Origin of the sequence: Algivirga pacifica (assembly GCF_039543525.1) — a bacterium.
GTDB classification, from domain to species: domain Bacteria; phylum Bacteroidota; class Bacteroidia; order Cytophagales; family Flammeovirgaceae; genus Algivirga; species Algivirga pacifica.
On sequence record NZ_BAABJX010000022.1, the window covers coordinates 173015 to 213634 of the forward strand.

The following is a 40620-nucleotide window of genomic DNA, read 5'->3' on the forward strand; positions in this document are numbered from 1 at the left end:
TCGTCTTTACAAAGGTAGAATTCTATAGGAAGTTGTTGTTCCGTTAAGACACCTCTCCAGTTCAAGGGACCAGAAGCTTTTTCATCGTAATCAAAGTCAGGAATGTCCTTGAGTACTTCTTTTACCTTTGGTAAATCAGAATAGCCTAATACCCATTCCATTTTGTCGATAACTTCCAGTTGTCTTCGAACCTGTCCTGTCGGGGAAATATTGAATCCTTTTTCCTCCAAGTGTTGTACTAAAGTGTCACTGATATTTTTTGCATCTGAAAAATGTAGCTTGCTCTCATTTTTTTTCAGGAATTGGATTTGATCCAGAATAGCCTGTTCTGTTTTGGCTCCAAAACCTTTCAATGCTTGTATTTTATTTGCCCGACAAGCTTCTTCCAGTGCTTGAAGACTTTCAATACCCAGTTCTTTCCATAACATTCCAATCTTCTTCCCTCCTATTCCTTTGATCTGTAGGATATCCATTACTCCGGCAGGGGTTTCTTCTGTGAGTGCTTTTAACTCCTCAAAAGTACCCTCTTCATTGATCTGAGCAATTTTCTCTGCAACACTTTTGGAGAAGCCGAGTTTTTGCAATTCTTCCTTGGAAGCACCTTCCAGAGGCTGTTCGGCTTTTTCAACATTAAATACGGCAGAAGCATACGCCTTTACTTTGAAAGGATTTGCTCCGTGAATTTCCATTAGGGAAGCAGCGGTTTTTAGAATTGCTGCGATTTCTTTATTACTCATAATTTTTTTCAGTGAAGAGTAGACATAGACAGTGGGCAGTGAACAATTAGCAGTGAGCAGTGTACAATAGACAATGAACAGTTATGACGATTTTTACTGTTCACTGTTCACTGTTCACTGCTCATTGTTAACTATTGTATGATTTTCATTCGTTCAAATGGGCGATTTTCATCGAAGAGTTTACGATAGGTAAGGTGCACCTTACAAATTTCTCCGCCGATCAATTCTACGGTACGCATCATCTTAGGGTTGAAGTCTCCGATCCAGTTCATTTCGAGTGATTTGTAATGATACCCATCGAAGTATAATTTGGGATCAGGGTTATGCTTTTTACCAATCGTTTGTACGATGAAATCAGAATAAGCCATGACAATAGCGCATTCTACACCTTTCTTTTGGTGCTCAGGGATGACACCGAACACCAGGCCGAAAATCTTACGACTTGCTCTGGTTTTGATATACCAGAACATGCGAAGTTTATTCCATAAGTTCAGGTTGCCACTTTTTATTTTCTTGACGATTTGGTTCATCTCAGGAATCTGTAGGTAGAAAGCAACAGGCTCCCCCTTATAGTAACCGAACCAGGCCAGCTCTTCATCCATGACCATTTTTAGGCTGCCAAAAATTTTCTTAGCAGCTTTTTCTGAGATACTAGGTACTCCTGGGTGTCCTTTCCAGGCTTTATTGTAAATCGTCGCAAAGTCTATAGCAAACTTCTCCAGATCCTTTTTTCGGGCATGGATAAAGGTATAATCCGGGTCCGTATATACGCTGGTGCCTTTGCGAATAAGTTCATCATCTACTTTCTCTTTGACTCTACGCAAATAGGTAAATTGCTTGAAGTAAGTCTTGAAACCATAGGCCTCATACAAGTCATTATAGTAAGGAAAGTTGTAATGCATACAATAGTTTGGCTCTGTAAATCCTTCCTTCAGGCACCCCCACCAACGATCACGGTCACCGAAGTTGATGGGGCCATCCATCGCTTCCATATCAAATTCTTGTAGCCAGCTTTTACAGGCATTAAAGAGGATGTTTGCGGCTTCTTGATCATTGATACAATCAAAAAAGCCCATACCTCCTGTGGGGAGATCTTTGGTTTTGTAAGCTGTTTTGGGATTGTGATAGGCCGCTACCCTGCCAATAGTTTCTCCTTGATCATTTTTTAATATCCAGCGTATAGCCTTGCCTCCTTGTTTGAAGAGTTTATTCTTTTTAGGGTCAAAGACAGCTTCTACATCTTGGTTTAATGGGCGGATATAGTTAGGGTCTTCCTTGTATAGTCGTACAGGAAACTCTAGAAACTCTTTGATATGCTTTTTCTCAGTAACTTCTATTAGTTGCATAGGCTATGGGGTAAAAAGTGAAGGAATGATGTATGCTATAGAAACTTGTCTCAAACAGAGGAATTAAGTGAATGATGTATCTATAAAAAATCTCGCAAAAGCAGTAGTCTTCAAGTAATAGGATTAGCTATTATTTTGTAGACCAAAGGCTTTGCGAGATTTATATTTTAGTATTCTCTGAATAGTTTAAACCACATGTATAGTAGGTTATAGGAGAGTTATATTGCAGAGAACTGTCTTAAGAATCGAACGTCGTTTTCTGTGAATAGACGCAAGTCATTGATACCGTATTTCAATAGAGCCATACGCTCTACCCCCATACCGAAGGCAAATCCTGTATATTTTTCAGGGTCAATACCAGAAGCTTTCAGTACGTTAGGATCTACCATACCACAACCTCCAATTTCTACCCATCCGGTGTACTTACAGATGTTACATCCGTCACCACCACATACTGAACAGCTAATGTCCAACTCTGCACTTGGCTCAGTAAATGGGAAGTAAGAAGGACGTAAACGAATCTTGGTATCTTGTCCAAAGAACTCCTTTGCAAAGTAGTACAAAGTATCTTGTAGGTCTTTGAAACTTACGTTCTCATTGATGTATAAGCCTTCAATCTGGTGGAACATACAGTGTGCTCTTGCCGAGATCGTCTCGTTACGGTATACTCTTCCTGGAGAAAGGGTACGGATCGGAGGCTCTTGGTTTTCCATCACACGTACCTGTACAGAAGAAGTGTGCGTACGTAAAGCAATATCCGGATCTTTCTCGATAAAGAACGTATCTTGCATTTCACGGGCAGGGTGATTTGGAGGGAAGTTAAGGGCTGAGAAGTTGTGCCAGTCATCCTCAATTTCAGGTCCTTCAGAGATGTTGAAACCGATACGCTCGAAAATACGAACGATTTCCTCTCTTACTTTTGTAATCGGGTGAATTGATCCCAATTCATTAGGAATACCAGGAAGGGTAAGGTCTTCATGCTCGATATTTTGCATGGCCTTGTTCTCTAGTTCCTCTTGTAGAGTTCTGAACTTCTCTTGAGCGGCATCTTTCAGTTTGTTGATGTGTTGCCCAAAAGCTTTACGCTCCTCCGGAGCAACCTCTTTCATTTTGGCAAAAAGGCCACCAATGATTCCTTTTTTACTGATGTATTGAAGACGGAACTGATCCAACTCTTCTTTGGTCTCTACGGTTGCTGCCGCTATATCCTCTGCAATTTTATCTACCTGCTCAAGCATATTATTCTATAGTGATAAGTGTAAGCGATCAGTGCAAGAAAATTTACACCAACCACTTAAAATAAGATGTTTCAAAATTTTTAAAACCTTCCTTACTCTAAAGCCCACGGGAAGGTTATGATAAAGTGGTTTTGAGCAAATTTAATTATTTATGGAAAAAATTATAAATACTAGCCCACCACTTTATGTAAGAGTTACCTGATAGGCATTATCTTGCTCCAGATTAACGTCAATATGTTCATTCACGGTAGTGGATAATTCATATCCAATAAAGTCCGGAGATACTGGAAACTTACGGTAGCTACGATCTACTAATACGGCTACTTGTAGCTTTTGTAAACGCACATTCATAAATGGTTTTAGACTATAAGCCAAGGTACGCCCGGTATTTTGTACATCATCAACCAGGATAACTACCTTTTTCTCTAAAGCATCCAGTTCACAATCCAGCTCAATAAAGGTTTGTACAGGTGCTTTTTTATCAATAGTTACTTTCAGTAAGCTGGTTTTCATTCCAGACACCTGTCTGAATTGCTCCTCTAGCAACTGAGCGAACTTATATCCTGTACCGACGATCCCAGCGAAGACAATTTCTTCAGAATCAAAGTTGTGTTCATAAACCTCAAAGGCAATGCGGCGGATTTTTTGAATAATCTGGTTATGAGTAAGAATGATATTAGTCTCTGTCATTTTGATCAGTGTGTTTTAAACAGTAAGCGTATGTCTGAAATACCAATTTCAAACATACGCTAAGATATCAATATTCTTTCAATGAATAATAAAACTACAGCATTTCAAAGTCAATGGTTCTCTTCTCTATATTGGTATCTTTTACCAATACTTTGACACGGTCACCGATGCGATATTCTTGTTTGTATCTTTCTCCTACAACAGCCATTTTTTCTTCGTCATAAGAATAGTAGTCATCACCCATACTGGAGAGGCGTACCAATCCTTCACAACGTGTTTCTTCCAGCTCTACAAAGATACCCCATTCGGTAACACCTGAGATTACACCTTCCATCGCTCTACCTACATATTCTTGCATAAACTCTACTTGTTTATACTTGATAGAAGCTCTTTCGGCAGTGGCTGCTTTTTTCTCCATTTCAGATGAATGCTGACATTTGTCTTCATAAAGAATACGGTCTACAGACTTTTTCTTATCCAGATAATGCTGTAAAAGTCGGTGTACCATCATATCAGGATATCTACGAATAGGAGACGTAAAGTGAGTATAATGCTTAAATGCTAATCCATAGTGTCCATCTGCTTCGGTCGTATACTTGGCTTTTGCCATGGTACGGATAGCCTGTTGCTCGATGATATTTTGCTCCGGCTTTCCTTCTACTTCTTCAGTCAGTTGGTTCATAGAGGCCGCTACAGAGTTTTCTTCCACATTGACCGTATATCCAAAACGCTTCGCAAAAAGGGCGAAGTTACTCAGTTTTTCAGGATCAGGAAGATCGTGAGTACGGTATACCATAGTCACAGGCTTTCCATTTTCCTTCTTCCTGAAAACATACTCAGCCACTCGTTTATTGGCCAAAAGCATAAAGTCTTCGACCAGCTTGTGGGCGTCTTTACGAATTCTAGGAACTAATTTGATTGGTTTACCATCCTCGTCTAGTTCAAAGCGAAGTTCTACCGATTCAAAGGAGATTGCTCCATTCTGGAATCGCTGTTGACGCAATTCTTTAGCAATATCGTTTAGAAGATTAATTTCTGTGGCATAATCTCCTTCTCCTGTTTCGATACGCTCCTGGGCTTCTTCATAGGTGAATCGCCTATCGGAATGAATAACCGTACGTCCAAACCATTGTTTATGAATCTTACCGGTTTCATCCATGTTAAACACGGCTGAAAAAGCCAGTCGATCCACATGTGGATTCAAGGAACATAGCCCGTTTGATAGCTTTTCAGGAAGCATAGGAACGGTACGGTCTACCAGATATACTGAGGTTGCTCGTTTCTGAGCTTCTTCTTCCAATTGCGTATTAGGACGGACATAATGGGTAACATCAGCAATATGTACACCGATTTCCCATTGACCATTATTCATTTTTCGGATAGAAATAGCATCATCAAAATCCTTGGCCGTAAGAGGGTCAATAGTGAACGTAGTTCGCTTACGGAAGTCTTTTCTTTTCTTGATCTCTTCTGCAGGGATCTCTTCTGGAATTGCTTCAGCCTCTTGCTCTACCTCTTCAGGAAACTTGAAAGGAAGATCGTATTCAAACATGATCGAGTGGATCTCTGTTTCATTCTCTCCTGCTTTACCTAAAACCTTTTCTATCTTTCCGGTAGGGTTCTTATCTTTTTCTCTCCATTCGGTGATTTTAGCGATTACCTTATCTCCGTGTTTAGCATCCTGCATATGGTGCTTAGGAATAAAGATATCCTGATGCATCTTGCGTCCCATGGTCACGACAAAAGCAAAGCGTGCAGAGATTTCCAGATGACCTATGAATTCTTCTTTGGCTCTTTTGACAATCTTCACTACCTCTCCTTCTGTTCGACGACGTGTTGGGTTATAGTGTGTCTTCACTTCTACCGTATCCCCATCGAAAGCACGGTTCAGGTTAGATGTACTGATCCATATATCTTGCTCTTCTTCGCTGATGACGATATATCCAAATTTTGGATTGACATGGTCTACTACACCAATGACTTTTCCACCACTCTCTTTGGATTGATACTTTCTTCCAACACTGTCAATTTCTCCATTCTCTACGAGTTTGTCGAGAATCAATTCCAAGGCATTTTTTTGTGCCTTTTTCTTTAGTTGTAGAATTCTACATAGTTGTCGGAAAGACAGGGGTTTTTCAGGTTCTGCATTCAGAACCTTAATAAGCTCTTGGGCAAGTTGGTTATTAATATTTTTTCTTTTGGCTTTTTTTCTATTGGGCATTCCCTTTTTATTAGCCCTTTTTCCTTGTGATTTATTCTTACTTGTTTTTCTCATTGTATCATTTTCTGTTCAATCACAGTCATATATGGACTGTGGTCAAAAAATAAATGGATAGATAGGGGGAATGAATAGGCGAGTTGGAGATCATATGATGTATAGGGTGGATCTGTTTTGGGTACTACTTGTGAATACCCAACAGATCCATTGATATGTTATTTTCTGAAACGAAGTAATAATTCTTCGTAAGCATCAATACGACGATCTCGGAAGAATGGCCATATTCTGCGAACGTCTTCACTTCTACCCAAGTCAATTTCGACTACTGTAAATTCTTCTTTATCTCTGTTTCCTTCAAAAAGAAACTCTCCCTGCGGACCGGCAACAAAACTGTTCCCCCAGAATTCAATTCCTTTTGTCACACCCGAAGGGTCATCTTCAAATCCTGTGCGGTTGACACTGATCACAGGTAATCCATTGGCCACTGCATGTCCTCTCTGTGAGATAATCCATGCATTACGTTGTCTGCTTTTTTCTTCTTCTGTATCTGTGGATTCATATCCAATAGCGGTAGGATAGATCAATAAATCGGCTCCTGCCATAGCCATCAGACGAGCAGCTTCCGGATACCATTGATCCCAGCAGACCAATACTCCCAAACGTCCTACAGAGGTATCAATAGGCTCAAAGCCCATGTCGCCAGGAGTAAAATAAAACTTTTCATAGTAAGCGGGATCGTCAGGAATGTGCATTTTACGATACTTCCCAGCAATACTTCCATCGCTTTCTAGTACCACGGCAGTGTTGTGATACAGCCCTGGAGCACGCTTCTCAAACAAGGAGGTGACCAATACGATCCCTAGTTCTTTGGCGATAGCTCCAAATTCTTCGGTTGATGGACCAGGAATACTTTCTGCCATGTCAAATAGATCGACATCTTCTGTTTGACAAAAGTATAGTCCAGTATGGAGTTCCTGTAAGACGACCAGTTCAGCACCCTGACTGGCACAAGCACGAATGCCTTCTATGCTTTTTGCAACATTGGCAGCTCGATCTGCCCCACAGGCTTGTTGAACCAAGCCTACTTTCAACGTTTTCTTCTGTGTTCCCATCTCTGTCTAGCAAAATTTTGCCTACTAAAGTCTTCTTTATAAGACAAACACAAAGTAACGTATTCTTGTGACTAATTATATGCTTTTAACCTTTCGGTTTCTAAAAATTTTCCAATAATTTTTCGCAGGTACAGCTACTGCCTAGATGGTATAAAGCGATCTTACCTCCTTCAAAGGTGTCTCCAATATGATGATGGACAGGAGAAAGCTCTCCCCTTCCCAAGGTAATATGTGGCTCATATTGTGAACCTCCATATTGTTCAAAAAACTGGTTGACATATAGCAATGCTCCAGCGGGGTCACCATACTTTAAATTAGCAAAACAGTCGAATGCCTGGGGAGCAACAGGGACATGGTATTTTTTTAGGATGGTTTCTACAGTTTGCTGTAGATGTATCAACCATGAATCTTTCTTAAAAGTCCATCCAACGGTATTTATTCCATGTTGATAAATTTTTTCTATAGTAAGAGTATCTATTTTGATACCACTTAGGGCCCCTTTGATTTCCTCACAAGCAACAGGAATGTTGCTTTCTTCTATCATAGCCATACAAAGACTAATGTGAGGAATGGTATGTCGTTTCCCTAGCTCAATACCTGGAGAGACCAGGCTACGGTTAGCCTCTAAAGATCGTTGAAAGAGGATTTCATCAGGGACAATTACGAGGTCAACTGCTTTAATCATAAATTACATGGTGCTTCAGATTAATTATGATGCCGTCTACGAAATAATTGCGATAACCCATAAACCCTAATCGATAACAGTTTCAATATTAACTATTATACTTTAGGTGTCAGTGATTTCCTAATCTAATCCCCAATCCCATTTACGGTACTTTTCGCTTCTTTTATATACTTCTGTTAGTATTTTTTGTTGCGTTTCCGTGAGAGTTTTCCCTCTACGGGCCATCACTTTTTGTGCTGTATCGAAGATTTTCTCCGGCAAAGCAGTTTGCTGACTATGGTTGACATTTTCCCAGGAAAATGAAGGGATAAATTTATCAGGGAATCCTCCACCAAAAATATTGGCAGCTACTCCAACTACGGTACCAGTATTAAACATGGTATTGATACCCGCTTTGGAGTGATCTCCCATAATTAACCCGCAGAACATTTGTCCCGTAGAAACTAAATCTTCTTGGACATAGCTCCAGATACTTACATTGCCATAGTTATTCTTAAGGTTGGACGTATTGGTATCGGCACCCAAGTTACACCATTCTCCAATGACAGAGTTACCTAAGTAACCATCGTGCCCTTTGTTGCTATATCCTAGCATAACGGCATTTCCCGTTTCGCCTCCAATCTTACAATAAGGACCAAAGCTACAATCTTCATGAATCTTGGCTCCCATATTGATATGGGCACCTTCACCGATAAAGCAAGTTCCTCTAACAATGGCACCTTCGTGTATACGGGCTCCTTTGGAAATATATACGGGTCCAGTTTCTGCGTTAATAACAGCACATCGTACACTGGCTCCTTCTTCTATAAAGACATTTTCTTTGCCGTAAACGACGGTATGTGGATCGTCCAGACTGGCACTTTCTCTTCCTTCTGTAACGATTGGAAAGTCTTCAATAATTCCTCTACGAGTACTTAAGAAGATATCCCAAGGGTTTTGGATGATAATAGGAGTTTCAGACAGGTCAATCGTTTGAAAATTGATGTCTTTACTGATTTCTTCTGGAGTAAGTATAGGCTTTTGACTGTATACAGCCACTAAGAGGTCCTGATAAATCAATCCTTCTCCTATTTTCAGTTTTTTGATGTGTTCCAAAAGTTCTGCAGTAGGGCATACAGAAGCATTGATATAAAGACTGTTTTCCTTAATATCCTCTTGGTATAAAGGCTGTAAATAATCTTCCGTAAGTTTATTGACTTTGGTGTTTAATGCAGTGGACCACTTTTCTTCAATGGTCATAATACCTATACGAATGTCTGAAATGGATCTGGTATAGGTAATAGGTAACAGTGCTGCGCGAATCGCAGGATCGTCAAAGAGTACTAAGTTCATTGCGAACGGTTGTTAGTAACAAAATATAAAATAGCATGATGCCTCTTAACGGGCATTGTTGAGTACACAGTTGGTAATATATAGAAAATAAGGGATAAGGCATTAGTTCCTTTATGATTCCCTTTGGTAATACACCTTTTGGAAAGGCAATAAAAAACGCCATGATGATTCATCACCATGGCGCACAAGAGAGAAAATCGTGATACGATTAACTTCTTTTGTATTTTTTGTTGAATCGCTCCACACGACCTGCTCTAGAAACAGTAGATTTCTTACCTGTGTAGAATGGGTGAGAAGCAGAAGAGATCTCCACTTTGATTAGTGGGTAAGTTTCTCCTTCGAATTCGATTGTTTCTTTTGTCTCTGCAGACGAACGAGAAAGGAATTTCTCGTCACTTGTTAGATCCCAGAATACTACCTCTTTGTATTCAGGGTGGATTCCTTGTTTCATATCTCTAATAAATTTTGTTCATGAACTCAAATCAGTGCGCAAAAATACAACATTATCAGTTACATAACAAATTTGCTAAAAATTAAATATTCAAATAATCCTTTAATGAAATCTAAGTATGGATTCCTGAGAGGTGAATTTATGGATAACTCACGATTACCTTGGTGGTCCATCGTTTCAAAACCCCTTGAAGATTAAAGGCTTCGATCCAAACAATATAGGGACCTACGGTGACCAATTGTTGGTTTTGATCTTGTCCGTCCCATCGTAATGTCGCACTACTTCCTGCATTAATATTATTAGCAATGATAGCGACCTCATATCCCCAGCGGTCAAACACTTTGGCATTGATTGTACTTCCTGTAGGGAGACAAGGAAGCTCTATACGTACATAGTCGTCTATGCCATTGTTGCCTGGCGTAAATACTGTGGGGTAGGCATGAACACATTCATCAGATGGTGTACTCCTATTTCCTTGTTGAGAATTTGTTTCTCCAGGAGTAGCAAAATCTATGGTAGCAGCAGCGGAGCGCCAGTTGGAAGGATCATTTTCGCTTTCACGAAAATCAATTCTTTCCAGAGATACCCCTTCCGTATTTTGTAATAATGGATAGTGGAAATCGTCTTGATAGGCAAAATGTTGGGCAATGCTGTCTCCTTTTTTAAGAATGACACTCCCCTCTTCATCGTAAAAAGCAGGGAGTGAAAATTCTATGATCAGACAACTATCAGGAATATTTTGATGGGTATTTCTTAAGGTTTCTTCTGAAGAAGTAAGGATAAAGTAGCTTTTGGGCGCTATAGCAAGAGTATGTCTGGGGATTACTACTTCTACCTCTTTATTGTTTACGATACTCCAGCCGGATAATTGAAGGTAGTGCATCGTAGGATTAAAACATTCGATAAAGTCAACAGCATCCTTTACGGGATTAAAAAGGATTTCGGATAATAAGATATCCTGAGTATTTGCTTCCAAAGGATTAATCCAGTGAATACTTAAGGTAGTGAACTCTCCTGAGCAGGTTTGAATATTGTTTAAATGGAGTTGATAGGGTATACTTTGCTTTAGGGGATTTTCAAATGTGATATAAATTATTTGCTGCTCCTGTATTATGGAATCAACAGGATGTGCTGAATCGATAGAGAGTGCTGAAGTGATTTGTATAGGCTGGTTGAGTTGTACAGAAAGCGTATTGGGAGTGGTAAGTTGAATATCCTGAATTTCGATTGTTTCATCCAATACTCCATGGATACTGTTTTTTGTGCCAGGAGTCCCCCCTATTGCTTCTATGCTACCATTCCAGTTGATATCGGTGATACACGCACTGGGATCTATGATTTCTAGAGAAATGCCCCCTTGTTGGAGTTCGGTAGAGAAGTTTTTGGGATTGTAATGAAAGGAAAATACCGTTTTTTCTCCTCGTTTTAAGGTAAGGGTTGCCCCTGTATTTTTTAATGCATTCCATTTAGAAGGACTTGCGACTTCTCCATACTTACTCCAAAGTGATTGCTCACTGCTTTTGCATAAGATAAGATAACTTTTGGGAGGAAGGTGGTAAGTCGGTAGAGAAGCTTCTTTCTGATCTATCCACAAGATATATTCACTCAACTGGATACTTTTCTCTCCTCTATTGTAGAGCTCTAAAAATTCAGCTTCCGGCAATCCTTTGGAAGGAGTGGGATCGAAAAAAATTTCGGAGATAATTAATGAGCTCTCAAATGTGCTAAGTTGTTCACATCTTGTGAATAACTTATTCACATTATTCACAGCTGAAAAAGAGAGTGAATTAGTTGTGAATATCTTTCTTGAATTATTCACATCTATATCCAAAAAGTTATCAACACTATGTGAATAACTTATTATTTTCACTCCAATACAGAATGTTATCAACAGGATTATCCTCATAAATTCAATAATTTATTCACAATTAACTCCTTTAAAAGCATCTATTTAGACGAAATTGTGGATAAACCTTACTTCATCTTACATAGGTGATGTATTTTGTGAATAAAATGGGGATACTGTTAACAAGATGTGAATAAAGAAAGATTAAAACCTGTTGAACAAAAAGTTATTCACAATTGAAATGAACAACCTAAATAAAAGTTATTCACAGGCATTGTGGATAACTTACTTTATTAACCTACTTACTAACATAACCCATGCGTACCCGTATTATCTTGTTCGGAAGGTATTTCCTCTATTGGTATATCATCTTTATTATAGAGCGATTACTATTTGTATTTTACCATTGGGAGCAAACATCACAATATGCAAGCGTAGACATAGTACAAGCAGTACTGATTGGTAGTAGAATGGATTGGTCTACGACGGGATATATAATGCTATTACCGGCGATTTTATTAGTATTTTCCACCTTAATTCCCAGACTTCCTTTACGTGCTATTTTTTCATTATATACCTCTGCGTGGTTATTGGTATCAGTGGTGGTCACTTGTATAGATTTGGAGCTATATGAGTATTGGGGATATCGTTTGGATGCTACCCCTCTCCTGATGTTGAGTGGAGACAATACTCCCTGGGAAGCGATTCCGGAAGGAACGTTATATACGATAGGCCCCATTTTTATAACCTTATTATTATTAGGGTATAGTTTATATCATTTGCTCGTTACCCCCTTGATTAAAAAAATCACTGATAGGTATTGGTGGGGCTCGGTAGTGATGTTGTTATTCACCGTGGCTCTTATAATACCTATAAGGGGGAGTTTTGATGTGGCTCCTTTTAATATAGGCTTTGTATATTTTCATCAACAGCCTTATCCCAATCATGTAGCGATTAATGCCACATGGAATACCATATATTCACTAGCGACCTATAATAGTATACAGTATCCTGAGAATTATCTGGAAAAAGATTTAGCCAAACAGTTATTTCAGGATTTAAAAAGGGATGAGGGAGAAACAAGAAAAGTTTTACATACGGATAGACCTAATATTATATTAGTGATCTGGGAAAGTTTTAATGCTCAAATTACCGAGGCAGTGGTCGGCAAAGAAAAAGGAGTTACCCCTAATTTTGATGCCTTGGTGAAGGAAGGGATTTTGTTTACAAAAATGTTTGCAGTAGGTGATCGAACCAATAGAGGAGTCCCCGGTATCTTAAGTGGCTACCCAGGGCAGCCTCGTACGGCAGTCATTAAACATAACTCTAAGTTAAATCAGATTGATTATTTAAGCAGAGACCTAAAAGACCTTGGATACTATACCTCTTTTATTTTTGGGAATAATATCAACTTCTCCAATTTCAACTCCTACCTAAGAATTGCAGGCTACGATCAGATTATTCACAAAGAACATTTTCCTTCTCATCTGTGGACTACTAAGTGGGGTGTACATGACGAGTATGTTTTTGAGCGAATAAAGAAGGAACTCCTACGAATGAGTGCAAAAAAGCAGCCTTTCTTTCTGACCACATTGACCATTAGTAGCCATGAACCTTTTGATGTGCCTTTAAAGGATACACCATTTCAGGGAGAGGATAAAACCAGTAAGTTTTTGAATGCTTATTATTATGCAGATCAGCAAATAGGTGATTTTGTATCTTATTTAAAGCAGCAACCTTATTGGGAAAATACACTTTTGGTCATTACAGGAGATCATGGCGCTAAATACCGTAACGATATTCAGTATTATAGTGAGGAGCGCTATCAAGTGCCTATGTTATGGTTGGGAGGAGCCTTGTCAAAAAAGAATATAGAAATTGATACCTACACTTCGCATATTGATTTTGTGCCTACATTATTGGCACAACTAGATAGTCGTAAATCTTATAAATTTGGGAAGAATATCTTCTCATCTGATATGAAAAGTTATGCATTTTATACGTTCAATGATGGGTATGCTTTTCTCTCTGATAGTATAAAGTTGATTTATGATAATGTGGGTAAGCAATATATTTTAGATAACCCAGAGCTTTCTCAAGAGCAAAAACAACTCCCTCAAGCGATCTTACAGACGATCTACTCAGACTTCAATCAAAGAGGAAAGCAAACTCGACTATCCTCTTCCTTTACCGAAAATATTCCTTAAGAAGTCAGAATAAATTGTCTTATTCTCCGGGAACCATATAACTTTGCTAATAGTTACTCTTTGGTGGATTGATTGCTAAGTAAACTTATAATTAAGTACCACTTTCGAATGGAGGAAGGATGAAGGAATATATATACTTAGAGCGTAATTATTAATCTCTCACCCTTCTTCCTTTATCCTTAAACCGTTTGAAAATAGCACTTATCTGTAAGTTTATTTGGTGTTTTAATTCATGAGTAACATCAAAAAATAATTTTATTAATGATAAGGGGCCTTTACCCCCTTTAATCTGTAAAGTAATGGCAAAAAGAGTAGTTGTAGGACTATCCGGAGGGGTAGATTCAAGTGTTGCCGCTCACCTTTTGATTCAGCAAGGATATGAGGTGATCGGTCTTTTTATGATCAACTGGCATGATGGTAGTGTAACCATCAATGGAGAGTGCCCTTGGATTGACGACAGTAATGATGCCCTATTGGTGGCACAGAAACTGGGAATTCCTTTTCAAACCATTGACCTGAGCAAGCAGTATAAGTCACGTATTGTAGACTATATGTTTGAGGAATATGAGAAAGGCCGTACGCCCAACCCGGATGTACTGTGTAATCGTGAGATTAAGTTTGATGTATTCATGGATGCTGCCATGCAATTGGGAGCAGACTATGTCGCTACGGGACACTATTGTCGTAGAGCGGAAACGACAGATGCTGATGGAAACACCGTATATCAGTTAAAGGCAGGGGTAGACGGAAATAAAGATCAAAGTTATTTCCTTTGTCAGTTATCTCAGGAGCAATTATCCAAAGCATTATTTCCGATTGGTGAATTGACGAAGCCAGAGGTGAGGGAAATTGCTAAGGAATTAGATTTGATCACTGCAGAAAAGAAAGACTCTCAAGGATTGTGTTTTATAGGAAAAGTAAAATTGCCTGATTTCCTGAAACAGCAGTTACAACCTAAGGAAGGAGATATTATAGAGGTACCTGTTGATCTGGAAAAATTACAGGATGTTGATATAGATGCCCTACCATTTACAGAGCGTATTCAGAAACTTAAATTCCTTACAGCTCCTTATCAGTTTGAGCAAACGGATGGAAAAGTAGTAGGAAGACATCAAGGGGCACATTATTATACGATTGGTCAGCGTAAAGGATTGGGTGTTGGAGGAACGATTAAGCCTTTGTTTGTCATTGCTACAGATACTCAAGAAAACGTGATTTATACGGGACAAGGAGATGATCACCCAGGTCTAAATCGTATAGGGTTATATATCCATAAGGATGAAATTCATTGGACCAGAGAAGATCTGGCAATGGAGGTAGGACAATCAGAAAGGTATGAATGTCGAATCCGTTACAGACAGCCTTTGGAATGGGCAACCTTATATATGGAAGAGGATGGACTATACATTATCTTTGACCAACCACAGAAAGGAATTGCTGCAGGACAATTTGCAGCTTGGTATAAAGATGAGGAGTCGATAGGCTCTGGTGTTATCAGTTAATAAAAAAGGCTGCAGTTTCCTGCAGCCTTTTTTTATTATAAGATTATTTATCCATGAATGGATATTTATAATCTGTAGGAGAAACGAAAGTTTCTTTGATCATTCTTGGAGATACCCAACGCAATAGGTTCAAGATAGAACCCGCTTTATCGTTAGTACCTGATCCTCTGGCACCACCGAATGGCTGCTGTCCTACTACCGCCCCTGTTGGCTTATCGTTGATGTAGAAGTTACCAGCAGTGTTAACCAATTTTTTAGTAGCATGCTCAATAGCATAACGGTCAGTCGCGAAGATCGCTCCCGTCAATGCATATGGAGAAGTATTATCTACCAAGTAAATCGCTTTGTCAAATGCTTCAGTTTCGTAAACATAGATCGTTACAACTGGACCGAAGATCTCTTCTTGCATAGATTCGTACATTGGATCAGTAGTAACGATTACTGTAGGTTCTACAAAGTATCCTTTTGATTTATCGTAGTTACCACCAGCAATTACTTCACAGTGATCAGAAGCTTTTGCACGATCGATATAACCAGAAATCTTATCAAATGAACGCTCGTTGATTACCGCAGAGAAGAAGTTACTCATTTCTTCAGGAGAACCCATATAGTTGCTGATGATATCGTCAATATCAGCTTTTAAGTAGCTTTCAACATCAGCCCAAATGTTACGAGGGATATAACATCTTGATGCTGCAGAACACTTTTGTCCTTGGAACTCAAATGCACCTCTTGTGATTGCCGTAGCAACGGCTTTAGCATCAGCAGATTTGTGTGCAAGGATATAATCCTTACCACCTGTCTCACCTACGATGCGAGGGTAAGTTTTATATTTTGTGATGTTCTCACCAATTGTTTTCCAAAGGTGTTGGAATACTCCAGTAGAGCCAGTGAAGTGTAGTCCAGCGAAATCAGGGTGGTTGAATACCACATCTCCAGCATCAGGACCTTCTGCATAAACTAAGTTGATTACACCATCAGGAACACCTGCTTCTCTGAATAAGTCCATCAATACTTTTGCAGAGTAAACTTGATCGTCTGAAGGTTTCCAAACAACGGTGTTACCCATCATGGCAGGAGCAGCAGGAAGGTTACCCGCAATTGCTGTAAAGTTGAATGGAGTGATAGCAAAAATAAACCCTTCTAATGGACGGTGCTCTAGACGGTTCCAGATACCAGCAGAAGATTCAGGTTGCTCAGCGTAGATTTGTGTCATATACTCTACGTTGAAACGCAAGAAATCTACCAACTCACAAGCAGAGTCAATTTCTGCTTGGTAAACAGTTTTTGATTGCCCCAGCATAGTCGAAGCATTTAGCTTGGCACGGTATGGTCCTGCTGCCAAGTCTGCCGCCTTAAGGAAAATAGAGGCTCTGTGTTCCCAAGACATTTCAGCCCAAAGTGTTCTTGCTCCCAGTGCAGCATTAACCGCTTGCTCTACGTGTGATTTATCTCCGTAGTGGTATTTAGCAAGTACGCGTTGGTGATCATGTGGAGATGAGAATTCTCTAAGGTCAGAAGTTCTGATTTCTTCGCTTCCAATGTACATTGGAATGTCGATTACTTCTGAACGCATTTTTTCAACCATTGCTTGTAGCTCTTCTCTTTCAGGGCTACCCGGTAGATAATTTTTTACCGGCTCGTTCTGTGCCTTTGGCACATTGAAGATTCCTTTTGGCATGAATATGTGTATTTTAATAGATAATAATAGTAGTATGTGAATAGCAGTAAAGGTAGAAAAATTACTACGATTTCCTGCAAAGGTAGAAACTATGCTTAAAACCTAAAATGATAAAGGTAAGAAGGTATAAGGTAAGAAGTAAAAGGTATAAGGTATAAGGTAAGGGTACCCCTTGTGGTCACCTCAAAAAACATAACTCAACTCATCGAAGGTGAAACTCAACAAAGCGAAGCTTTACTCAACCAGTGGCGTAAGCCGCCTCAACAAAGTTATTCTGCAATGACAGAAACAGTCACTTGGTTAGAAAGGGCAGTACTGTCTGTTCCTCGGATCAAGAAGCTATAAGTCTGATTGGGACCATTGGGAGAGAGCGTGTATAGTTCTGAGAATCCTTGTGGAGTTCCTTCTACAGTAATTGTTCTTACATCAATAACTTCTTCGATAAAAGCACTGTCCGGATTGATTTCTTCGGGATTAAAGGTACGCTCTAGCAATACCACGCCAATGCTCGATAAGTTTTTATCTCGATCGTCTAAATTACCTTCCAGAGTAAATTCTCCGGCAGGGATGAAAATAGTGTCTTCTCCAAAAGGAAAGTTGAATAAAGAGATGGAAGGAGCCTGATTAATTACCTCAAAATCGATGGATTGTGGTATTCCTTGATTCTCTGCGTCATCTTCAAAATTAATGGTAAGTTGATAGTTTCCTGAAGCGATTTGATTACTTCCCAAGGCGATTTCCCTAAATATTTTGGTTTGAGCCCCTCCTATAAAGAAAGTTGTATCAAAAGAAATTAAAGAAGGATACTGAAAGTTATCAGGAGTATCTCCTAAAGGATTTACGGATAAGGTGTAACTATATAAAGCCAGGTCATCTTGAAAAAAACCAGAAATAATAAGGGCATCAGTAATATCCAGTTCGTCAATAACAGCATTTTCTGTACTGTTATTGACGCGAAAATCTTCTAGCGTTGGAGGAGTATCATCGTTATACTCACCACATGAAAATAGTAATCCACTGATGATAGCAAGCAAGAAAAAGTATTTGATATTCATGAATTACCCTCTTATTTTTTTAGCATGACATAGGTTCCTCCAGCCAAGGCTAGTAGTACTAAAGCATTCATAATATATTGTGGCCAAGCAATGGTATGTAGGGACTTTAAGGTATTGTCCTTTTCCTCCAATTGCTGATAGAAGGCATCCTGATTCTCAGTAATACGGCTATCTTTTAGACTTTTGCCAGTTACGTTAAATTGAGCTTCCGGAATAAGCTGTTCGTACTTATGGGTGCGAGGATTAAAGTATGTCCAACTTAAGTAGTCCTTCATAGAATAGTTTCCAGCTTCTTGAGGTTCTATGTAATAGTTAAATGATTTTTCTCCAAAGACCTTTCCGTTAGAGCGGTTGATATTTTGAATAATTCCAGGCTCGTAGAATAAAAGGTCGTCACTTTCTTTTAAGGTAGGTGCTGGAATTGTCAAAATATTTCCTTCTCCTTGAATAGAGAGCTTATAGGAGATGCTTTCTCCTGTTTTCATCTCAGGTTTTACAGTACTTTCTTTTAGTCGGAAATTCCCTACACTTACTACATCCTTTAATGGGTGAGCAGGTAAAGCTTTTACCTTGATGGTTTTAGCTTTGGAGTAATAAGTTTTGAAATCTTGTTTTTGTCTACGACCAAAGAATGAAGCTCTTTTGGAAACCTTGTATTTAATCATTTCCAGTCCTACGCTTGGGATCGTAATGTCTTCTTCGTTTAGAGGGTAGAATGTAGCTTCATAGATTTTATGTTTTCTATAAGCTTTTCCTCTGATCTGTACATATTCTGGGTGAATACTACTGATATCGAAGTTTTCTTCCCAACAGTTCTTAGGCTGTATGGTTTTTTTGATCTCTGTGAGTTGCTCCAGTAGTTTATAAAAATCAAGTCTAGCCTTATTGTCTACTGCTTCATACCAGGCAATCGTTAGATTAAAGCCCTCTCCTCTATATACCTCGCTTTTATCTGTGGTAATGGCAAAGAAGGCGTCGTCTTTTACTTCAACGAATTCCTCTTCTTGATCCTGCTGGTCTCTTCTGAAAAAAGGAAACCCTCCAAATGGATCGAATGGATCATAGGCTTGTGCCTGCTTGGCTGGTCCTACTTTGATTGTAGCTCCATTACTTTTGATTTTTTGTCCATTGGCAGTGATAGTGAAAGGACGTAATCGGAACGTTCCTTGTTTACTTGGACGGTATTCTTGTATAATACTATGAGAGGAAGATACTGCTCCATTGATAATATTGGTACTATAGGAAGAGGATGGACGTCCCTTAGTAAATCCTTTGATATCAGGAAAACCGGAATAACTTTTCAATTTTCCATTTTGTACCTTAAGGGTAATACGGTAGTATTCATTTTCTCCGATTTCTGAATTGCCCAGCTCGATAGAAATTTGCTGCGCTTTCAATATTCCTATCGAAAGCCCCCATGCGAGTAGTGTCAACCACCAAAAACGGTGTTGGAAGATTGAAGAGTTCAGCTTTGTTAATATCATTTTTAAAAGTACTTATTACACTTTATCTACAAAATTACTATATTGTTGCCCGGATAAGTCTAATAGATAGAACTATTTCAACAAATTATTACCTTTTATGTTAAAAACTGTTTAGAGTCTATCAATCGTGTAACTTGAACACCCAAGCGATCGTAAGAGTAAGTAACCAAGCTAAAATTACTGATCTGTGTACAGACTATTATAGCTTTTAACATAGCTTAACAGGACTTCCAAACAAATCATTATCATTAACTTTAAACCGTTTAACCAACATGCTAGAATACTCTAAGACAATTCTTGAAAAGGTTTCTTTTGATCGTAACCTATTTGAGAAAGAGCTTAACAAGGCGTTTGCCTTATTGACAAGAGATGAGACACTTAAGCTTAAAATATGGTGTTCTCAACGATTTACAGATTTCTGTTACTAGCAATGGAACTTTACTTTTAAAATCAAGCAACATCCAAATGATATAACAAAAAAGGCTCCGAGAAAGGAGCCTTTTTATTTTTTCTGCACGAATTTGATGTTGCGCTTTAGGCCTTCCAATTTTGTTCTTTTAATGGCAGACTTTTTAAAGAGCGTACGAAAAACTTCATCGGTAATTTCTTCCCAGTCTTTTTTGCTCATATCCTCCAGTTGCTCATGGGGTGAGAGTTCTGGTGTATGATGTGGACGTGAAAAACGATTCCAGGGACAAACATCCTGACATATATCACAACCAAAGATCCAATCCTTAAATTTCCCACTCACTTCATCTGGAATAGCATCTTTCAGTTCAATGGTAAAGTAGGAGATGCATTTGCTTCCATCTACAATACCATTGCCAACAATCGCATCAGTGGGACAGGCATCTATACATCTTGTACAGGTCCCGCAATAGTCTTTGACAGGGCCGTCAGGTTCTAATTCCAAGTCTAGAATGAGTTCAGCAATAAAGAAGAAGCTTCCTCTATTTTTGTTGAGTAATAGACTGTTTTTACCAATCCAACCCATGCCTGCTTTTTGTGCCCATTGTCTTTCCATCACAGGAGCGGAGTCCACAAAGACTCTCCCGTCTATATCTCCAATTTCTTCTTGCAATATCTTGAGAAGCTCTTTTAATTTCCATTTGATGATATGGTGATAATCTTCTCCGTAAGCGTATTTGGCTATTTTATAGGTATCCTCATTTGCTCCCAGATCTTTTTCAGGGTAATAGTTGAGCATAAGCATCACCATGGACTTAGCCCCGGGAACGAGTTTGGTAGGGTCTAATCTTTTCTCAAAGTGATTGGCCATATACCCCATTTGCCCATGCATATTTTGTTGTAGCCAGTTTTCCAGTTTAGGAGCTTCTTCTTCCAAAAAGCCAGCTTTGGCAATTCCACAATAATCAAAGCCTAATTCAGCGGCTTTTTCCTTGACTAATGCAGTATGACGTTGGATCGTAGTATCTTTCATGACTGTTGTGTTGGTAGACAGTGCATACAAAGGTAAAGAGTAAAATGGAAAATCGTATCTTTACAAAAATTATCACGAGTACATATATATTGACTTCACAGGGGCTTTTTTCATGTATGGGGTGTATTGCTTTGACATCTCCCTTTAAAAATTAAGTTCTGTAGAAATCTTTTAATTATTAATTCCCCTATGTTAATGTTGACGATAGATCGCGCGAAAGAAGCATTGAAAAAATATTTTGGTTATGACCGCTTCCGTCCTATGCAGGAAGAGATCATTACTAATGTGCTGGAACGTAAAGACACTTTGGTGCTGATGCCTACAGGTGGTGGAAAATCAGTTTGTTACCAGATTCCTGCGATGGTGATGCCGGGTGTTGCGATTGTCGTATCTCCTTTAATAGCCTTGATGAAGGATCAGGTAGAAGGCTTAGTGAGTAATGGTATACCGGCTGCTTTTCTGAATAGTAGTCTTTCGCTTGATGAGCAGATGATGGTGGAGCATCAGGTAAGGACAGAGCAAATCAAGTTGTTGTATGTATCTCCAGAGAAATTGGTATCACCTCAGTTTATGGGGTTTTTAAGAGGGTTATCCATTAGTCTTTTTGCAATAGATGAGGCGCACTGTATTTCTGCCTGGGGACATGACTTTAGGCCAGAGTATACACAAATGGCTTTATTAAAACAGACTTTTCCTGAGGTACCAGTTATAGCTCTTACGGCAACAGCAGACAAAATTACTCGAAGAGATATTTTGTCACAGCTGAGATTACAACAGGCAACGCAGTTTGTATCTTCTTTTGATCGTCCTAATTTATCGTTGACAGTGTTGCCGGGACAGAATAGGTTTAAGCAAATTCTTCGTTTTATAGAAAGTCGTCAGGGGCAATCAGGAATTATATATTGCCTTAGTAGAAAAGGTACAGAGTCTTTGGCTAAAAAGTTATCGGCGGAGGGAATTATAGCGGACTATTATCATGCAGGGATGAGTCCGACAGAAAGAGATCGAGTACAAGAGTCCTTTATACAGGATCGTATTCCAATTATATGTGCGACGGTTGCTTTCGGGATGGGAATTGATAAATCCAATGTGCGTTGGGTGATGCATTACAACATGCCCAAAAACATCGAAAGTTATTATCAGGAAATCGGACGTGCAGGTCGGGATGGCGTTAAAGCAGACACAGTACTGTTTTACAGTTATGCTGACGTCATGACCCTCAGGGATTTCTTGGATGATAGTGGGCAAAAGGAATTACAGTTGAATAAACTGCTACGGATGCAGCAGTATGCGGAAGCAAAAACTTGTAGAAGAAAGATGCTCTTAAGTTATTTTGGAGAGACCCTTTCGGAAAACTGTGGGAACTGTGATGTTTGTGCTAACCCTCCAGAAACTTTTGATGGTACTCTGATTGCCCAAAAGGCTATGTCAGCCATAGCCCGTTTGGCTGATCCCAAGTTGAATGACTTAAAGAAATCAATTTCGGTGGCTACCGGAATGCTGATTGATATCTTGAGAGGCTCCAGTCGAGTGGATTTATTACAGAAAGGGTTTGATAAGATCAAAACGTATGGAGCTGGCAGGGATATATCTTATAATGATTGGCAGCTGTATTTACAGCAGATGCTTCATTTGGGATTGGTAGAGATTGCCTATGACCAGAATAATGTTGTTCGTTTAACAGAAGAAAGCTGGAAAATTCTAGGAAACCAATCAAAAGTAGAGTTTACTAAATTATCTTCTATTCGAGAGACCTTCCAGAAAGCTACTGCTTCTCCTCGTAAGAAGAGTAAGAAAGAAGAACTGTTTGATGGACTGTTTGAGCTGTTGAGACAAACTCGTGCCGAGATTGCTTTGCAGCGTAATATCCCTCCTTATGTGGTATTTAGTGATGCTACCTTGGAGGATATGGCTAAGAAACGCCCTGTATCTATTAAGGATATGATGGGTATTTCCGGAGTAGGTGAGAAAAAGCTAAAAGATTTCGGAAATGCTTTTATTGGTGTCATTGTGAAGTTTATTGTCCAAAAAGCCAAGCAAGGATATAACATTAAAGGAAGTACACAGTTGTTAACCTATGAGCTTTATCAAACAGGTTTGTCTGTTAAAGAAATAGCACAGGAAAGAAAACTCAACGAGAAAAGTATCTATACGCACTTGGGTGCCTTGTATGAAATGGGATACAATATTGATCTATTTAAGTACATCGAAATCAGTGACATTGAGTTAGTGAAGAAGGCAATCATTGAGACAGGGGAGCGAGAGATGGTGAAGCCTATCTTTGATTATTTGGAGGAGAAATTAGATTACTATCAGATTAGTATGGCAAAAGCTTATATTAATCGACATGGTATTCAGTGATAAGTGTTCATGGTTTTCTGTTAGGAATATTTCACTTAAATTTTGTATTTACTTTTATTAACATTATATTACATCCGAAATACAAACCGATTCAATTATATACTACTTACTTACTAAGACATTACTAAGGGTAACCCCTGCAACTTTTTAAGCTGCAGGGGTTTTTTATGTTCATGTTGTTTAATTGAGCTTCGCTCGTTCATAGTGTTTAGTTGAATTATTAAATTTCAATACTTCGTATTGAGTTGAATTTCACCGAAGGTGAAACTCGAGACACCATGTAATGGATTCAACTAAACATTATGAACGAGCGAAGCTCAATTAAACAATATGAACAAACGAAATTATAGCTCAATTTCTGAATATGATCGCTCTGGTGTGCTAATCTGATTAGTTTTCCAGAAGCGGATTAGAAGTATTTCAAATACCAAAGCAATAAGGGCAGCGATAAGGAAATAGCGCCATAAAGGCTTAGCTATATTCTCATCCCTGAAAAGGCGGGAGAATTGATCTGTTGAGATATCGTCATAGACTTGTACATTCTTATGTGATTTGAAGAGCTCTTTTAGTTCTTCATTACTATAACTTTCTAGTACTGATTCTTTTTGATCGTAGTTGAGTGCTACATATCCCATTTTTTTCCCGTCAGAAGCTTGTTGTATTTCGTAATTACCAGCTTCTATTCCTGACTTAGGAACCTGTAAGAGTAGTGCATTACTACTTACTTGTTGAGAAGGGATAAGTTCATATTGATCTTTAACCAGCTTGTAAACTTCTCCTTTATTCAAGTTTTCTAATTGTACAGGAATGACATCATCACTAAAGAAATGCCCTAATTTTTCATCACTGACTTTACTGTTAAGTGCTATTTTATACATCACAGGTACAAATACAGCATGTTTTGCAAAGTTACTGAACAGGCCATTGAGTGGAGCAGAAAAAAGGTAAGTACGATTGTTACGTCCCTTGATAGCCGATAAAAAACGATCTCCTGTTTGAAGTTTTAAAAGGTCATCCGATAAAGCGTTCCATTGAATAACAGCCATCGCCTTGGGCATACTCATTCGTGTTTGCAGTTTCTCAAAGACGCCATCAAAGAAAGGGTTTTCGGATTTAGGAACAGCAATTTTCGCCTGACTCTCCTCTTTTACTTCTTTAGGTAATGTTTTTCTCTGTATAGGGATACCTAGTGCAGTAGTGTAACTGTTGATGTCGGGATTGCTTCCAGGAAAAACAGCTAGGTTCACCCCTTGATCAGCCGCTGCAGATAGTGCCGTGGCAAGAGCATCATTGATGCGGTCAATTCCTTCCAAAATGATAAGATCAGCACGGTTTAGCTCACTGAAGTCAACACTACCAGCAGTGTAGGATTTGACCTTGAAAAAGGATTCTCCGTCATAGACGTTATTGAGGTAAGCAATATTTTCGGAGCCTATAAGTACGATGTTAATGGTAGGAGCAACTTTGACAACAAAGTGATAGTCGTTATCAAAAGAAACGGGATAGTCCTCAATACTAACTCTGCATGGATGATTGCCTGCATTTTCTACGGCAAAAGAGAGCTCAATATCTTTTTTACTTCCAGCGTTTACAGAAATAGAGGCAGAAGAGACTTGTCGTTCCCCTATGTAAAGTTTAACGACTTTATTGTTACTTTTCTCAATACTATGATTAGCAACACGTACATGGAGTACATGGTTTTCTCTTTCTTTGACAAAAGGTACTTGCATCCAGACAGAATCAATATACATATTAGTAGGACTGTCTGCAATCACTGGCAGAAGGTGGATACGATTAGTAGTGTCTAAAGCTATATGATTGATTTGTCCAATAGTAGCATATTGAAAATCAGAGATCCAGAAAATCTGATTGCCTTGAGTAGGGCTATTTTTACGTAAGGCTTCCAATTGTTTATTGTAAATATCCTCCAAGGCCCTACCGGTGTTGCTATAATCGATTTCTACAAGTTTCTCCTCAATCTTAGCCTTTTCCTGAAAGAAGCCAGATTGCGCTTTGAAGCCGTTATCTAGAAGTTGGTAGACCGTACTACTTGGAAATACGGATATAATTTGTTCGGTATAGCTTTTCCCTTCATCCAATAGCTTTCTTCCATTGGTTTCATTCTCCATGCTAAAAGAGTTGTCCAGATAGATACTAACGTAATTTTCTCCATCTGTTATGGCAATATCTTGCTCGTTAGGAATATAAGGTCGGGCAAAGACTATAACCAATAACCCTATGAAGGCCATTCGGCTTAGCATAATCAGTATATTTTTTAGTCGATTGCGGGAATTAGTAACTTCCTTAACGGATTTGAGAAAATGTACATTTGTAAAGTAAACTTTCTTCGCTCGTTGAAAATTGAAGAAATGAATAATTAGAGGTATTGCCATCAGGAGCAATCCATACAAATATGTAGGATACAGAAAATGCATAATTCAAAGAAATAGATGACTGATAAGAAGTGCGAAGTGTGTAAATCTTGCTTTTACCTTAATATATAGAATGTGTCTTATATATTGATGAATATTATTAAATCTATTACTACAAATCCATGAAATATTTCAGTTTTTTGGGTGATAAAACTATATTTGTTTCTGTTCTGCACATTGGAACGTCTATTTTTTAGGTATTTTTTTAATAGAACATAACTAAACTAAGAGATAAAGTGAAAAAGTTATTAATGATACTAGGAGTCGCTGCTTCTGCAGTGGCGTGTAACCAGCAAACTCCTACCACTGTTTCAAATACAGCATCTGCTCCATCAATTGCTTACATCAACAACGATACCCTTTCGATGCATTATAAATATGCAGAGGATCGTAATAAGGAGTTCAGAGCACAATACGAAAAGGCAGGGAAAGATCTACAGGTACGCATTCAGAAGCTACAGAACGAGATCGTAAACTTCCAGAAGCGTGCGCAAGCAGGTTTAATGTCTCAAAATCAAATCCAGAAGAAGCAGCAGGAATTGGCGAAAAAAGAGCAGGAGCTAGCAATCATGAAGCAGTCTCAGGAGCAAGGTTTGATGGCTGAGAACGCTGATATCTTAATGGAAGTAAAAAACCGTGTAAAAGCACATGTTGATTCTGTAAGCGAAGCGGATAACTACTCATTGGTATTGGGCTATGATGAGGCAACTTCTACCCTTATTTGGTCAATGCCACAAGTAAAAGACATTACTTGGGAGGTGTTAGAAGGTTTGAACGCTGAGTACGAAAAAGAAGCAGCCTCTAAAGAAACAGAAGAGAAGAAGTAATATTATTTCATAACTCTTGGATAGTTATGAGATCGTATTTAAATATTAAGAGGCCAAGAACTTAAGTTTTTGGCCTTTTTTGATGAGTCAGTTGTCTTCTTTTAGATAGAAGGAAAAACGTTAAGAGAATTTAAATAGACTGCTTAAAAAATAATATTTGTCTATTTTAATTTCGAGAACTAAACCATAGTATCAATTATGAAGAAAGTATTATTATTGGTGGCTCTGCCCCTACTCTTGATTGTGAACGCTTTTGGACAAGAAGCTAAAGTGGATGGTCCAAAAATTACTTTTGAAGAAACTAAACATGAGTTTGGAGACATTACTCAAGGTGATGTAGTGACACACGTATTTAAGTTTAAGAACGAAGGTACAGCTCCTTTGCAATTAAATAATGTAAGAACCACTTGTGGTTGTACAGCTCCACAGTGGCCAAAAGAGGCCATTATGCCAGGAGAAACATCTGAGATCAAAGTGGTTTTTAATAGCCGTGGTAAAAGAGGTCTTCAGAATAAAGTAATTACGATTTATTCGAATGCAGTGAACAATACTGAAACAGTGAAAATTGTTACTAATGTATTGATGCCTAAGCAGGAAACTGAATAATTTTCAATTTTTAATGAGGAGTTATTAATTAATAATTCCTCATTAAAAATTAATATCTTTCTAATAGTTGCTCCTCCGTAATATCCACCTTCGTTTTCCAAAGCGGAATTTTGTATAAAAGCCTCATCTGTAGGATCATTTTTGAGTTATTCTGCTTATTCAGTCCAAATCCTGGAATATCATTCGCTGTAATCAGGTCATCCGTAAAGTTTAAAGGAACTCCCAGAGCGGTACTTAAATCAACATAGAAGTTTCCTAAAATACGGTATTTAATACCTGCCATGACCTGTACCCAATGTGCATTTACATTTTCTTCCCTAAGTTCTTGTTGTTCGGAAGGCTCTTCCCAATAGTCACTGCCTTGTGATAAATAGGAACTATATTGATCAAATTGGGCAAAGGCATATTTAGCCCCAATATATAAGCCACTATAAGTGCTTTCTTTAGCTAAAAGGTTGTATTCTACTCCTCCTCTCCAGAAAAAACCATCACTTTGATAGACATAGCGACGAGTATCGTCTTCTGTTAATGTAAATTCTCCTGAACGAGTAATATCTTGTAAGCCATACTCCAGAGTAAAAAATAAGGCATTGTCTAGCATAATATCTCCGTAGAGATACCACTTCTCTACTTTGTCATCAAATAGACTTTCACCAATCCCAATAATATCTGCACCAAGGCGAATCCCACTAAGCTTAAAAGGACGTGGCTCAATGGCAGTGACCATTGGAGGTAAGGACTGTTCTTTCTCAGGAGCTTTTTGTTGTGCCCATGAGAAAGTACTACAAATCGTCAACAGCAGTAGGTTGCTGAGTAAATATCTTAACATTTGGAATGGTGTTGTTACTGTTGATAATGGAACGATTGATGAGAGCAGAATCAAATAAGATGCCCGAAGGAAAAGCAGTGCTATCGATGCCAATACTGTCTTCGCTTATTAGTCGTAGGTTGCCCAGTGCTTCGTTTTGTAGACAGCCTTCAAAATCATCAATGATAGAAATATTGGAGCTAAAAGTGAAAGTGATTTGTTGACTTTCAATTAGACCATTTTCAGCACGTTCTTCAAAAACCAAGGTAATAGATTCTTCGCCTGGGATTAACTCTACTATAAAAGAGGTTACCTCACCAGCCAAAGAAGTAAGAATAGGTCTATTGGGAAATTCTTTTCGATAGACTCTTTCAAAAAGTTTACTAACAGGAGTATCTGTTACAGGATCAAAGAAACTAATTACCATTTCCTGATTAGGGGATACGTCGGTACAGTTGGCAATGAAAATACGAATATTGGCGGTGGTTGTATCTCCATTAATAAGGGCGGGGCCTACACTTCCTTCCTCATCAAAAATAACAAGGGAATCAAAAATAGCACTATCTCTAAATTTGATGATAGATTGGGCTTGGTCAGTATCTCCATTGATCAGCGCTTGAAGGTTGCCGAATGTTTCAAAGTTACCACAATCTGGACCATTGATGATTACTTTCTTTTGATAAGATAAATGAAGGGTATCCTGTAATCCCTGTATGGCAAACACGAAAGATATTTGCTCTTGTTCTGTACTTAAAGGAAGACGGTAAGCATCGTTATTATCTCTAGGAATATTACCTCCTTGAAATGTAGTACTGTAGCCATACACGCTATCAAAGTCAATGGTGATGTCATCATTGTCAGAAGGATCCAGAAAGCGAACAACCACTCTTCCATCTGGAGGAGTTTGGGGATCACAGTCCTGACAAGCAGAGAGTAAAGAAAGAAGTCCCAGTAATATAATATATTTTAGTCTCATAAAAAGTGGATCATTATCCTATTGGTTTTCCAATGCAAAGTACAAGTCTTATGGAAAAAATGAGGAGTTTTCATCCGATGAATTTAAGAAGATCCTCGTTAAAAAAATAAAAAGGCACAGATGAAACCACCTGTGCCTTTGAGAATGAACACTTTATCTCATATCACAAACAAAAAGAGATATTATAGTAGCTCGTAAATACCAGCTACCCCTTGACCACCCCCTACACAGGCAGTGACCATACCGTATTTCTGATTTCTTCTTCTCATCTCATTGAACAACTGAACAGAAAGCTTAGCACCTGTACATCCTAATGGGTGGCCCAATGCGATTGCTCCACCGTTCACGTTGATGATATCCGGGTTCAAGTCCATTGCCTTGATTACCCCTAGTGATTGAGCTGCAAAAGCTTCATTTAGCTCGATTTGCTCAATATCACTGATGTTCAGGCCAGCTTGCTTAAGCGCTTTTGGAATTGCTGCTACTGGTCCGATACCCATGATGCGAGGATCTACCCCTGCCGATGCGTAAGAAACCATTCTTGCAATTGGCTGAAGGTTTAGCTCTTTTACCATACGCTCAGACATCACCATCACAAACGCAGCTCCATCAGAAGTTTGAGAAGAGTTACCGGCTGTTACCGAACCACCATTTTTAAATGCTGGTCTTAGTCTCGCCAATCCTTCGATACTCGAAGGTCTTGGTCCTTCATCCGTGTCAACGATATATTCTCTGGTATCTTTTTTACCTTTTGCGTTTAGGTAAGTTTCCTTTACTGTGATAGGAACGATATCATCCTTGAAACGACCATTTTTGATCGCATCCATCGCCTTCTCATGTGATCTTACTGCAAAAGCATCAGCTTCTTCACGAGAGATCTCATAATCTTTCGCTACTTCTTCTGCCGTCAATCCCATACTTAAATAGTATTGAGGTGTTTCAGTAGCAATTTTATAGTTCAAGGCAGTCTTGTATCCCATCATAGGAACCATTGACATAGACTCCGTACCACCAGCGATGATACAGTCTGCCATACCTGCTCTAATTTTTGCAGTAGCCATTGAGATAGTCTCAATACCTGAACCACAGTAACGGTTGACTGTTACACCAGGAACATCAATCACCTCTGGTCCGAAAGCCAATAGAGAGATCATACGTCCCATTTGCATTCCTTGTTCTGCTTCAGGAATAGCGTTACCTACAATCAGGTCATCAATTCTTTTAGGGTCAAGCTGCGGCACAGAGGCCATTAGGTGCTTGATCACATCTGCTGCCAGGTCATCCGGACGGGTAAAACGGAACCCTCCTTTTTTTGCCTTACCGACAGCTGTTCTATATCCAGCAACGATATATGCTTCCATAGTAATATATTTTTGAGATGGCAGGGCCATCTATAAGATTCAAGAATAATGTTAAACTTTAATAGACTTCGTATAGAGGAATATTCTTCATTAAAAATTCCTCATTTTTCATTAGTTACGAAGTGGTCTGCCTTTGAACAGGATGCTTTGGATACGCTCTAAGGTCTTGCGCTCTCCACATAGTGAAAGGAATGCTTCTCTTTCCAGATCCAACAGGTAAGATTCAGAAACCTCTGTTGGCTGTGAAAGGTCACCACCGTTCATGACATAGTTCAGTTTTCTGGCGATTAGTGCATCGTGCTCAGATGCCCAGTGACCATACTGCATACCTGTAACACCAGCCTCAAACAATGCCATACCGGCACGTCCTTGTACCTTGATGTCTTTTCTTTCAACAGGCTGCATATAACCATCTGCCAATTGAAGTACCTTTTGCTTCGCATCTGCAATGACACGGCTACGGTTTAGGGTTACTTCAGAAATACTGTTCATGAAGCCCATTTCCTTCATTTCTCCTGCAGAAGTAGCCACTTTAGCCGTAGCAATAGCCATAAATGCATCTTGTAGGCGGTTGTACTCCACATCACCATTCTTATAGCTATCAGAGGTTCTTAGCGCCATTTCTTTGGTACCACCCCCACCAGGGATCAAACCAACACCTACTTCTACCAGTCCCATATACGTTTCTGCATGTGCTTGGATAGCGTCACAGTGCATTGATAGCTCACATCCACCACCCAATGCAAGACCTGAAGTCGCTGCAACTACCGGGATAGAAGAGAATCTTGCTCTCATCATTGTTTTCTGGAACGTCTGGATCATGAAGTTCACTTCATCCCATTCCTGCTCACAAGCAAACATGAATAACATCGCTAGGTTAGCACCTGCTGAGAATTGCTGTGCCTCGTTACCGATCACCAATCCTTTCCAGTTTTCTGTTTCAGCTTTCGTGATAGCCGTATTGATACCTTCAAGGATCTCAGCACCCAAGGCATTCATTTTTGTATGGAACTCCAGGTTCAATACACCATCTCCAATATCGAATAGTGTTGCGCCTGCATTGCTCCATACTACGTTAGAAGCACGTAGGTTGTCCAGAAGAATCTTATCTTCCGTTCCTGGAACTACCTTATAAGATTTTGTAGGGATGTCGTAGTAGTAACGCTTACCATTTTCTGCTTTATAGAAAGAAGTATGGCCTGCAGCGATCATTTCATCTACCCAAGGAGCTGGAGTTTCTCCTGCCTCTTTCATTTTTTCTGCAGTGGCAGCAACACCAGCAAGATCCCATGTTTCAAATGGTCCAATTTCCCAACCGAAACCAGCACAAACTGCTTGGTCAATACGGTATAACTCATCCGCGATCTCAGGAATACGGTTAGAGCAGTAACGGAATACATCGTAGAATGTCTTACGATAGAACTCACCCGCTTTATCTTCAAAGTTTAGAAGGAAAGGAAGACGCTCTTTTAGGTTCTCAATCTCTTTGGAAGCTTCCAAAGCTTTGAACTTACCTCTGGTTTTTGGACCATATTCCATAGTCTCCAGATTAAGCTCTAGAATGACTTTCTTGCCGTTCTCATCTTTGGTTTTCTTGTAGTAACCTTGCTTACGCTTGTCACCCCACCATCCTTTGTCATATACTTCCTGAACAATACGAGTAAGCTTGAAAGCATCTCTCGACTCATCCTCTGGAAGACCTTCGTAAAGGTTGTTGGCTACATTGACCATAGTGTCCAAACCTACTACATCCGTAGTTCTGAATGTCGCAGATTTAGGTCTACCTAGTACAGGACCTGTCAATTTATCTACTTCGCCTACCGTTAGCCCCATTTCTTCTACGACTTTCATCGCAGACATCATAGAGTATACTCCGATACGGTTAGCGATAAAGGCAGGAGTATCTTTACATAATACTGTTTCTTTACCCAGGAACTTGTCTCCATAGTGCATTAGGAAATCAACAATCTCCGGATCAGTTTCAGGAGCGGGAATAATCTCCAAAAGTCTTAGATAACGTGGAGGGTTGAAGAAGTGTGTGCCACAGAAGTGCTTGCGGAAGTCGTCGCTTCTTCCGTCTACCATAAACTTCATAGGAATACCAGAGGTATTCGAAGTAATCAAGGTGCCTGGCTTGCGGTATTTCTCTACTTGCTCAAATACGATTTTCTTGATGTCCAGTCGCTCTACAACTACCTCAATAACCCAGTCACACTCAGAGATCATAGACATATTGTCCTCAAAGTTGCCTGTAGTAACGAGCTTGCTAACACTTTTTGTGAAGATTGGTGATGGCTTCGACTTGATTGCAGTTTGTAATGCGTCGTTCACCAAGCGGTTTCTTACAGCTTTGTCCTGTAGTGTCAGTCCGGCAGCTTGTTCTTTCTCGGTCAGTTCTCTTGGAACGATGTCCAGTAATACGACCTCTACGCCAATGTTCGCAAAATGAAGGGCAATTCTAGAGCCCATCACTCCGGAACCTAATACGGCCACTTTCTTGATAGTTCTGTTTTTCATTTTTGTGCTATTTGTAGCGTGATATTTATTGGTAATCTGATTTTAAATAATGAATGAGTGGTTAGGCCTCATACTGTATGCTTTTATTGGTTGTAGCAGTTAGGTTCTTACTGTGAACTCCCGGTTGACTCAAAAAATAGCCGGTACTTTCATGTTGTTTGCTAACAATAACGCTCAGGGTATTACAACCAGCCTACAAGAGACTAGTACTCATTGATTTATATATGTGTTTCTTTTTGTTGGCAATTGCCTACAAAAAGGTGTTTTCAGTTTATGTGCTTAAGCAGCAGTTCGGTTGTTATTGGGAGTAACCACGAGGGTTGTCCTGTTGTGTTGTGGGGCGACCACGAGGGTCGCCCTTACAGTGGTTTTCTTTGGTTCGGAGGAATTACCTTGTCTTCGGTAATCCCTTTTTCAGCTAGGCGTTCCTTAATTTCATCCAACATTCCATGTTCAGGATCTTGAATGACATTGTGAACACTGTCCAGTACCTTGAAGAACGTTTCCATATCTTCTTCGGAAACGATATTTCGTACTCTGCCCTGAAAAACCTTTACCGTTTGCTTGGACATTTCCCGTTTCACTTTTCCTTTTTCTGTCAACTTAATGATTACCTTTCGGCGGTCATTTTCGTCGGCTACTCGCTCAATTACCCCTTGCTCTTCCATGGTTTTAAGCATTCTCGTCAAACTGCGAGCTTCCATGCCCATAAGGGGAGCGATCTTGGTGGCAGGGGTTCCTTCTTCTACGTCAATGTTCAGTAATACAAACCCTGTGGAGTGTGTGATATCAAAATCGGTTCCCAGTACATTGTACATTTTGGAGATGGCTAGCCACGCTCCTTTGATCCGAAAGTCAATCGACTGTCTCCTCTTTTCTGCCTTGTCAATTTTTGTCATCATCCGATTAGTTAGTAGTTGCCCTGAATGTATTTACATTTATTCAGAACAGTGATTTTTAAGTAATCATCCACTATAAGTGGTTGATTATTAATTATCTAAATGATTAAGTAAAGGTAACCTTTACCTGAAGTGCACGTTAGTTTAAATCAGCTTCTTTTTCAAAGATATAAAAAAAAGGTATGCATGCATAACAAATAGAAAAAAAAGTAAGGGAGAATTGGGAGGAAAGGGGAAGAGTGGGAGAAATAGATAGGGTTATTAACTATCTCCCTTGCGGGTAAGCTAGTTATTGAGATTGATTACCGAAGGAATAAAGAAGGCAATTACCTCAATAAACACAGAGACCTTGGTACATACCTTTTACTGGAACAATAAGAATATTGGACTTATAATAAAAAAAGCACAAAGTGTTGCCACTTCGTGCCTTCTTAAAATCTATCAATTCGGTGATAAGGAACGTTATCACTTTCCTTATTGATTAAACTCGATTTAACCTAGTACTCAAAAGTACCATACTGACTATTGATCGTCAAGCTCTTGCCTTCTGCCTCTTCTACTCTACCGATGATCTTAGCCTCTACGCCAAATGATTTAGAGATATCGATAATGTCCTGTGCATATTGCTCCGGAAGGTAGATCTCCATACGGTGCCCCATATTGAATACCTTGTACATTTCTTTCCAGTCTGTACCACTCTCTTTGTGGATCATCTCGAACAATGGAGGGATATCGAACATATTGTCCTTGATCACGTGAACGTTATCCACGAAGTGCAATACTTTGGTTTGTGCACCACCAGAACAGTGTACCATACCATTGATTACCTCACGGTAGCTTTCTAATGCTTTGATGATGATAGGTGCATACGTTCTCGTTGGAGAAAGTACCAATTTACCGGCATCTAGTGTAAGGTCAGCCACGGCATCTGTTAGCTTTTGTGTACCAGAGTATACCAAGTCGTTCGGTACCATATGGTCAAAGCTTTCTGGGTATTTCTCTGCCAGGTATTTGGCAAATACATCGTGGCGGGCAGAAGTCAGTCCGTTAGAACCCATACCTCCATTGTACTCTGATTCGTAAGTTGCTTGTCCGAAAGAAGCCAAACCAACAATTACGTCTCCCCCTTTGATATTATCGTTGCTGATTACATCAGAACGTTTCATACGAGTGGTTACGGTACTGTCTACGATCAGTGTTTTTACCAAATCACCTACGTCAGCAGTCTCCCCTCCAGTACTGATAATGTCCAGTCCATTGTCTCTTAGCATTTGAAGTACCTCTTCTGTACCGTTGATCAAAGCTGAGATGACTTCTCCTGGGATAAGGTTTTTGTTACGTCCGATCGTAGAAGATAGCAATGTTCTTCCTGTGGCACCTACACAAAGCAAGTCATCTGTATTCATCACAATCGCATCCTGTGCAATTCCTCTCCAAACCGACATATCACCGGTCTCTCTCCAGTATAGATATGCTAAGGATGATTTGGTACCTGCTCCGTCTGCGTGCATAATGTTGCAGTACTCCTCGTCTCCGGTTAGGTGATCTGGTACAATTTTACAGAATGCCTTGGGGAACAAACCCTTATCGATGTTCTTGATGGCTTTGTGGATATCTTCTTTGGAGGCAGAAACTCCTCTCTGTGCATATCTTTCTTCCATTGTTGTAACTTCTGATTAGTGCCTAGTGATCAGTAACTAGTGTCTATGTGATGAATAACTAATTGAATGATGCGGCAAAAATAGAAGAAAATCCTTAATAGTTAATAAGGTATAAGGTAAAAGGTAAGAGGTAAAAGGTAAGAGGTGAGGGAGATCTTATACAGTAGTTCCATGTGGGAGCACTGAAACGAGTCAAAGAGTTCAGATTTTATCGGTCGTTATACCTTAAATAAAGTAGAAAATCTCACAGATAAAATCGCTCTTTAACTATAATCTCGCTGTTAATATAGGCTTTCAGGTTAATCCTGTCGTTGTCTACGGAATTATATACCGTTTATCGCTTATTGGTTATCGTTTATAAACAATAACCGATAACCAATAAACTGATACCATACGACAACTTCAATCTTAACTACTATACTATAATTTGATTCTTATCTCAGGTCGTAGGATAAAATAGGGTCTCTTTTTTTGACGAGAGGTTTAAACAGTTTTAAGAAGGGTATTGTTTTGGAGTTTTCAGGATTTATGAAATTTTACGGTTGAAGTATAGATCGGCATATAATTGTTAATATATTGAGTTTTAATAGCAATTTATCAATTCAATTATTTACTATACATCAGTATTATTTTATGAAGAACGTCTCTCATTTTTTGATGGGGTTATGCTTTTTGCTGATGGGAAATGTACTCATGGCACAGGTCAATAAGCCTGTGAATGGAATTGCAGATTCCCGTAACGAAGCATATGCTTTTACCAACGCAACAATTTTTAAAGACTACCAAACTAAACTAGAGAACGCCACACTTCTCGTAAAGAAAGGAAAAATCGTAGCCGTAGGAAATGATGTGAAAATTCCTGCAGGGTATATTAAGATTGACCTTTCTGGTAAATCTATTTATCCATCCTTTATCGATTTGCATACGCAATATGGTTTGCCAAAACCAGCAGGAAGAGGAAGTTTCTGGTCTGCCAAAGAGCAAATCGAGTCGGCAAAAGAAGGAGCTTATAATGCTAACCAAGCGGTTAAGGCAGAGTTTTCCGCTTCAGAAGCTTTTAAGGTAAACAAAAAACAGGCGGAAGAACTGAGAAAGGCAGGGATCGGTGCTGTACTAACATTCCGTGCGGATGGAGTGGTAAGGGGTACTTCTACCCTTGTGACGCTGGCCGAAGAGGAAGAAAATGATGTGATGTTGAAGCAACGTGCCGGTGCACATTATGCTTTTGACAAAGGAACATCTACACAAATGTATCCGGTATCCATTATGGGATATGTAGCATTGCTGAGACAAACGTATCTGGATGCCTCATGGTATCAGGCGGGAGGAAACCAGGAAGTTAAGGATCTTTCATTAGATGCATTTATTGCACAGCAGTCGTTGCCTCAATTCTTCGATGCTTCAGATTTGTTGAACGTATTCCGTGCCGATAAGGTAGCTAATGAGTTTGGCGTAAACTATATCATTAAAGGGGATGGAAAAGAATACCAGCGCATTGAAGCACTGAAAAAGGCAAATACTCCTCTGATTGTCCCGGTAAGCTATCCAGAAGCGTATGATGTAACAGACCCTTATGATGCGATCCATGTGTCGTATGCACAAATGAAAGACTGGGAGCTTTCTCCAGCTAACTTGGGAATGTTGGAAAAAGCAGGAATTGAGTTTGCGATTACATCAGCAGACTTGAAGAAGCCGGAGCTATTGCTAGAGAATGTACGCAAGGCAGTAAAATATGGTCTTTCAGAGACTGCAGCATTAAAAGGATTGACGTATACGCCATCAAAGCTACTACGTGCAGAAGATCAGTTGGGTAGTCTGAATAAAGGCAATGTAGCCAACTTCTTGATTGCTTCAGGAAATATCTTTGAGGAAGGAAGTACGATTCACCAGAACTGGGTCCAAGGACATAACTATGAACTAAGCCCATTGGTAAGTCATGATTATGCGGGTACCTATAAGGTAACGGTAGGTGAAGAAAACTACGCTATGGTATTGGGAGGAACACCGGAAAAACCAACATTCCAGTTCCAGATCAATGATAGCACAGACCTTAAAACAAAAGGAAGCTTGAAAGAAGAGCTGATCACCTTGAACTTTGCACAGGACACTACCAAAGAAGCAAAATGGGTTCGTCTGTCAGGTTGGGTAACAGAGAAAGGATTTAAAGGAGAAGGACAGGATGTTGCCGGAAACTGGATAAAGTGGGAGGCAATGCTTGCCGGAGAGAAAAAAGACGACAAGAAAGAGGATAAGAAAGAAGAGGAAGAGACTTTAGCATTAGGTGAGGTCATCTATCCTTTTAACGCTTACGGACAAACAGTAAAGAAAGAGGCACAAACAACGATTTTCCAACATGCCACGGTATGGACTAACGAAGCAGAAGGTATTCTGGAAGATACGGATGTAATGGTGAAGGATGGGAAAATTGTACAGGTAGGGAAAGGGTTATCAGCAGAAGGAGCTGTTTATGTAGATGCTACCGGAAAACATCTGACATCAGGAATTATTGATGAGCACTCTCATATTGCACTTTCAGCGGTGAATGACGTAGCAGTAATGTCTTCTATGGTACGTATGGAAGATGCCGTTGATCCTGATGATGTTAATATCTATCGTCAGTTGTCAGGAGGTGTAACGGCAGCCCAGTTGTTGCATGGATCAGCAAACCCTGTAGGAGGACAGTCTGCATTGATCAAGTTACGTTGGGGTAAGACCGCCGACGAAATGTTGATTGAAGGGGCTGACGGCTTCATCAAGTTTGCATTGGGTGAAAACGTGAAACGTTCGTCTTGGGCGAGTTCTATTCGTTACCCTAGAACACGTATGGGTGTTGAGCAAGTTTACCGTGATGGCTTTACAAGAGCTAAAGCTTATGCAGAAGAGTGGGCGGCATACAATGCACTAAGTAAGAAAGAAAAGAAAAATACAGTTGCTCCAAGAAGAGATTTGCAGTTAGAGGCATTGGTAGAGATCATGACCAACAAGCGCTTCATCTCATGTCACTCTTATGTACAGTCTGAGATCAATATGTTGATGAAAGTGGCAGAGGATTTTGACTTCCGTGTCAATACTTTCACACATATTCTTGAAGGATACAAGGTGGCAGATAAAATGAAAGAGCACGGTGTAGGAGCTTCTACATTTGCTGATTGGTGGGCTTATAAGTTTGAGGTATATGAGGCGATTCCTTATAACGCTGCATTAATGACGGAGCAAGGTGTAACGACAGCGATCAACTCTGACGATGCGGAGATGGCGAGAAGATTGAATCAGGAAGCTGCCAAAACGGTGAAGTACGGTGGTATGTCGGAAGAGGAAGCATGGAAGATGGTTACCTTAAATCCTGCCAAGTTGTTGCATTTGGATGACCATATGGGAAGTATTAAGGTGGGTAAGGATGCCGATTTAGTACTATGGTCTGCAAATCCATTATCAATTTACGCGAAGGCGGAGAAAACGATAATTGATGGTGTCGTTTATTTTGATATCGAAGAGGATCAAAAGATGCGTGCCCAAATGAAAGCAGAAAAAGCACGTTTGACACAAGAAATGAAAGATGCGAAAAAAGGAGGAGCCAAAACGCGTAAGGCATCTCCAATGATGCGTCATCATTTCCATTGTGATGATCTGTAGGGCCGCGCCAATGGCGAGGCTGTACGGATATGATGCTCATATCCGTGTATTAAGGAATCAGATTTAAATAGATCAAAAGAAATATTTCATGAAATTGATTAAATATATCGTATCAGCATTTTTATGCTTGACCCTCGGGGTACAGGCAAATGCGCAGGTACCCGTTCCGGCTGTTCCCCAACAGCAGGCTGTCTTGATAAAAGGGGCTACACTTCACTTGGGAAATGGACAAGTGATTGAGAATGGCGCCATTACTTTTGAAGGGGGTAAGATTACCTATGTAGGAACGGTAGAAGGAGTTCCTGCCAATGATAATTATAAGGTAATTGAGGGAGCTGAAAAGCACGTATATCCAGGGTTGATTCTTCCTGCCACAGATCTAGGTTTACAGGAGATCGGACAGGTAGCGGCATCCAGAGATGATCGTGAGGTAGGACGTATTAATCCGGAAGTAAGAGGGGTTATTGCCTACAATACGGATTCACATGTTATTCCAACATTGCGCTCAAATGGTATTTTGACTGCTCAGGTCACTCCTCATGGAGGAATTTTTTCAGGAACATCTTCTATCGTACAGATGGATGCATGGAACTGGGAAGATGCATTAATTCGTGAAGATGATGGAGTACACCTCAACTGGCCAAGACAGTTCTTGCCTCCAAGATGGTGGATGGCAGAGAATGCCGGTAGACCTAACAAGAATTATGATAAAACGGTAGACCTGATTGAAGAAACAATCAGAGATGCAGCGGCTTATCATGAGAATGCCTTGGAGAATAACCTGAAAATGGAAGCCTTGAAAGGTTTGTTTGATGGTTCTAAGACATTGTATCTGCATGCGAGCTATGCAAAGGGTATTCTGAAAGGAGTACAATTGGCAAAAAAGCATGGCGTGAAGCGTATTGTATTGGTAGGAGGTGAAGAAGCGTGGTATGTGAAAGATTTCTTGAAGGACTTTAATATACCGGTTATTCTGGCAAATGTTCACCGTTTGCCACATCATGTAGATGAGGATGTTGATCTGCCTTACCGTTTGCCATTTATGTTGAAAGAGGCAGGGCTATTGGTAGGTTTGAGTTATGAAGGAGTGACGAGTGCCCGTAATCTCCCATTCTTTGCAGGAACAGCAGCGACTTATGGCTTGAATAAGGAAGAAGCATTGAAGTTGGTGACCGCTAATATGGCAGAGATTTTAGGAATCTCAGGACAGGTAGGAACACTTGAGCAAGGAAAAGAAGCAACATTGCTTTTAGCAGATGGCGATCTCTTGGACATGAGAACCAATGAGGTACGCAAAGCTTTTATCCAAGGTCGTGATATAGACTTGAATAACAAGCATAAAATGCTATACAATAAGTTCAAGCTGAAATATGCGCAGAAGCAAGAGCCGTTGGAGAACTAATTTTTAGTAATGAGTTATGGGTGAAGAGTTAGCAATGATACGTTTTAAGTAACTGAGCTTTCGCTCATTGAAAATTTTGATTTAAGATATTCGTTCTAAGGCGCTATCTTTA

At 39.6% G+C, this 40620-nt stretch carries 29 protein-coding genes (1 of these 29 running past the window's edge); 8 read left to right on the forward strand and 21 right to left on the reverse strand.

Features of this window, described 5'->3' with window-relative positions:
- The 10 genes from polX to ABD985_RS07710 all read right to left on the reverse strand — a co-directional run.
- Window positions 1-737: the 5' portion of a DNA polymerase/3'-5' exonuclease PolX gene (polX, locus tag ABD985_RS07665; RefSeq protein WP_345370618.1), read on the reverse strand. The gene continues 955 nt to the left of window position 1, outside the view; 737 of the gene's 1692 nt are visible here — the first part of the coding sequence; it begins with the start codon at window positions 735-737; its stop codon lies off the left edge, out of view.
- Between the two features lie 131 nt (window positions 738-868).
- Window positions 869-2083, reverse strand: a complete 1215-nt coding sequence (locus ABD985_RS07670; RefSeq protein ID WP_345370619.1) for a hypothetical protein — start codon at window positions 2081-2083, stop codon at window positions 869-871.
- 218 nt (window positions 2084-2301) lie between these two features.
- On the reverse strand, window positions 2302-3321 hold the full coding sequence (gene pheS / locus ABD985_RS07675) for a phenylalanine--tRNA ligase subunit alpha (protein ID WP_345370620.1): 1020 nt from the start codon (window positions 3319-3321) through the stop codon (window positions 2302-2304).
- A 183-nt stretch (window positions 3322-3504) separates the two neighbouring features.
- Complete coding sequence (locus tag ABD985_RS07680) at window positions 3505-4011, reverse strand: phosphoribosyltransferase family protein (protein WP_345370621.1); 507 nt, start codon at window positions 4009-4011, stop codon at window positions 3505-3507.
- Between the two features lie 94 nt (window positions 4012-4105).
- Window positions 4106-6286 carry a ribonuclease R gene (rnr, locus tag ABD985_RS07685; RefSeq protein ID WP_345370622.1) on the reverse strand — a complete coding sequence of 727 codons (2181 nt, stop codon included), beginning with the start codon at window positions 6284-6286 and terminating at the stop codon, window positions 4106-4108.
- Between the two features lie 158 nt (window positions 6287-6444).
- The gene (locus ABD985_RS07690) at window positions 6445-7341 is read right to left on the reverse strand and encodes a carbon-nitrogen hydrolase (RefSeq protein ID WP_345370623.1); all 897 of its coding nucleotides are present in this window, start codon (window positions 7339-7341) and stop codon (window positions 6445-6447) included.
- Between the two features lie 100 nt (window positions 7342-7441).
- Window positions 7442-8026, reverse strand: a complete 585-nt coding sequence (locus ABD985_RS07695) for a hypothetical protein (RefSeq protein ID WP_345370625.1) — start codon at window positions 8024-8026, stop codon at window positions 7442-7444.
- Window positions 8027-8146: 120 nt separating this feature from the next.
- Window positions 8147-9358 carry a GlmU family protein gene (locus ABD985_RS07700; protein WP_345370627.1) on the reverse strand — a complete coding sequence of 404 codons (1212 nt, stop codon included), beginning with the start codon at window positions 9356-9358 and terminating at the stop codon, window positions 8147-8149.
- A 208-nt stretch (window positions 9359-9566) separates the two neighbouring features.
- A complete protein-coding gene (locus ABD985_RS07705) occupies window positions 9567-9809 on the reverse strand; it encodes a type B 50S ribosomal protein L31 (protein ID WP_345370629.1) in 243 nt (80 codons plus the stop codon).
- A 139-nt stretch (window positions 9810-9948) separates the two neighbouring features.
- Window positions 9949-11568, reverse strand: coding sequence for a lamin tail domain-containing protein (locus ABD985_RS07710; RefSeq protein ID WP_345370631.1), 1620 nt, complete (start codon window positions 11566-11568; stop codon window positions 9949-9951).
- A 404-nt stretch (window positions 11569-11972) separates the two neighbouring features.
- Here ABD985_RS07710 and ABD985_RS07715 point away from each other — a divergent pair, with 404 nt between their 5' ends.
- Both ABD985_RS07715 and mnmA read left to right on the forward strand, forming a co-directional pair.
- The gene (locus ABD985_RS07715; RefSeq protein WP_345370633.1) at window positions 11973-13862 is read left to right on the forward strand and encodes an LTA synthase family protein; all 1890 of its coding nucleotides are present in this window, start codon (window positions 11973-11975) and stop codon (window positions 13860-13862) included.
- Between the two features lie 299 nt (window positions 13863-14161).
- Window positions 14162-15364 carry a tRNA 2-thiouridine(34) synthase MnmA gene (gene mnmA, locus ABD985_RS07720; protein ID WP_345370635.1) on the forward strand — a complete coding sequence of 401 codons (1203 nt, stop codon included), beginning with the start codon at window positions 14162-14164 and terminating at the stop codon, window positions 15362-15364.
- A 43-nt stretch (window positions 15365-15407) separates the two neighbouring features.
- Here the strand turns inward: mnmA and pruA are convergent, their stop codons facing one another.
- The 3 genes from pruA to ABD985_RS07735 all read right to left on the reverse strand — a co-directional run bounded on the left by pruA (window position 15408) and on the right by ABD985_RS07735 (window position 19584).
- On the reverse strand, window positions 15408-17045 hold the full coding sequence (pruA, locus tag ABD985_RS07725; RefSeq protein ID WP_345370637.1) for an L-glutamate gamma-semialdehyde dehydrogenase: 1638 nt from the start codon (window positions 17043-17045) through the stop codon (window positions 15408-15410).
- Window positions 17046-17314: 269 nt separating this feature from the next.
- Window positions 17315-18100 (reverse strand): hypothetical protein, encoded by a 786-nt coding sequence (locus ABD985_RS07730; RefSeq protein WP_345370639.1) that lies wholly within the window; start codon window positions 18098-18100, stop codon window positions 17315-17317.
- Between the two features lie 11 nt (window positions 18101-18111).
- The gene (locus tag ABD985_RS07735) at window positions 18112-19584 is read right to left on the reverse strand and encodes a BatD family protein (protein ID WP_345370640.1); all 1473 of its coding nucleotides are present in this window, start codon (window positions 19582-19584) and stop codon (window positions 18112-18114) included.
- 272 nt (window positions 19585-19856) lie between these two features.
- Here ABD985_RS07735 and ABD985_RS07740 point away from each other — a divergent pair, with 272 nt between their 5' ends.
- Entirely contained in the window at window positions 19857-20012 is a 156-nt protein-coding gene (locus ABD985_RS07740; protein ID WP_345370642.1) for a hypothetical protein, read from the forward strand.
- 74 nt (window positions 20013-20086) lie between these two features.
- Here the strand turns inward: ABD985_RS07740 and queG are convergent, their stop codons facing one another.
- Window positions 20087-21025 (reverse strand): tRNA epoxyqueuosine(34) reductase QueG, encoded by a 939-nt coding sequence (gene queG / locus ABD985_RS07745; RefSeq protein WP_345370644.1) that lies wholly within the window; start codon window positions 21023-21025, stop codon window positions 20087-20089.
- Window positions 21026-21220: 195 nt separating this feature from the next.
- Here queG and recQ point away from each other — a divergent pair, with 195 nt between their 5' ends.
- Complete coding sequence (gene recQ / locus ABD985_RS07750; protein ID WP_345370645.1) at window positions 21221-23386, forward strand: DNA helicase RecQ; 2166 nt, start codon at window positions 21221-21223, stop codon at window positions 23384-23386.
- A gap of 344 nt (window positions 23387-23730) precedes the next feature.
- On the opposite strand, the gene ABD985_RS07755 is transcribed toward recQ, so the two are convergent.
- Window positions 23731-25821, reverse strand: coding sequence for a BatA domain-containing protein (locus ABD985_RS07755; RefSeq protein ID WP_345370647.1), 2091 nt, complete (start codon window positions 25819-25821; stop codon window positions 23731-23733).
- 233 nt (window positions 25822-26054) lie between these two features.
- Between ABD985_RS07755 and ABD985_RS07760 the strand changes: the two genes are divergently transcribed.
- Together ABD985_RS07760 and ABD985_RS07765 are read left to right on the forward strand one after the other, a co-directional pair.
- Window positions 26055-26645, forward strand: coding sequence for an OmpH/Skp family outer membrane protein (locus tag ABD985_RS07760; RefSeq protein WP_345370650.1), 591 nt, complete (start codon window positions 26055-26057; stop codon window positions 26643-26645).
- A gap of 198 nt (window positions 26646-26843) precedes the next feature.
- Window positions 26844-27251, forward strand: coding sequence for a DUF1573 domain-containing protein (locus ABD985_RS07765; protein WP_345370651.1), 408 nt, complete (start codon window positions 26844-26846; stop codon window positions 27249-27251).
- 49 nt (window positions 27252-27300) lie between these two features.
- Here the strand turns inward: ABD985_RS07765 and ABD985_RS07770 are convergent, their stop codons facing one another.
- From ABD985_RS07770 to ABD985_RS07795, 6 genes are all read right to left on the reverse strand, one after another.
- Window positions 27301-28080: a DUF6048 family protein gene (locus ABD985_RS07770; protein WP_345370653.1), complete on the reverse strand. Its 780-nt coding sequence runs from the start codon at window positions 28078-28080 to the stop codon at window positions 27301-27303.
- Window positions 28034-29035: a hypothetical protein gene (locus tag ABD985_RS07775; RefSeq protein WP_345370654.1), complete on the reverse strand. Its 1002-nt coding sequence runs from the start codon at window positions 29033-29035 to the stop codon at window positions 28034-28036. The genes ABD985_RS07770 and ABD985_RS07775 overlap by 47 nt, the downstream gene beginning before the upstream one ends.
- 182 nt (window positions 29036-29217) lie before the next feature.
- Window positions 29218-30396 (reverse strand): acetyl-CoA C-acyltransferase, encoded by a 1179-nt coding sequence (locus ABD985_RS07780; RefSeq protein WP_345370656.1) that lies wholly within the window; start codon window positions 30394-30396, stop codon window positions 29218-29220.
- A gap of 111 nt (window positions 30397-30507) precedes the next feature.
- Window positions 30508-32913 carry a 3-hydroxyacyl-CoA dehydrogenase/enoyl-CoA hydratase family protein gene (locus tag ABD985_RS07785; protein ID WP_345370658.1) on the reverse strand — a complete coding sequence of 802 codons (2406 nt, stop codon included), beginning with the start codon at window positions 32911-32913 and terminating at the stop codon, window positions 30508-30510.
- Window positions 32914-33272: 359 nt separating this feature from the next.
- Window positions 33273-33815: a MarR family winged helix-turn-helix transcriptional regulator gene (locus ABD985_RS07790; protein WP_345370660.1), complete on the reverse strand. Its 543-nt coding sequence runs from the start codon at window positions 33813-33815 to the stop codon at window positions 33273-33275.
- A gap of 494 nt (window positions 33816-34309) precedes the next feature.
- Entirely contained in the window at window positions 34310-35473 is a 1164-nt protein-coding gene (locus ABD985_RS07795; protein WP_345370662.1) for an AIR synthase related protein, read from the reverse strand.
- 633 nt (window positions 35474-36106) lie between these two features.
- Between ABD985_RS07795 and ABD985_RS07800 the strand changes: the two genes are divergently transcribed.
- Window positions 36107-39106 carry an amidohydrolase family protein gene (locus ABD985_RS07800; RefSeq protein WP_345370664.1) on the forward strand — a complete coding sequence of 1000 codons (3000 nt, stop codon included), beginning with the start codon at window positions 36107-36109 and terminating at the stop codon, window positions 39104-39106.
- A gap of 88 nt (window positions 39107-39194) precedes the next feature.
- A complete protein-coding gene (locus tag ABD985_RS07805) occupies window positions 39195-40508 on the forward strand; it encodes an amidohydrolase family protein (RefSeq protein WP_345370666.1) in 1314 nt (437 codons plus the stop codon).
- The last annotated feature ends 112 nt before the right edge of the window (window positions 40509-40620 follow it).

Coding starts and splice junctions, on each gene's coding strand:
- ABD985_RS07765 (WP_345370651.1), top strand. CDS start 26,844: ATGAAGAAAGTATTATTATTGGTGGCTCTGCCCCTACTCTTGATTGTG.
- pruA (WP_345370637.1), bottom strand. CDS start 17,045: ATGCCAAAAGGAATCTTCAATGTGCCAAAGGCACAGAACGAGCCGGTA.
- ABD985_RS07770 (WP_345370653.1), bottom strand. CDS start 28,080: ATGTTAAGATATTTACTCAGCAACCTACTGCTGTTGACGATTTGTAGT.
- rnr (WP_345370622.1), bottom strand. CDS start 6,286: ATGAGAAAAACAAGTAAGAATAAATCACAAGGAAAAAGGGCTAATAAA.
- ABD985_RS07680 (WP_345370621.1), bottom strand. CDS start 4,011: ATGACAGAGACTAATATCATTCTTACTCATAACCAGATTATTCAAAAA.
- ABD985_RS07755 (WP_345370647.1), bottom strand. CDS start 25,821: ATGCATTTTCTGTATCCTACATATTTGTATGGATTGCTCCTGATGGCA.
- recQ (WP_345370645.1), top strand. CDS start 21,221: ATGTTGACGATAGATCGCGCGAAAGAAGCATTGAAAAAATATTTTGGT.
- pheS (WP_345370620.1), bottom strand. CDS start 3,321: ATGCTTGAGCAGGTAGATAAAATTGCAGAGGATATAGCGGCAGCAACC.
- ABD985_RS07740 (WP_345370642.1), top strand. CDS start 19,857: ATGCTAGAATACTCTAAGACAATTCTTGAAAAGGTTTCTTTTGATCGT.
- ABD985_RS07705 (WP_345370629.1), bottom strand. CDS start 9,809: ATGAAACAAGGAATCCACCCTGAATACAAAGAGGTAGTATTCTGGGAT.
- mnmA (WP_345370635.1), top strand. CDS start 14,162: ATGGCAAAAAGAGTAGTTGTAGGACTATCCGGAGGGGTAGATTCAAGT.
- ABD985_RS07785 (WP_345370658.1), bottom strand. CDS start 32,913: ATGAAAAACAGAACTATCAAGAAAGTGGCCGTATTAGGTTCCGGAGTG.
- ABD985_RS07695 (WP_345370625.1), bottom strand. CDS start 8,026: ATGATTAAAGCAGTTGACCTCGTAATTGTCCCTGATGAAATCCTCTTT.
- ABD985_RS07730 (WP_345370639.1), bottom strand. CDS start 18,100: ATGAATATCAAATACTTTTTCTTGCTTGCTATCATCAGTGGATTACTA.
- queG (WP_345370644.1), bottom strand. CDS start 21,025: ATGAAAGATACTACGATCCAACGTCATACTGCATTAGTCAAGGAAAAA.
- ABD985_RS07800 (WP_345370664.1), top strand. CDS start 36,107: ATGAAGAACGTCTCTCATTTTTTGATGGGGTTATGCTTTTTGCTGATG.
- ABD985_RS07715 (WP_345370633.1), top strand. CDS start 11,973: ATGCGTACCCGTATTATCTTGTTCGGAAGGTATTTCCTCTATTGGTAT.
- ABD985_RS07670 (WP_345370619.1), bottom strand. CDS start 2,083: ATGCAACTAATAGAAGTTACTGAGAAAAAGCATATCAAAGAGTTTCTA.
- ABD985_RS07775 (WP_345370654.1), bottom strand. CDS start 29,035: ATGAGACTAAAATATATTATATTACTGGGACTTCTTTCTTTACTCTCT.
- ABD985_RS07700 (WP_345370627.1), bottom strand. CDS start 9,358: ATGAACTTAGTACTCTTTGACGATCCTGCGATTCGCGCAGCACTGTTA.
- ABD985_RS07780 (WP_345370656.1), bottom strand. CDS start 30,396: ATGGAAGCATATATCGTTGCTGGATATAGAACAGCTGTCGGTAAGGCA.
- ABD985_RS07805 (WP_345370666.1), top strand. CDS start 39,195: ATGAAATTGATTAAATATATCGTATCAGCATTTTTATGCTTGACCCTC.
- ABD985_RS07690 (WP_345370623.1), bottom strand. CDS start 7,341: ATGGGAACACAGAAGAAAACGTTGAAAGTAGGCTTGGTTCAACAAGCC.
- ABD985_RS07735 (WP_345370640.1), bottom strand. CDS start 19,584: ATGATATTAACAAAGCTGAACTCTTCAATCTTCCAACACCGTTTTTGG.
- ABD985_RS07790 (WP_345370660.1), bottom strand. CDS start 33,815: ATGATGACAAAAATTGACAAGGCAGAAAAGAGGAGACAGTCGATTGAC.
- ABD985_RS07795 (WP_345370662.1), bottom strand. CDS start 35,473: ATGGAAGAAAGATATGCACAGAGAGGAGTTTCTGCCTCCAAAGAAGAT.